53 protein-coding genes, 1 pseudogene and 2 riboswitches (2 of these 56 only partly in view) are annotated in these 56,768 nt (G+C 64.9%); of the genes and pseudogenes, 20 read left to right on the top strand and 34 right to left on the bottom strand.

The window, feature by feature from the left end; genetic code table 11:
* On the top strand, positions 1-130 hold the final stretch of the coding sequence (locus tag THIX_RS01270) for an IS1182-like element ISThsp16 family transposase (protein ID WP_112484377.1). Its footprint begins 1,226 nt before the window's first position; 130 of the gene's 1,356 nt are visible here — the last part of the coding sequence; its start codon lies beyond the left edge, outside the window; the stop codon is at positions 128-130.
* Between the two features lie 166 nt (positions 131-296).
* On the opposite strand, the gene THIX_RS01265 is transcribed toward THIX_RS01270, so the two are convergent.
* Positions 297-1,334, bottom strand: coding sequence for an ABC transporter substrate-binding protein (locus tag THIX_RS01265; protein ID WP_112488045.1), 1,038 nt, complete (start codon positions 1,332-1,334; stop codon positions 297-299).
* 514 nt (positions 1,335-1,848) lie between these two features.
* Here THIX_RS01265 and THIX_RS01260 point away from each other — a divergent pair.
* From THIX_RS01260 to THIX_RS01250, 3 genes are all read left to right on the top strand, one after another.
* Positions 1,849-2,934, top strand: coding sequence for an aromatic ring-hydroxylating dioxygenase subunit alpha (locus THIX_RS01260; RefSeq protein ID WP_112484518.1), 1,086 nt, complete (start codon positions 1,849-1,851; stop codon positions 2,932-2,934).
* Positions 2,935-3,036: 102 nt separating this feature from the next.
* Positions 3,037-3,840: an ABC transporter ATP-binding protein gene (locus THIX_RS01255; protein ID WP_112488044.1), complete on the top strand. Its 804-nt coding sequence runs from the start codon at positions 3,037-3,039 to the stop codon at positions 3,838-3,840.
* Between the two features lie 67 nt (positions 3,841-3,907).
* Complete coding sequence (locus THIX_RS01250; protein WP_112484517.1) at positions 3,908-5,359, top strand: amidohydrolase family protein; 1,452 nt, start codon at positions 3,908-3,910, stop codon at positions 5,357-5,359.
* 128 nt (positions 5,360-5,487) lie between these two features.
* Here the strand turns inward: THIX_RS01250 and THIX_RS01245 are convergent.
* The 9 genes and pseudogenes from THIX_RS01245 to THIX_RS01200 all read right to left on the bottom strand — a co-directional run.
* Positions 5,488-5,631: pseudogene (locus THIX_RS01245) on the bottom strand (cysteine hydrolase); the annotation flags it as partial.
* 662 nt (positions 5,632-6,293) lie between these two features.
* Complete coding sequence (locus tag THIX_RS01235; RefSeq protein WP_112484516.1) at positions 6,294-7,316, bottom strand: tyrosine-type recombinase/integrase; 1,023 nt, start codon at positions 7,314-7,316, stop codon at positions 6,294-6,296.
* Positions 7,309-8,274, bottom strand: coding sequence for a tyrosine-type recombinase/integrase (locus THIX_RS01230; RefSeq protein WP_112484515.1), 966 nt, complete (start codon positions 8,272-8,274; stop codon positions 7,309-7,311). Before THIX_RS01230 ends, THIX_RS01235 begins: the two co-directional genes overlap by 8 nt.
* Positions 8,271-9,548, bottom strand: a complete 1,278-nt coding sequence (locus THIX_RS01225) for a site-specific integrase (protein WP_112488043.1) — start codon at positions 9,546-9,548, stop codon at positions 8,271-8,273. The genes THIX_RS01230 and THIX_RS01225 overlap by 4 nt, the downstream gene beginning before the upstream one ends.
* A 268-nt stretch (positions 9,549-9,816) precedes the next feature.
* Positions 9,817-10,182 (bottom strand): ribbon-helix-helix domain-containing protein, encoded by a 366-nt coding sequence (locus tag THIX_RS01220; protein ID WP_112484514.1) that lies wholly within the window; start codon positions 10,180-10,182, stop codon positions 9,817-9,819.
* An 83-nt stretch (positions 10,183-10,265) separates the two neighbouring features.
* Positions 10,266-10,847, bottom strand: a complete 582-nt coding sequence (locus THIX_RS01215; protein ID WP_112484513.1) for a DJ-1/PfpI family protein — start codon at positions 10,845-10,847, stop codon at positions 10,266-10,268.
* Between the two features lie 78 nt (positions 10,848-10,925).
* Complete coding sequence (locus tag THIX_RS01210; protein ID WP_112484512.1) at positions 10,926-12,512, bottom strand: GMC family oxidoreductase; 1,587 nt, start codon at positions 12,510-12,512, stop codon at positions 10,926-10,928.
* A gap of 21 nt (positions 12,513-12,533) precedes the next feature.
* The gene (locus THIX_RS01205; RefSeq protein WP_112484511.1) at positions 12,534-13,148 is read right to left on the bottom strand and encodes a twin-arginine translocation signal domain-containing protein; all 615 of its coding nucleotides are present in this window, start codon (positions 13,146-13,148) and stop codon (positions 12,534-12,536) included.
* 54 nt (positions 13,149-13,202) lie between these two features.
* Positions 13,203-13,601 carry a VOC family protein gene (locus THIX_RS01200; protein WP_112484510.1) on the bottom strand — a complete coding sequence of 133 codons (399 nt, stop codon included), beginning with the start codon at positions 13,599-13,601 and terminating at the stop codon, positions 13,203-13,205.
* A gap of 125 nt (positions 13,602-13,726) precedes the next feature.
* Between THIX_RS01200 and THIX_RS01195 the strand changes: the two genes are divergently transcribed.
* Positions 13,727-14,107, top strand: a complete 381-nt coding sequence (locus THIX_RS01195; RefSeq protein ID WP_158540768.1) for a hypothetical protein — start codon at positions 13,727-13,729, stop codon at positions 14,105-14,107.
* Between the two features lie 52 nt (positions 14,108-14,159).
* Here the strand turns inward: THIX_RS01195 and THIX_RS01190 are convergent, their stop codons facing one another.
* From THIX_RS01190 to THIX_RS01140, 11 genes are all read right to left on the bottom strand, one after another.
* A complete protein-coding gene (locus THIX_RS01190) occupies positions 14,160-15,545 on the bottom strand; it encodes an amidase (protein ID WP_112484508.1) in 1,386 nt (461 codons plus the stop codon).
* Between the two features lie 154 nt (positions 15,546-15,699).
* Positions 15,700-16,683: an ABC transporter substrate-binding protein gene (locus tag THIX_RS01185; protein ID WP_112488042.1), complete on the bottom strand. Its 984-nt coding sequence runs from the start codon at positions 16,681-16,683 to the stop codon at positions 15,700-15,702.
* A 35-nt stretch (positions 16,684-16,718) separates the two neighbouring features.
* Positions 16,719-17,576: an ABC transporter permease gene (locus THIX_RS01180; RefSeq protein ID WP_112484507.1), complete on the bottom strand. Its 858-nt coding sequence runs from the start codon at positions 17,574-17,576 to the stop codon at positions 16,719-16,721.
* A gap of 2 nt (positions 17,577-17,578) precedes the next feature.
* The gene (locus THIX_RS01175; RefSeq protein ID WP_112484506.1) at positions 17,579-18,361 is read right to left on the bottom strand and encodes an ABC transporter ATP-binding protein; all 783 of its coding nucleotides are present in this window, start codon (positions 18,359-18,361) and stop codon (positions 17,579-17,581) included.
* Positions 18,362-18,522: 161 nt separating this feature from the next.
* The gene (locus tag THIX_RS01170; RefSeq protein WP_112484505.1) at positions 18,523-19,284 is read right to left on the bottom strand and encodes an SDR family NAD(P)-dependent oxidoreductase; all 762 of its coding nucleotides are present in this window, start codon (positions 19,282-19,284) and stop codon (positions 18,523-18,525) included.
* 24 nt (positions 19,285-19,308) lie between these two features.
* Positions 19,309-20,301, bottom strand: coding sequence for an acetamidase/formamidase family protein (locus THIX_RS01165; RefSeq protein ID WP_112484504.1), 993 nt, complete (start codon positions 20,299-20,301; stop codon positions 19,309-19,311).
* Between the two features lie 75 nt (positions 20,302-20,376).
* Positions 20,377-21,075: an urea ABC transporter ATP-binding subunit UrtE gene (gene urtE, locus THIX_RS01160; RefSeq protein ID WP_112484503.1), complete on the bottom strand. Its 699-nt coding sequence runs from the start codon at positions 21,073-21,075 to the stop codon at positions 20,377-20,379.
* A 2-nt stretch (positions 21,076-21,077) separates the two neighbouring features.
* On the bottom strand, positions 21,078-21,824 hold the full coding sequence (gene urtD, locus THIX_RS01155) for an urea ABC transporter ATP-binding protein UrtD (protein WP_112484502.1): 747 nt from the start codon (positions 21,822-21,824) through the stop codon (positions 21,078-21,080).
* Between the two features lie 48 nt (positions 21,825-21,872).
* Complete coding sequence (gene urtC / locus THIX_RS01150; protein ID WP_233224336.1) at positions 21,873-22,946, bottom strand: urea ABC transporter permease subunit UrtC; 1,074 nt, start codon at positions 22,944-22,946, stop codon at positions 21,873-21,875.
* Positions 22,947-22,979: 33 nt separating this feature from the next.
* Complete coding sequence (gene urtB, locus THIX_RS01145; RefSeq protein WP_233224335.1) at positions 22,980-24,626, bottom strand: urea ABC transporter permease subunit UrtB; 1,647 nt, start codon at positions 24,624-24,626, stop codon at positions 22,980-22,982.
* Positions 24,627-24,708: 82 nt separating this feature from the next.
* Positions 24,709-25,953 (bottom strand): urea ABC transporter substrate-binding protein, encoded by a 1,245-nt coding sequence (locus tag THIX_RS01140; RefSeq protein WP_199195214.1) that lies wholly within the window; start codon positions 25,951-25,953, stop codon positions 24,709-24,711.
* A 416-nt stretch (positions 25,954-26,369) separates the two neighbouring features.
* On the opposite strand from THIX_RS01140, the gene THIX_RS01135 reads away from it, so the two are divergent.
* Both THIX_RS01135 and THIX_RS01130 read left to right on the top strand, forming a co-directional pair.
* A complete protein-coding gene (locus THIX_RS01135; protein ID WP_112488039.1) occupies positions 26,370-27,545 on the top strand; it encodes a transporter substrate-binding domain-containing protein in 1,176 nt (391 codons plus the stop codon).
* Positions 27,542-28,144, top strand: a complete 603-nt coding sequence (locus THIX_RS01130) for an ANTAR domain-containing response regulator (protein WP_112484500.1) — start codon at positions 27,542-27,544, stop codon at positions 28,142-28,144. Before THIX_RS01135 ends, THIX_RS01130 begins: the two co-directional genes overlap by 4 nt.
* Positions 28,145-28,356: 212 nt before the next feature.
* Here THIX_RS01130 and THIX_RS01125 read toward each other — a convergent pair whose 3' ends face one another.
* The 4 genes from THIX_RS01125 to THIX_RS01110 all read right to left on the bottom strand — a co-directional run bounded on the left by THIX_RS01125 (position 28,357) and on the right by THIX_RS01110 (position 34,578).
* Positions 28,357-30,672, bottom strand: a complete 2,316-nt coding sequence (locus tag THIX_RS01125; protein ID WP_112488038.1) for an acetamidase/formamidase family protein — start codon at positions 30,670-30,672, stop codon at positions 28,357-28,359.
* Positions 30,673-30,815: 143 nt separating this feature from the next.
* Positions 30,816-31,853 carry an acetamidase/formamidase family protein gene (locus tag THIX_RS01120; protein WP_112484499.1) on the bottom strand — a complete coding sequence of 346 codons (1,038 nt, stop codon included), beginning with the start codon at positions 31,851-31,853 and terminating at the stop codon, positions 30,816-30,818.
* A 70-nt stretch (positions 31,854-31,923) separates the two neighbouring features.
* A complete protein-coding gene (locus tag THIX_RS01115) occupies positions 31,924-33,528 on the bottom strand; it encodes an amino acid ABC transporter permease/ATP-binding protein (RefSeq protein ID WP_112484498.1) in 1,605 nt (534 codons plus the stop codon).
* Positions 33,529-33,540: 12 nt separating this feature from the next.
* Positions 33,541-34,578 carry an ABC transporter substrate-binding protein gene (locus THIX_RS01110; RefSeq protein ID WP_233224334.1) on the bottom strand — a complete coding sequence of 346 codons (1,038 nt, stop codon included), beginning with the start codon at positions 34,576-34,578 and terminating at the stop codon, positions 33,541-33,543.
* A 236-nt stretch (positions 34,579-34,814) separates the two neighbouring features.
* Between THIX_RS01110 and THIX_RS01105 the strand changes: the two genes are divergently transcribed.
* The 8 genes from THIX_RS01105 to THIX_RS01070 all read left to right on the top strand — a co-directional run bounded on the left by THIX_RS01105 (position 34,815) and on the right by THIX_RS01070 (position 41,487).
* Positions 34,815-35,207 carry a RidA family protein gene (locus tag THIX_RS01105; protein ID WP_199195213.1) on the top strand — a complete coding sequence of 131 codons (393 nt, stop codon included), beginning with the start codon at positions 34,815-34,817 and terminating at the stop codon, positions 35,205-35,207.
* A gap of 260 nt (positions 35,208-35,467) precedes the next feature.
* Positions 35,468-35,568, top strand: a riboswitch (guanidine-I (ykkC/yxkD leader).
* Positions 35,569-35,627: 59 nt separating this feature from the next.
* Positions 35,628-36,635, top strand: coding sequence for an ABC transporter substrate-binding protein (locus tag THIX_RS01100; RefSeq protein WP_112484496.1), 1,008 nt, complete (start codon positions 35,628-35,630; stop codon positions 36,633-36,635).
* 76 nt (positions 36,636-36,711) lie between these two features.
* The gene (locus tag THIX_RS01095; protein ID WP_199195212.1) at positions 36,712-37,722 is read left to right on the top strand and encodes a fatty acid desaturase; all 1,011 of its coding nucleotides are present in this window, start codon (positions 36,712-36,714) and stop codon (positions 37,720-37,722) included.
* A gap of 6 nt (positions 37,723-37,728) precedes the next feature.
* On the top strand, positions 37,729-38,484 hold the full coding sequence (locus THIX_RS01090) for an SDR family NAD(P)-dependent oxidoreductase (protein ID WP_112484494.1): 756 nt from the start codon (positions 37,729-37,731) through the stop codon (positions 38,482-38,484).
* Between the two features lie 82 nt (positions 38,485-38,566).
* Complete coding sequence (locus tag THIX_RS01085) at positions 38,567-39,301, top strand: creatininase (RefSeq protein ID WP_233224332.1); 735 nt, start codon at positions 38,567-38,569, stop codon at positions 39,299-39,301.
* Between the two features lies 1 nt (position 39,302).
* Positions 39,303-39,980: a cysteine hydrolase family protein gene (locus THIX_RS01080; RefSeq protein ID WP_112484492.1), complete on the top strand. Its 678-nt coding sequence runs from the start codon at positions 39,303-39,305 to the stop codon at positions 39,978-39,980.
* Positions 39,977-40,759 carry an N-acyl homoserine lactonase family protein gene (locus tag THIX_RS01075; RefSeq protein ID WP_112484491.1) on the top strand — a complete coding sequence of 261 codons (783 nt, stop codon included), beginning with the start codon at positions 39,977-39,979 and terminating at the stop codon, positions 40,757-40,759. The genes THIX_RS01080 and THIX_RS01075 overlap by 4 nt, the downstream gene beginning before the upstream one ends.
* Complete coding sequence (locus THIX_RS01070) at positions 40,759-41,487, top strand: hypothetical protein (protein ID WP_112484490.1); 729 nt, start codon at positions 40,759-40,761, stop codon at positions 41,485-41,487. The genes THIX_RS01075 and THIX_RS01070 overlap by 1 nt, the downstream gene beginning before the upstream one ends.
* A 3-nt stretch (positions 41,488-41,490) precedes the next feature.
* Here THIX_RS01070 and atzF read toward each other — a convergent pair whose 3' ends face one another.
* From atzF to THIX_RS01030, 7 genes are all read right to left on the bottom strand, one after another.
* Positions 41,491-43,305 carry an allophanate hydrolase gene (gene atzF, locus THIX_RS01065; RefSeq protein WP_112484489.1) on the bottom strand — a complete coding sequence of 605 codons (1,815 nt, stop codon included), beginning with the start codon at positions 43,303-43,305 and terminating at the stop codon, positions 41,491-41,493.
* Entirely contained in the window at positions 43,306-46,998 is a 3,693-nt protein-coding gene (gene uca / locus THIX_RS01060; RefSeq protein ID WP_112488036.1) for an urea carboxylase, read from the bottom strand. It lies immediately after the preceding gene.
* A 128-nt stretch (positions 46,999-47,126) separates the two neighbouring features.
* Positions 47,127-47,774 (bottom strand): urea amidolyase associated protein UAAP2, encoded by a 648-nt coding sequence (locus THIX_RS01055; protein WP_112484488.1) that lies wholly within the window; start codon positions 47,772-47,774, stop codon positions 47,127-47,129.
* Positions 47,775-47,798: 24 nt separating this feature from the next.
* On the bottom strand, positions 47,799-48,536 hold the full coding sequence (locus tag THIX_RS01050; RefSeq protein ID WP_112484487.1) for an urea amidolyase associated protein UAAP1: 738 nt from the start codon (positions 48,534-48,536) through the stop codon (positions 47,799-47,801).
* Between the two features lie 22 nt (positions 48,537-48,558).
* The gene (locus tag THIX_RS01045; RefSeq protein ID WP_112484486.1) at positions 48,559-49,452 is read right to left on the bottom strand and encodes an ABC transporter ATP-binding protein; all 894 of its coding nucleotides are present in this window, start codon (positions 49,450-49,452) and stop codon (positions 48,559-48,561) included.
* Positions 49,453-49,464: 12 nt separating this feature from the next.
* Positions 49,465-50,322, bottom strand: coding sequence for an ABC transporter permease (locus THIX_RS01040; protein WP_112484485.1), 858 nt, complete (start codon positions 50,320-50,322; stop codon positions 49,465-49,467).
* Positions 50,323-50,500: 178 nt separating this feature from the next.
* Entirely contained in the window at positions 50,501-51,490 is a 990-nt protein-coding gene (locus tag THIX_RS01030) for an ABC transporter substrate-binding protein (RefSeq protein ID WP_112484483.1), read from the bottom strand.
* A 50-nt stretch (positions 51,491-51,540) separates the two neighbouring features.
* Positions 51,541-51,650, bottom strand: a riboswitch (guanidine-I (ykkC/yxkD leader).
* Positions 51,651-52,209: 559 nt separating this feature from the next.
* On the opposite strand from THIX_RS01030, the gene THIX_RS01025 reads away from it, so the two are divergent.
* On the top strand, positions 52,210-52,683 hold the full coding sequence (locus tag THIX_RS01025; protein ID WP_199195351.1) for a heme-degrading domain-containing protein: 474 nt from the start codon (positions 52,210-52,212) through the stop codon (positions 52,681-52,683).
* Positions 52,684-52,781: 98 nt separating this feature from the next.
* On the opposite strand, the gene THIX_RS22830 is transcribed toward THIX_RS01025, so the two are convergent.
* The gene (locus THIX_RS22830) at positions 52,782-53,000 is read right to left on the bottom strand and encodes a hypothetical protein (protein WP_146748423.1); all 219 of its coding nucleotides are present in this window, start codon (positions 52,998-53,000) and stop codon (positions 52,782-52,784) included.
* A 965-nt stretch (positions 53,001-53,965) separates the two neighbouring features.
* On the opposite strand from THIX_RS22830, the gene THIX_RS01020 reads away from it, so the two are divergent.
* From THIX_RS01020 to THIX_RS01005, 4 genes are all read left to right on the top strand, one after another.
* Positions 53,966-54,172 (top strand): DUF3563 family protein, encoded by a 207-nt coding sequence (locus THIX_RS01020; RefSeq protein ID WP_112484481.1) that lies wholly within the window; start codon positions 53,966-53,968, stop codon positions 54,170-54,172.
* Positions 54,166-54,441 (top strand): hypothetical protein, encoded by a 276-nt coding sequence (locus THIX_RS01015; RefSeq protein ID WP_158540767.1) that lies wholly within the window; start codon positions 54,166-54,168, stop codon positions 54,439-54,441. The genes THIX_RS01020 and THIX_RS01015 overlap by 7 nt, the downstream gene beginning before the upstream one ends.
* Before the next feature lie 248 nt (positions 54,442-54,689).
* The gene (locus tag THIX_RS01010) at positions 54,690-55,277 is read left to right on the top strand and encodes a CBS domain-containing protein (RefSeq protein ID WP_112484479.1); all 588 of its coding nucleotides are present in this window, start codon (positions 54,690-54,692) and stop codon (positions 55,275-55,277) included.
* A 317-nt stretch (positions 55,278-55,594) separates the two neighbouring features.
* The gene (locus THIX_RS01005) at positions 55,595-56,299 is read left to right on the top strand and encodes a HugZ family protein (protein ID WP_112484478.1); all 705 of its coding nucleotides are present in this window, start codon (positions 55,595-55,597) and stop codon (positions 56,297-56,299) included.
* A gap of 80 nt (positions 56,300-56,379) precedes the next feature.
* Here THIX_RS01005 and THIX_RS01000 read toward each other — a convergent pair whose 3' ends face one another.
* Positions 56,380-56,768: the 3' portion of a sensor histidine kinase KdpD gene (locus THIX_RS01000; protein WP_112484477.1), read on the bottom strand. Its footprint extends 187 nt past the window's final position; only the last 389 of its 576 coding nucleotides appear in the window; its start codon lies off the right edge, out of view — the gene reads right to left on this strand; its stop codon occupies positions 56,380-56,382.

The following is a 56,768-nucleotide window of genomic DNA, read 5'->3' as shown; positions in this document are numbered from 1 at the left end:
CGGCATCATCAAGCAAGTGATGGGTTGGCGCCAGATGAGCATGCGCGGGCTGGCCAAGGCACAAGGCGAATGGAGCTTGGTGACCATGGCTTGGAACATCAAGCGCATGCACGTCCTGCGAGCCGCGTGAGGGCAATAGTGCGCCCCGACCACGCCAAAACCGAGTCCCCAGGCCGCCCCATGTGCCCTCACAGTGTCTCGCCAACCATCGAGAGCGTTCGATCAGCGCGCCGCTGTCAAAAAAAACGCGTCGCACTGATCAATCGGATTCGCTCGGGTTCAAGTCCGACAGCCTCCTAGTGCGTGTCGGCCGCAGTGGGCAGCAGCTTCAACGGCTTGATGAACTGCAGGTCGTAGACCTTCTTGTAATCAAAGTCGGCCGGGATCATCTTGTTGCGCACCATGAAGTCGAACATCTCCTTCCAGCGCTTGTCGGTCATGATGCCGATGCCTTCGCTCGCCGCCGCGCCGCCGGTGACGAGCTGGTATTTCTTCATCATCTTCATCGAGAACGCCAGCTGTTCCGGCGTCTCCTTGGGGTCGGCTTCGACGATCAGCTTGTTGCCCGGCGCCGGGTCGGCCAGGTAGGACTGCCAGCCCTCCACCGAAGCCTTGACGAATGCCGCCACCCATTGCGGGTGTTTGGCGATCATGGCCTGCGTGGTGTCGATGGTTTCGGCATAGGCCGGCCAGCCGTAATCGGCCATGAGGAACACCTTGGGCGTCTCCCCACCCTTCTCGATCATCAGCGGTTCGGAACCGATATAGCCTTGCTGCGAGAGGTTCTTGTCATGCAGGAAGGGCGCGACACTGAAGGTGTAGGGGCGCTGCTGCGACAGGGTGAAACCGAAGGTGTTTTCCAGCCAGGGCCACCACGTGGTATTGGCGCTTTGCGACACCAGAATGGGTTTGCCTTTGAGGTCGCCCAGCGACTTCACGCCCTGGTGGGCGATGATGGCCTGCGGGTCTTTCTGGAAGCTCGCCGCCACGGTCACCACCGGCAGTCCATGCGAGGCGGCAACGATGTCCTGCATCGGATAGCCCATATAAAAGTCGCAGCTGCCGGCGCCGAGCAGTTGCAGGCCGTTGACCTGCGGGCCGCCCATCTTGATGGTGACGTCCAGCCCCGCTTTCTTGTACAGGCCCGTGGCCACCGCCTGATAGAAGCCGCCATGCTCGGCCTCGGCAAACCAGTTGGTGCAGAAGGTGATCTTGGGCAGGTCATCGGCCCGCGCCAGGCCCGTCAGGCCCAAGGCCAGTGCCAGGCCGGCCAGCAGGCGGCGCGAGCGCAGGCGCCCTGGGCTGGATGTTTTCAAAGGCTGAGAACCTTGCATGAACCACTCCTTGAGATGTTGGCAAAGCGGACGGACGCCGGGAAGCTGATGCGCGATCAAACTGTATGCAATCGACCAGCAAAAGGTATGCCAGCTGCGATGCTGCAAAACCGGCCTGGAGCCGGGCGCGACGACGGCAAGCGCCCGGGTTTGGGTTGCGTCGCGGTGCCTGTCGCCATGTTGTGGTGCGCGCTGCGCCCCGTTGTGGATCAGTCGGGCTGAGGGGGCCTGTCCATGCCCCCCGAAGCCAGCCACGGACGCGCTCGGCGGCGCAGCCGGGATGCCCGCCAGGACGGAAAACTGGCATGCAAATTGCTGCATGCATGGCGTGAGTAGAAGCGGTCAGCAGCTCAGGCTGCGGGACATTGCTCCAGCCGCGCCGGCCAGGCTTGCTGCCTGCGGGATCTGCGGCGGCGCCGGGTGCCCAGCCACCCCTGTTCGACCGCTTGCACAGCCCGCCACGACAACATGCTCCGGCGCATGGCGATGCCTTGCACCAACCCTGGAGAGTTCCATGCTTGTCACCCAACAACCCGTCCTGCGCCGCTTCTGGTACGCCCTCACGCCCCTGCACGTGCTGGACGCCGGTCCGCGCCCGTTCACCTTGCTCGGTGAAAGACTGGTGCTGTGGAAGCGCCCCGACGGCCAGCCCGCGGCGCTGCGCGACCGCTGCTGCCACCGCACCGCGCAGCTGTCCAAAGGCTTCGTGGACGAGGCCGGGCGCATCGTCTGCGGCTACCACGGCTGGACTTACGACTGCACCGGCGCATGCGTGCGCATTCCGCAAAACCCGGATGGCGTGATTGCCGCCGGGGCGCGGGTGGAGTCGTTTCGCTGTGCCGCGCGCTACGGCTATGTCTGGGTGGCGCTGGAGGAGCCGCTGGCGCCGATTCCCGACTTTGCGGAAGACGGCGATGCGGGCTTTCGCCGCATTTTCCAGTTTCACGAACGCTGGGCCACGAGCCCGCTGCGCTTCATGGAGAACGCCTTCGACAACGCGCACTTCAGCTATGTGCACAAGGCCAATTTCGGCATCCACGAGCAACCCAAACCGTCGGGCTACCGGCTCGATGTCACGGCCGACGGCTTCGAGGCCGAGACCCATGTGCCCATCCGCAACCCGGCGCATGGCCACCGCATCACCGGCAGCACGGGCGCGTTCACCGAGCGCCATCTGTTCAACCGCTGGTGGCTGCCGTTCGTGCGGCGCTTCGGCTGCGTCTATCCCGAAAGCGGCATTCACCACATCATCTACAACTGCGCCACGCCGATCGACGATGCGCACATCATGCTGGCGCAGTGGCTGTACCGCAACGACGCCGAGGCCGATTGCAGCACGCAGGAACTGATCGACTGGGATCGCCCCATCGTCGATGAAGACCGCGACATCCTCGAAGCCACCGACCCCGACGCCTGCATCGACACCCGCCGCCGCATCGAATTCCACATGGAGTCCGACAAGCCCGGGCTGCTGATGCGCAAGCGCCTGCTGGCGCTGCTGCAGGCGCATGGGGAGGAGGAGGTGTTTCGCCCGGCGCCACCGCGGCCCACCATCCCCATCCAGACACGCGCAGGCGATGTCACGGCACCCAGCGCATGAGCCTGGCGGTCATCCCAGCCACGACATCGCCTGCCCCACCCCCACTCCATCCACCCGACCGCGAGAACCTTCATGGACCTGCACGTCTCCGATGCGCTCTTCATGCGGCCACCGCCGCCACCCCAGCCGGACGCGAACACCGCGCTGTTCGCCAACCGCGTGGAGAAGACCTACCCCAACGGTACCCGCGCCCTCGACGAGGTGCGGCTGCGCATCCAGCAGGGCGAGTTCGTCTCCCTGCTCGGGCCGTCGGGCTGCGGCAAGAGCACGCTGCTGCGCATGTTCGCCGGGCTGGATTCGCCATCGGCTGGGCGCATTCTGTGGTGGGGCTCGGAAAAGCAGGAAGGCGCCAACGGCAAGCAATCGCTCTCCATGGTGTTCCAGGAACCCACGCTGATGCCCTGGGCGCGGGTGCGCGCCAACACCCGGCTGCCGCTGGACTTGCGCAAGGCCCCGCGCGCCGAGGCCGATGCCCGCGTCACCGAAGTGCTCGGCATGGTGGGGCTGGAGAGCTTCGCCAGCGCCTGGCCGCGCGAGCTGTCCGGCGGCATGCAGATGCGGGTGTCGCTGGCGCGGGCGCTGGCGACGCACCCCAGCCTGCTGCTGCTCGACGAGCCCTTCGGCGCGCTCGACGAATTCACCCGCAACAAGCTCGACAGCGACGTGCGCCGGCTGTGGGCGCAGCAGGCCATGACCGTGGCCTTCGTCACCCACAGCATCTACGAGGCGGTGTTCCTCTCCACCCGCGTGGTGGTGATGGCGGCACGCCCCGGGCGCGTGGTGGCCGACATCGCCATCGACGGCCCCGCCGTGCGTGACGACGACTGGCGCGTCAGCGCCCCGTTCCTGAACTACTGCCGCCGGCTCTCCGGGCTGCTCACCGCCGCGGCGCAGGGCCGGTTCTGAGGCTGGCTGCCGCCCAACCGCCCGCATCCCCACACGACTCAGCTCGCCACCCTACATGCAACCTCCCATGGCCCCTACCGACGCATCCAACGCTTCCACCGCCCTGCTGATTCGTGGCGCCCTGGCACTGCTCACCGGCCTGCCCGGTGCTCAAGCCCGCGCCGGCGCGCACGCCACCGGCCTGCGCATCCGCGATGGCCGCATCGCCGCCATCGGCAGCCTCGCGCCGGAACCTGGAGAGGCCGTGCTCGACGCCAGCGGCTGCGTCATCTACCCGGCCTGGGTCAACACCCACCACCACCTCGTGCAATCGCTGCTCAAGGGCGTGCCCGGCGGCATCGACGCCACGCTCACGCCCTGGCTGGCGGCGGTGCCGTTTCGCTACCGCGCCGCCTTCAACGCCGGGCGTTTCCGCCTCGCGGCGCGCATCGGCCTGGTGGAGCTGGCGCTTTCCGGCTGCGGCACGGTGGCCGACCACAACTACTACTACTGGCCCGAGATGGACTTCGACGGCTCCGCCATCCTGTTCGAGGAGGCCGAGAAACTCGGCCTGCGCTTCGTGCTCTGCCGTGGCGGCGCCACCTGCAGCCGCAACTTCGAGGCCGACCTGCCCAAGGCCATGCGGCCGGAAACCCTGCAGGCCTATCTCGACGACCTCACGCGGCTGCATGCGCTCTACCACGACCCCGCGCCGCAAGCCCTGCGCCGGGTGGTCGCGGCGCCGACCACGCCGCTGTTCTCCATGCTGCCGCAGGAGTTGCGCGACACCGCCGCCCACGCCCGCAGCCTGGGCCTGCGCCTGCACTCGCATCTGTCGGAGACGGTCATCTACCAGCAGACCGCGATGACGCAGCACGGTTGCAGCCCCATCGACTTCGCCGCCAGCGTCGACTGGCTGGGGCCGGACGTGTGGTTCGCGCATCTGGTCAAGCTCAGCACGGACGACATCGCCCTGCTCGGCCGCACCGGCCCCGGCATCGCCCATTGCCCGCAGAGCAACGGCCGCCTGGGCAGCGGCATCGCCCCGGTGCGGGCGCTGGAGAACGCCGGCACGCCGATCTCGCTGGCGGTGGACGGCGCGGCGTCGAACGAAGCTGCCGACATGCTGAACGAAGCCCACACCGCCTGGCTGATGGCGCGCGCCCGCGGCGGCCACGAAGCCCTGCCGGAATATGCCGGCGGCGCCGGTGAAGCCGGCGCGGCCGACGCCACGGTGGATGACGTGGTGCGCTGGGGCACGGCCGGCGGCGCCCGCGTGCTGGGGCTGGAGGGCGTTGGCGTGCTGGCGCCCGGCATGGCCGCCGACATCGCCATCTACAAGCTCGACCAGCCGCGCCACTTCGGCCTGCACGACCCCGCCATCGCGCCCGTGGTGAGCGGCGGCGCCAGCCTGCGCGCCCTGCTGGTGGCCGGCAAGGTGGTGGTGCGCGACGGCGCCATTCCCGGCCTGGACATGGCCGAACTCGGCGCGCAATCGCGCGCTGCCGTGCACACGCTGCAAACCCTGGCCGGCGCCTGAGCGGCTCGCGCGTGCGCAAGCCGGCGCTGTTCACGCATCCGCCGCCGCGCCCGGCTATCCGAGGCAAGCGGCCATGCGCAAGCCGCCTCCAACTTGAACGAGGCGCAATGGCAAGTCGCACACCGGCTTCAGGCCTGCAGCAGCGCCTCCAGCTTGCAGCTCCAGCCGACGATGCCGCCTTGCGCGGTGATCATCTCCAGCGTGGCCTGCTTGAACCGCGGGAAGTAGCTGGCGGTGGCTTCCGCCACCAGCAGGCAGTCGTAGCCGCGGTCGAAATCAGTCCCAGCGGCCTTGGGCTGCACTTCCCCAAGCTCGACGCCGATCTGTACCTGCCGGCGCTGCTGGATGCGCCCTGGGCTCGTGGCAGTGGATGGCGGGCCTGATGGGCAAAGCTGGCGGGCTGACCAAGACGCCGGCCAAGGCGGCGGCATCGCGGGAGAATGGGAAGCTGGATGGGCGGCCGATGAAAGTCGCGGCCGTTTGAGATCGCTGGAGCGAAGACAGGGCAGCAGGGATACCAATATCACGGTGTCGAGCGGCGCAAGTGGGCGGGGGCTCTTGGGCGCAACTTTGCCTGTAAGCGGTAGCATTCCCACTCAGGCCTTCGCAAACGCCGAGCGGGTGGCTGCGGCGACCGGATCCCTGAGCCCATGACCCCCATCGGACCGGTGGCTACCACCCGAAGCTCGTCGCGGAACAGTCGCCTCCAACCCGTTTCGAACTTTCCCCGATCCGGCGCGAACGACGCTTCTTCGGCCTGAACGGACGGTCGCATTGCACGGTTCACGGCCCCATCTGGATGTCCGCTTGGTTAGTCACCAACTGGAGCTGCCGACCCCTATGTATAGATCTCAACTATGTGTAGGTCCGCGGCATCCGGCACCGCCGTCCGCTTGGTCGGCGGGCGTGCTCGGGCTCGCGGTGCTTTGCATAGTCACAGGCTCTGCAGGAACTTCATCAGGTCGTCGCTGGCACGGAAGCGTTTGAGCTTGATGTCGGGCGCCTCGAGTCGGGCAAGCGCCTTCTCCTTCATGTCGAGGTTGGCATCGACGTAGCGGTGCGTCGTGTTCGCGCTTTCGTGGCCGAGCCACAAGGCGATGATGTTGAACGGCACCCCGCTTTGCAGCAGGTGCATGGCCGTCGTATGCCTCAGGGTGTGCGGCGAGATGCGTTTGGTCTTCAGACTTGGCTGCTCGATCGAGGCCCGATCGACCGCAAGCGCCAGTCGCTGCGCCACGTTGCACCGCGTCATCTGGTGACCGGATCGATTGGGCAGCAAGGCCGCTGAACCGCGCAGGTCGGGGTTGGCATGCAGCCAGGCGCGGATGGCTGCTGCGGTCGACTTCCACAACGGCACCGAGCGGTCCTTGCGGCCCTTGCCGTGCAGGTGGACACAGGCCGCGCCGTCCAGCACCACGTCGACGACGCGCACCCCGACAATCTCCGATACGCGCGCGCCGGTGTTGTAGAGCAGGCCCAGCAGCAGGTGGTCGCGCTGCGAAGTCCAACCGGTGCCGGGCTGCCCCAGCACGGCGATCATCTCGGGCCGCGTCAGGTGTCCCAGCAGCGGCCGCTCGAAGCGCTTCATCGGCACGGCCATCACCCGTTCAACGGCGTGCAGTGCAGTCACGTCGCGGCGGCCAGCGAACTTCAGGAACGACCGCAGTGCCGTCAGCCGCAGGTTGCGGCTGCGCACCGAATTGTGCCGCTCGCGCTCCAGGTGACCCAGGAACTTGAGGACCAACTCCGGCGTGATGTCCATCAGTTGCACGGCCGTCGGCGACTTACCCAACTGCTCGGCCGCATACCCAAGGAACAGCGTCATCGCGTCGCGGTAGCACGCCACTGTTTGCGGGCTCAGCGCACGCTGCGCCACCAGGTATTCAGTGAAGAACTGCTGCACCAGCGCCGGGAAGCTGGGCGGGGATCCCTTCCGGTGGTGGCGGGCCTCAGACATGGCTGAGCTCCGGCATGCACGACTCGAAGCGCTGAGCGGCCACCGCCATCAACTCCGGCACCGCCTGCAGGTACCAGTAGGTGTTGGTCACCATCGCATGCCCAACGTAAGTCGACAGCGACAGCATCGCCTCGTCCACGTCGATGCCCTGCTGCTGCCACAGCAGGATGCGCCTGACCACGAAGGTGTGCCTGAGGTCGTGTATGCGCGGCGCGTGGTGCGTGCCGCGGTTGATCCAGCCCAGTTGAGTGCGCAGTTGGGCGAAGACGTTGTCTACCTGGCTGACGCTGATCGACTTGCCGAACAGGCGGCCGCGCGTGCCAATGAAGAATGGCGCGTCGTCGTCGCGTGAGGCGCCGGCCACGTCCCGCGTCCAGCGGTAGCGCCCCAATGCCTTGGCCGTGCTCGGATGCAGCGGCACCTGGCGTGACTTGGCGAACTTCGTGCGCCGGATCGTCAGTAGCCCACGCCGCAAATCCACGTCGCCGACGGTCAGCGACAGCGCCTCGGACAAGCGCAGACCGCAACTGGCGATCAAGCCGAACAGTGTCTCGTAGACCAGGCCGCGCAGGCCGGGGCTGGGGCCTAGGTCGCGCGCGGCAGCCAGCAACTGCCCCACTTCCTCGGGGCTGTAGATGTGTGGTGCCTGGCGCTCGGGCAGCCGCCCGAAGATCGTGTCGTCGGGCACTTCGGTAGCCGGCTCGAACTGCTGCAGCCAGCGTGCGAAGGAACGCAACTTCTTCAGCCGCCTGGCCCAGGTCCGGGGATCGACGCTGGAGTGCGAGTCCAGACGCGCCCACTCTGCCATGACCTCCAGGGTCAAGGGTCCGCGGTGACGCGTGCGCCGGACGTACTCGGCCAGGCTGCGCAGACTGTAGGCGGGCGAGCGCAGTTGGAAGCCAAGGGTGCGGCGTTCTGTGAGGTAGCGCTCCACGAGCGCGGTCAGGCCGATCGTCATGATGCCCTCCCGGTCGTGGCAGCGGCGGAGATCCCGGGCCAAGGCAGGGCCACTTCGACCAGGCGCGCGCTGTCGAGCTTGGCGTAGATCAGCGTCGTGTTCAGCGAGCGGTGGCGCAGCACGTCGGCCACCTCCTTGAGCGAGGAGCCACCGGCCAGCAGTCGGCTGGCCATCGTGTGCCGCAGCAGGTGCGAGCGCGTGTGCGGCAGCCCGGCGCGCGCATAGGCCTGGCGAATGGTCTTGCGCACGAGGTCTGGGCCGATCGGCTGCTCCCGGGGCGTCATGTGCCTGGCGAAGACCATGCGGTGCTGGGTCCTCGGGCGCTCGTCGCGCAGGTACGCGGCAATGGCCTGCCCGGTGGCTTGCGGCAAGGGCATCACGTCTTCACGCCGGCCCTTGGTGCGGCGCAAGGTGATCGTGCCGACTTCCCAGTCGATGTCGTCCAGGCTGAGGCGTGCCACCTCGCCGCTTCGCAGACCCAGATCGAGCATGCAGCGAACCATGGCGTCGGCGCGCAGCATCGACGGGCCGCTCTGGCCAAGGGCAGCCTCAAGCTGCTCGACCTCTGCCGGCTCCATCGACTTGGGCAGCGATGCCAGTTGCCAGTTCGCCGGATACGCCAGCGCACCAACCAGCGCATGGGTGCGATCGCCCAGCGTCGCGCGCCAGCGGAAGTAGCTGCGTAGGGCCGAGACCACGGCGCCCAGGCTCGTCGGCGCCTTGTAGTTCTTGGCCTGGGCGGCGAAGAAGCGGCGCACGCGCTCCGGCGTGATGACCTCGAACTGGATGGCCTCGTCCCCGAAGTGCTTACGCAGCAATGCTTCGACCAAGCGCAGCGCGCCCTCGCGCGTCTTCGGGGCAAGCCCTCGCACTTGCTCCATGTACTGGTCGTAGCGACGCAGTTCCTGGGCCACCTCGGTCATGTCCAGCGGCCTGGGGGCGATGGCGTTGGCGGCGCGCAGCACGACCAGCAGATGGCCAAGGGCGGCGCGCACGGTGCTCGGATGGCGAGCACGCGTCGCGCAATGGCAGCCGGGAAGGTGATGCTCGACGAACTCAGCAACGAGCCGCGCGTCGACGTCAGACAGGCGCTTGTTGCCATCCTTCATCCAAGTCGACAGGTGCGCCACTGCCGCTTCGCAGTTGCGCACGTAGCCGGCAGCATTGCCGCGATCCAAGAGGTACTGGCGGTACCCCGGGATGTGGCGGTCCAACTGAGCGCAGCCGCGGGAACGAACTAAAGGATCGGGGCGAGAACGAGGCTTGATACGCATGGCGGTCTCCAGGTTGTGGAGCCGCCAGTGCACCTGGAGACACGGACTATGTATAGATGCTCACGACATCAAGGGCGTGCAGGGCGCTTCCTGTCTCATCACCGGCCGCCCTGCGAGGGGCGACTACACATAGTTGAGACCTATACATAGGGGTCGCTATGCAAAGCTTTGCATAGCGACCCACAGGAGACAGTGGCCAATCGCTGGAAGTGCTCGCTCGTGTACCGACTTCATTTCCCCGTGTGATGCAGAGCGAGGCTGGCGATGCTCAACCTGTCAAACGTGAAAGGTTGAGTGGCTCTCGCACAGGCTTGATCTGACGCAGCGGCGAAGCTGAATGATCTCTTGGCGCAAGAAAATGCGAGGCATCGCATTGGCAAGTAGCCAAATAGCGTAGGCAGCTTACGCGGAGAAAAGACGCGAAATTGATGACTCCGCCATGTAACGTCGTGAGTTCATCGTGCAGTTTGACGACGAACTCACTCGTCGTCATGCTCTCGCGTTCTGCGATGTCATGCAACACGTCCCAGAAGAGATTCTCCAAACGAACCGTGGTAATGACGCTGTGAATGCGTACCGAACGTGTCCGCGACTCGTAGAGGATAGGGTCGGCTTTCACATAGAGTTCACACATTGATTCATCTCCCATAATGCCAACATCTCGACTGCGCATCGCTGGCTCAGAGATGTGCAGTCGAGCTCGAGTCGCATCATTCCTTAGGGCGTGATCTGCGTTCCCAAGACCTTCAAGAATTTGGCGATGAACTGCGGGTGCGCAGGCCATGCTGGTGCCGTCACCAAATTGCCATCGACTGCAGCCTGATCAAGGCCAATCTCCTGATAGTGGCCGCCGGCAAGTTCCACTTCCGGCTGACAGGCAGGATACGCGGAACACTTGCGCCCGGCCAGGACATCCGCGGCAGCGAGGATTTGCGCGCCGTGACAAACGGCTGCGGTGGGTTTGCCTTCACTCATGAAGTGCTTCACGATGGCAATGACCTCAGGGTTGAGTCGCAGGTACTCGGGTGCTCGACCACCTGCAATGACCAGCGCGTCGTAGTCCGCAGCGCGCACAGCGGCGAAGTCCGCGTTGAGTGCAAAGTTGTGGCCGCGCTTTTCACTGTAGGTCTGGTCCCCCTCAAAATCGTGGATCGCCGTCTTGATCGTCTGGCCCGTTGTCTTTCCAGGACAGACGGCGTGCACCGTGTGCCCCACCATCAGCAGCATCTGGAACGGAACCATCACTTCGTAGTCTTCGGCGTAATCGCCGACGAGCATCAGAATCTTCTTTTGTGCCATGGTGAACTCTCCTCATGTAAGCGAAGGGATGCCCGAAAACGCCAACGCGTGCGGAGTTCGGGCTGAACTGTCTGAACCTCAGATCGAACGCTTGCGCATTTGCTCGGCAATGTGATCGGCCTGCCGTATGGCGAGCGTCACAATGGTGAGGGTCGGGTTTTCTGCCGCGCCCGTCGTGAACTGGCTGCCGTCAGAAATGAACAGGTTTTTCACGTCGTGCGTTTGCCCGAACCTGTTGCAAACACCGTCCGCGGCTCGCGCGCTCATGCGACATGTGCCGAGGTTATGCGTCGACGGGTAAGGTGGCACCCGATAAACGCGTTTCGCGCCAACAGCTTCGTAGACCGCCGATCCTTGGCGAAAACCATGCTCGCGCATGGCCCTATCGTTGGGGTGGTCGTCGACATGCACATTCGCCACTGGCACACCATATTGATCTTTCACCGCCGGATTCAGCGTGATGCGGTTGGTCTCGCGTGGCATATCCTCACCGACGATCCACATACCGGCAGTGTGTGCGTATTCATCCATGGCGTGCGTGAATTCCGGGCCCCAAGCCCCTGGATTCAGGAAAGCGGCATAAAAGGACAACCCCAGAGAAATCGTCTCCATGTGGTATCCGCCGACAAAGCCGCGACTCGGGTTGAAGGCCGATTCATCGCTGATGATGCCGGCCATCGTCGTGCCCTTGTACATGTCGACTTTGTTGTCGAACACGCCATAGACGGATGCCGTCGTGTGGCGCATGTAATTGCGTCCGACCTGCCCCGATGAGTTGGCCAGGCCGTTGGGGAACAGAGCCGACTCGGAGTTGAGTAGCAAACGCGGTGATTCGATGGAATTTCCTGCGACACTGACAATACGGGCTTTCTGCCGTTGCAGACGTCCTTGTGCGTCGTAGTAGAGAACAGCCGACGCCTTTCCGCTTGCATCATGTTCGATGCGAACGACTTGGGCCTGTGTTCGTAATTCCAGATGTCCGGTCGCCTGGGCTCGCGGAATTTCTGTGTATAAGGTTGACCATTTGGCACCGGTGCGACATCCCTGGAAGCAGAACCCACGCTGAAAACAGTGGGTTCGGCCGTCACGCACTTTGCTATTGATCGCCATGTGGCCCGTATTGCATTCCTTGTACCCGAGCTTGGTCGCTCCGGCGTACATCACCTTGAAATTGTTGTTGCCGGGCAAGCCTGGGATGCCGTTCGTACGTGTCACGCCCATCTTGTTTTCTGCCCTGGCGTAGTAAGGATCGAGTTCCTCGCGTGTCAGGGGCCAATCCAACAAGTTGGCGCCTGGCAACGCGCCGTACGTTGTGCGTGTTTTGAACTCGTGCGGCTGAATGCGCAGGCTGGCACCGGCCCAATGCACAGTCGTTCCCCCCACGGTTTTGCAAATCCAGGCCGGCAAATTGGGGAAGTCGCGGGCAACACGCCAGGAACCCGAAGTGGTGCGCTTGTCCAGCCATGCCAACTGGTTAAACGACGGCCATTCGTCGGCGATGAACTGCGCTTGCGTGTGCAGCTTGCCCGCTTCAAGCAACACGACATCAATGCCCTTTTGGGCAAGCTCATTGGCAAGCGTGCCGCCTCCGGCTCCAGAGCCGATGACGACGACGACATGGTCATCGTCGAGTGAAAAACTGATCTTGTTTGGATTTGCGTCCATGACTGTCTCCTGAATGTTTTTTTAGTTGTCTTGGGGAATGGGGCCGCTGGCATTTTCTGGCGGGTTCGGCAACCACGCCAAGTCGTTGAACCCCTTGTGCAAATAGCCAGCGTCACCTTCCTCTCCGCCATATCCGAAATGGGCATATGCCATGGTGTTGCTGTAAAGGGAAACAACAGCCGTGCTTCGCACCAGGCCAAAGAAGGGTTCTGTCTGCATCGACTCCACGTCAACGCCCTGCAGTGCCGTCGAGCGCTTGAGCCAGTTGTCGCCAGCAATAGCATCCAGGCGTCTGACGCCATCGATCAGCGTTTGCTGCGTGCCTGGGTCGGCTTTGGCCTTCTGATCGAGCGCTTTGACGACAAGCGCATACACCGCGTCATCAAGCCCAGGATGCGGGTACACGTGCCGCGTGAAGGCCAGAATGACGGCGCCTTGGTGGGCGTCGAGAGTGGACATTTCGAGCGCCCAGGCTCGGCTTGGTGCCAGGACGGACAGCACCGACGAGAACGCCAGGGTTCCAGTCAGTACTCCGGAACCCTTAAGGAGACTCCGGCGGGTGAGCTGAATTGAGCCAATGTTGGCGATTGAGCCACGGCATGTATCGGGTTGGATCGGAATCACGGCGGTCTTCATGTTTGTCTCCTTTGGTTTTTGGGTCTACTGATCAACGGGCTACTCGTCGCGAGTTCACTGGTAATGCCCGTGGCGCTCAAGGATTTCAAGCTTGTAGCCATCAGGATCTTGAATGAAGAAATAGCGGGCAAGCAGTTGGCCACTGTCATCGCGGAACTCGCGGATGTCGTTCGGGCTCAGTTCGAGTTTTCGCAAACGCTTGTGCGCCTCAGCAACGTGGTCCACGCAAAAGGCCACATGGCCGTAGCCGTCCCCGTGTGTATAGGGTTCCTTGCGGGATTTGTTCCATGTCAACTCAATCTCGTTGTCGGCCAGCTCATTGCGCAGGTAGACCAAAGAGAAATCGGCAAAATCCAGTCTGTGCGCAACCTGCAGGTCGAATGCTCGTTGATAAAAACGCAGGGACTTGTCCAGGTCCAGTACGCGAATCATGGTGTGAATCAATTTGGCCATGCGGCACCTCCTTGAAGCTCACTGTAGGCACCGGGGAGGGCGCCCAGGTAATGCATAGTTAAATCACCCTAAGGGATTTCCCGGAACCAACTCAAGTGAGCGGAGAATCCTGAATGGTCCATTCCATGCCGGCCTCCAACTGCGGAGCGACAAAACGCCACCCCGCTGCCCCAGCCCTGGCGGCGCCAGCCATGCCCGACGCCATCCAGGCCGACATCCAGGCGGGCCACTTGGCGCAGCCCGACCGGGAGATCGCGCAGGTTCTCGCTGCGCATCCGGATTCGGCCCAAGCGCACGATGCCGATGCCCGCCTGCTCGCCCACGAAGGCAAGTGGCCTCTGGCGCAGGCCGAACTGCAGCGGGCCGAACGCCTCGATCCGGGCATGGGATTCGTGCATCCGGACGGGCTTCAAGCGTTCACCCGCCAGGTGCAGGAGCATGTGCAAGCCGGACCGGTGAAATCGTCGAGCAGCGGCCTGATCGTGAGCACGAACCTGCCCGAATAAAAAACCGCCCAAGGGCGGTTTTTTATTGATGGGCTCCGGCCCGTCGCAGGACTCAAACCACGGCAGGGAACGTCTCCTTCGGCGGCGGCGCCAGCCCGCAACCTGTGCCGATCTGCCTGCTGCACCAGGCTGCAACGTCCAAGGTCTTGCGATCATCCAGATAGGCGCCGACGACCTGCAAACCCAGGGGCAGGCCAGTCGGACCTCGGCCGACGGGAAAGGTCACGGCCGGCACGCCCATGAGGGTCCAGATGCCACAGAAGCTGGCATCTCCGGTATCAACCAAGGTTGGTGGCGCCTCCCCGGTGGCGGGCGGCGTGACGATCGCATCGAAACGCGACAGCAGCGCTCGCAACTCCGCGCGCATGCCCTTGGCGGCAGCCAGCGCGGCGGTGTAGTCAACCGATGAAACCTTCAGCCCGGTTTCGATCAGATCATCCAGCGCGGCGCTGGTCTTGCCAGGATTGGCAGCACGCAATGGAGCATAGATCTGGGCCCCCTCGGCCATCAGGATGGTTCGCAGCACGTCCAGCGCGTCCTGGAAGGAAGTGGGAAGTTCGACGTCTTCGACAACCGCACCGGCCCGGCCGAGCGCAGCCAGATTGGCGTCCCACATGGCGCGCTGGGCCTCGTCGGCCAGTCGCCACACCGGCGTACGCACCGCGGCCAGGCGTCGCTCGCCGGCGGGCAAATCCGCTGCGGCGGCCTCGCCCGGGTGCAAGACCGCAGCGGCAAGGCTTCCAGGGTCCAAGTCATCCTGACCGGCCAGGCAGGCGACGAGATAGGCTGCGTCGGCCACGCTGCGGGCGAAGACGCCCACATGGTCCAGGCTATGGCTCAGGGGATGAACCCCGGCGCGGGAGATCAAGCCGAAGCTCGGCTTGTAGCCCACCACGCCGCAATAGGCCGCGGGGCGGATCACCGACCCCACCGTCTGGGTGCCGAGGGCGGCAGGAACCATGCCGGCGGCAACGGCAGCGGCCGAACCACTCGAAGACCCACCCGGCGTATGCCCGAGGTTCCAGGGGTTGTGGGTCTTGCCGGGGTTGCGCCAGGCGAACTCGGTGGTCACGGTCTTGCCCATGACGAGGCCGCCGGCGTCCTGGAGGCGACGCACGACGGTGGCGGATACGCGCGGAACGTGCGAGGCATGGATCGGCGAGCCCATGCGTGTCGGCACGCCCGCGGTCGCCATGATGTCCTTGACGCCGATTGGCAGGCCATGCAGCAAGCCGGGTTGGCCGCCCTGTCTCATCCGCGCGTCTGCTTTGCGCGCCGCCAGGAGAGCGGCATCGGGATCCAGCCATTCCCAGGCCTTGATTTGTGCCTCCGCCTGATTCACCCGGCTCAGGCAGGCGCGGACCAAATCCTCACTGGTGCATCGACCGCGTCGAAGCGCATCCAACGCTTGCAGCAACCCCATTGCTTCCAGTTCCATGCACAGACTCCACGTTGCTGTGACGCCTTGAATGCCCTGGCCTCCTACGCTGCCAGGTTTGAGAGCGGACGGTTTTCAGGGACTGGCTGGGCGTGACGCAGCGCCTTCTGCGTTGCGCCTCCATGCATGCCCGCCCTGGCCCAGCCGCCTGAACTCAGGGCTTCATCGCGATGGCCTTGTCCGCGTAAGCCGTGTTGAACACCTTGTCGAAGGGTGGAATGTCCTTGAGGTTGCCCAGGTACACCTGCGTCTTCATGGCCGTATCGAAGGCAGCCGGCGATGTGGCCACGCTCTTGGGATAGACGTCGCCCGCGATCATCCGCTTGACGGCGTTGTCCACCACGACGGGGTCGAGGCTGGGGAATTCGGTCTTGGCCACCGCGATGGCGCCAGCCGGGTCGGCCGAGATGTAGCGCATGGCGAGTTCCATGCCGTCCACGAAACGCTGGATGGTGTCGGGATCGGTCGTCTTGCGCGTGGTCACCGACGAGAAGGCATAGGGGCCGTACATCTTGGGAAAGCCGAAAATCACCTTCATGCCCTTGGCCACGGCCTGGTCGAGGCCCGGCTCGTACATCACCGCCACCTGGGCCTGATGCGCAAGCAGCGGCCCGACCTCATTGCCGATCTGCACCTGGGTCATCTTCAGGTCCTTGTCGGGATCGATGCCCTTCTCCTTCATCAGCTTGATGAACAACGAGGTGCTGGTGGTGGGCATCATGCCGGTGGAAATGGCGACGCCCTTCAGGGAGTCGACCCCGGTGTACTTGAATGCGGGATCGGCCGCCAGCCAGACCGCGGCACGGTTCACCACGTTCGACACGATCTCCAGTTGCGCGCCCTTGGAGATGGCGATGGTCGTCCACTCCGGGCCATGGATGGAGAATTCCGCACTGCCTGAAATCACCGCCGACAATGCCACGCTGGGCGACCCCGCGGTCTGCTTCACCACGTCCAGCCCTTCTCTCTGAAAGTAGCCCTTGTCCATGGCCACGTACAGAGGCAGGTACAGCAGGGACTGAAAAGCCTGGGAGACCACCACTTTCTTCGGCTCCGCATGCGCAGGCGCCGAGGCGACCATTGCCGACAGGCTGGCGGCCAACACCAGCGAGACCTTCTTCAACCAAGTCAAGCCCATTTTTTTCTCCCGGAAGTTGAACAACCCAACGAACATCAAACACGCAAGCGCTGACCGGAGTCCGACTGACGCCAGGGCAAGAGATAACGCTCGATACGATCGACCACGTAATACAGAACGAAACCGACGAACATCAGCGCGAACAGTCCGACCCAGACGGTGTTCAGGTCATACAGGGACGAGGCGTTGAAAATCAGATGGCCGAGCCCCTTGGACGATGAGATGAATTCCCCCACCACCGCACCCACCAGGCCAAAGCCGATATTGATGCGGAAGGTGGAGATGATGGCCGGCAGGGTGGAAGGCACCACCATCTTGAAAAAGACCTGGTGCTTGGACGCCCCCAGCGCGAGCAGCAGCGACTGGAGATCGTGATCCGCATTCTTGGCCGCCTCGTAAGCCGCGATCAGGGCCACGATGGCCGTCAGCGAAACCGCGAGCATGATCTTCGACACCAGACCCGTGCCGAACCACAGGATGACGATGGGCGCGAAAGCGATCTTGGGCACGCTGTTGATGGCCACGACGAAGGGCTCGACGATCCGGGCGAACGTTGGCGAGTACCACAGGGACAGCCCCACCATCGAGCCGACCAGGCTGCCGATCAGAAAGCCGGAGATGGCCTCCATCAATGTGACCTCCGTGTTCATCCAGAGGGAGCCGTCGCGCAGGGCCTGCCACAACTTCTCGAAAATCCCGACAGGCGAACCCACCAGGAACGCCGAAATCAGCCCGGCGTGGACGCCCCACTGCCAAGCGGCCAGCAAGGCCGCCACCATCCCGATCTGGATCGTCGCCGTGAAGAGCGCGCTCCTGAACGCTGGCGGGAGTTTCCACCTTGAACCAGCAACCCTGGCTGCATCCTGCAACGGGCGACCCAGAGCTTCCGCCATGCTCACCTCCCCACCTTGGTTTGAATTTCCAGCTCGGCGCACAGGGCATGGAAATAGCCCGAGAAATTGGGATCGCTGCGCGCCTCGATCGGCGTGCGCTGCGCAATGTCGATGGTGTGCACCGCCTTGACGCTGGCCGGCCGGGTTCCAAGCACCACCACCCGCTTCGACAGGGCCACTGCCTCGTCGATGTCATGGGTCACCAGGATCACGGTCTTCTTGAAGGTCTCCACCGCCTCAACCAGCACCCCTTCGAGATACAGGCGCGTCTGATAGTCGAGCGCGGAGAAAGGCTCGTCCAGCAGGATGACCTGCGGGTCGTAGATCAGTGTCCTGATCAGCGCCACGCGCTGCTTCATCCCTCCGGACAGCGCCTTGGGATAGGCGTGTTCGAAACCTGCCAGGCCATAGGTGTAGATGTACTCCATGGCAATGTCCCTGCACTCGTTCAGCGGGGTGCCTCGCAGCTCAAGGCCCAGAACCACGTTCTGCAGGACAGTGCGCCAGGGCAGCAGCAGGTCCCTCTGCAACATGTAGCCCACCTTGCCGCGCAACCCGTTGACGACCACGCCATCCATGCGGATTTCGCCTTCGTCCGGTTGAAGCAGGCCGGCGATGATGTTGAACACCGTGGTCTTGCCGCAGCCGCTGGGGCCGATGATGCTGACGAAGTCCTGGTCGTCGACGTCGAAACTGAGCTTGTCGAGCACAGGGACCTCCCGGCCCTTGGCCTGGAAGCTCTTGCTCACGTTGCGCAACGAGAGTTTGGGTACGCCTGTCGCCATTTTTTGGGGTCAATCCGATCTGAAAACACCAATCTGGGTACTGAAGGTGAACTGCATAAACCATGCCAAAGCGAGCCTACTTTGGCGGGCTCAATCGCACCCCATCCGCACCATGCAAGCCGTCGATTCAAAATCAAGGTCAATATTGGGGCAATCGCGCCCTAAAACTGAACACCGCGCGTCAAGGCACCGTCCACGACAAGATTTGCGCCGCTGACGAAGCTTGCGGCCGGGCTGGCAATGAAGGCCACCGCTCGCCCAATCTCCTCGGGGTGCCCCATACGGCCCGTTGGATTCAGCGCCAAGGCCTCCGCATAGAGCGTTGGGTTATTGTTTTGGATGTGCTCCCATACCCCGCCTTCAAAATAGATATTGCCAGGCGAAACGGTATTGGCCCGAATGCCCTTGGCCGCATTCTGGAACGCGATGCCCTGGATGTAATGAACAATGGCCGCCTTGAACGTCCCATAAGGCCCGGCCGCGAAATCGATTTCACGGCCCGAAACGCTTGAGATCGCGACGATCGAGGCGGCCCGGCTTTCTTCGAGGAAGGGCATCGCGGCATCCACCAAATGCACCGTGCCCATCAGGTCGGTCTCGAATTCACGGCGCCAGGACTCCTCATCCTGCCCAATGGCCAAGGCGCTGACATTCGCCACGACGATATCGAGCCCGCCCCACTGCCCGGCGACCTCGCGCACCCAGCCCTGCAACAGGCCGCGATTCGAGACATCGACCGTGCCGCCGAGCGCCTCGACGCCATGCTCCCGCAGCGCAGCCGCAGTCCGCGCCACGGCATCAGCATCGCGCGCACAGATGGCGACATGCGCGCCTTCCTGCGCGAAAGTCTCGGCGATGGACCGACCGATGCCCTTGGTGGCGCCGGTCACGACGACCTTCAAACCCTTCAGTTTCAGATCCATGTTTCAAACCCTCGCGATGCGCCGTCAAATCGGTTTCAGGTATTTCTTGCGAATTGCCGCACCCACCGTGTATTTCGGGTCGACGAAATTACCCAGGCGAACCTGTCCGCACTGGCTGAGCATCATGTAGGCGTCCCAGAGGTCGAAGCCATATTCCTTCGCCATCCATCGCACCAATTCGTGATAGGCGATGCGCGTCGCGTCCTCCAGCGGCCGGGCACTGCCGATCGCCATGACCAACTGGTCCGTTTCCAGGCGCGGCCAGGCAATGTCCCAGTCCTTGATCAAATCGACATGGATGGTCGTCGTGGTGGCGAATTCGACGGCGGTCCCGCAGACCTCGCCATCACCCTGGCAGGCGTGGGCATCGCCGATGAACAGCCGCGCGCCTGCCGAACGCACCGGCAGGTAAGTAATGCTTCCCGGCCCCATGTCCGGTACGTCCATATTCCCGCCATGGCTATCCGGAGTCAGGGAGTTGATGGAATCGATCTCGGGAGAAAGACTGAGCGTTCCAATATGCGGGCGATAAGGCAGCATCACGCGCTTGCTCCAATAAACGCCTTCTTCGTCGAGATCGATCTTGCGCGTGATTTCAGGCAACGGATCATTCAGCGTCGCCGTGTACTCCGTGCCGGTCAAGGCGCCGAATCGTGGAATCAGGCAACACGTGCCGCGCGGGTTATCGCCACGTGGTTTGATCGATTCGATATGGATGGCGACGACATCGCCCTTTTCCGCACCTGCGATCATGATCGGGCCATTTTGCGGATTCAAAAATGGAACCTGCAATTTCTGGCTCGGCAAATCCTGCTCGGTCTTGATCTTTCCCTCGAAGGCATCGCGCGTCTCGATGATCACGCGGTCACCCGGCTTGATTTCCATGACAGGTTCCGAATACGGGCCGATCGTGTAATGGAACTTGCCTTGCCGCCCCTCCGTGAGCTCATGCGTCTCCCCCAATTTCCCGCCTGCGACGCCGCGCGTGTGCATGATTGAATCTTCAAGCCAATTCATCTCCACTCCCTCATCAGAATCCATGAAAACAGGCCCAGACAGGCTGACCCCACTTGTCCAAACAGAAAAAAACCGTCAAACCGCAATCAGACTGCGCACATCGTCCCGATCCATGTCTGCCCCCCTTCCGGTCGCAACGACCTGCCCCCGGACCAGAACGACATAATCGTCCGCAACCGACTGCGCAAAATCGAAATATTGCTCGACGAGCAAGATCGAGAGCTCGCCCTTGAGCGACTGGATCACGCCCTCGATTTCCTGCACGATCGACGGCTGGATCCCCTCGGTGGGTTCATCCAGCACCAGGATCGAAGGATTCGTCAGGAGCGCCCTGCCGATCGCCAGCTGCTGTTGCTGCCCGCCGGAGAGATTGCCCGCAAGGCGGCCCCGCATCTGCTTCAAGACCGGAAAGATCTGAAACACATCCGTGAACCCGAACCGCGCCTTGACGCTCTTTTCGCCGCCATAGGCGCCGACCTTCAGGTTCTCCTCGACCGAAAGCTCGGGGAAGATGTCGCGCCCCTGCGGCACGTAGCCGAGGCCGGCTGCAACCCGCTTGTGGGTCGGCAGGGCAGACAAGTTCCGGCCGTCGAGCGCGATCTCGCCGGCCTCGATGGGCAGCAGGCCCATGAGGCACTTCAGCAGCGTCGTCTTGCCGACGCCATTGCGCCCGAGCACCACGGTGCAGGCGCCCTCCGCCACGCAAACCGAGACGTTGCGCAGCGTGTGGCTGCTGCCGTAGTACTGGTTGATTCCCTGCATGCGCAGCGTCATGATCAGCGCCCCAGATAGACCTGGATCACGCGAGGATCGTTGCGGATCTTGTCCATCGCGCCCTCGCCGAGAACGCTGCCCTCATGCAGCACGGTGACCAGATCGGCAATCTGGCCGACGAAGTCCATGTCGTGTTCGATCACCACCACCGCGCGCTCCGGCGACTTCAGCCGCGCGATGAGTTCCGCGGTGCGCTGGGTCTCGTGGTCGCTCATGCCGGCCACGGGCTCGTCGAGAAGCAACACCTGCGGATCGGCCACCAGCATCATGCCGATTTCCAGCCACTGCTTCTGGCCGTGCGACAGGGTTCCCGCGAGTTGACCCGGGGAGTCCGCCAGGCCGATCAGGTCCGTCACCTCGCCGATCTTGCTGCGCTGCTCGCCGCTCAAGCGGGAGCGCAACATGTCCAGATAGCCCCGCCCGCGGCGGATCGCGAGTTCGAGATTCTGTTCAATGCTCAGCGCCTCGAAGATGCTGGGCTTCTGAAATTTCCGGCTGATGCCGTGGCGCGAAATCGATGCCTCGTCGTGCCGCGAGAGGTCGATCGTCTTGTCGAGGTAGACCTGTCCGCGCGTCGGGCGCGTCTTGCCCGTGATGACGTCGAGCAAGGTCGTTTTCCCGGCTCCGTTCGGGCCGATGATGGCGCGGACTTCGCCATAGCGAATCTCCATGGTCAAATTCGTGATGGCCGCGAATCCGGAAAAATTGACGTGCAGGCCATCCACGTAGATTGCAGTGTGTTGTTTCATCGTCAGTCGTCGCTGGGCTCGATCCGCGTTCCTGGGCAGCGCCTGGCCTCAGCGCGGCAAACGCGCCAACGCCACTCTCGTCTCGCCCCAGAGTCCACGCCCCATCGCGATGGTGATGAGCAGCGTGACGCCGGCAAGGATGAAGGGCCAGACGCTGGGCGCCGCGGCGGTCAGCCAGAACTTCAGGCCGTTGACGAGAATCGCGCCGACGATGGCGCCGATCAGCGTGCCACGGCCGCCGATGGCGACCCACACCGCGATTTCGATTGACAAGCTCGGCGACACGATCGTGGGATTCACGATGCCGACCTGCGGGACGTAGAGCATTCCCGCCAGGGCCGCCAGCACGGCGGAAAGGCCCCAGGCCAGCAGCTTGAGCACATGCGTCTTGTAGCCAAGGAAGCGCATGCGCGCCTCGTCGTCGCGAATGGCGACCAGCGCCCGCCCCAGGCTCGACCCGGCCAGGAAACGCAGCAGCAGGTAGGCGGCGGCGAGCGCCAGGCAGGCAGCCACCGCAAGCCCGATCTGCGTCGACACGCTGGCCAGCGGAAAGCCCAGGATGCGCGTGAAGCCGGTCAAGCCGTTGTTGCCGCCCAGGCCGACATCGTTGATGAACAGCAGCAGCATCAAGGCATAGGTCAGCGCCTGGGTGATGATCGAAAAATAGACCCCGTTGATGCGCGACCGGAACGTGACGAAGCCGAACAGCGTCGCCACCGCGACCACGAGCAGCATGCACAGCACCAGCGTGGCGCCGAAACCGGACAGGAGATGCCACAACGGCGGGAAGTCGCTCCAACCCATGTACTGCATGAAATCGGGCAGCACATGCGTCTGGGCATAGGCGGCATTCAGCAGATACATGCCCATCATGTAGCCGCCGATGCCGAAGAAGATGCCATGGCCGAGGCTCAGCATGCCGGCCATGCCCCAGACCAGGTCGAGCGCCAGGGCGAGCAGGGCGAAGCTCATGATCTGCCCGATGAGGTTGATGCTGAACAGTGAGAGGGACAAGACGCTTCCATGCGGGAACGCATAGTGCGAGACCGGCATATAGACCGCCAGCAGGACGATCAGCGCCGCAAATCCGATTTCGATCCTGTGCTCAAGACGTTTTTTCATCAACATGGCGGCTGTGGCTCCATCGATTCGGCGTCAGCCGCGCGTCTTCACCGTGAAGAGCCCGTTGGGGCGCTTCTGGATGATGAGGACGATGATGAGCAGCACGGCGACCTTGGCCGCGACCGCCCCGTAAAAAGGCTCGATGAACTGGTTGATCTCACCCAGCGCCAGGGATGAAACCGCCGTGCCCACCAGACTGCCGGCGCCACCGAGCACGACGACCATGAAGGCGTCGATGACAAAGCCGGCGCCCATGAAGGGGTTCACCGAGGCGATCTGGGTCAGCACCACGCCCGCCAGTCCGGCAAGCCCCGCGCCCATGGCGAAGGCCAGCCTGTCGATGCGCTGGGCGGGCACGCCGAGGCATTTCGCCATGTCGCGGTTTTGCGTGGTGGCGCGCATCAGCAGGCCGATGCGCGTGGTGCGAATCACCGCGTAGGTCGCCAGGAAGACGGCCAGCGAGAAGCCGATGGCGAAGAGCCGGTTGTAGGTGACGAAGAAGCCGCCGACGACCTGGGCTCCGCCGTTCAGGAAGGACGGCGTGATGAACTCGACGTTCTGCGACCCGAAGACGAGCTGCACCAGCTTGATGATGGCGATGCTCACCGCCCAGGTCGCGAGCAAAGTCTCGAGCGGCCGGCGGTAGAGAAAGCGGATCACGCAGTACTCGAGCAGCACCCCGAACAACCCGCAGGCCACGAAGGCCACCGGGATCGCGACAAAAATATAGGCGCCGAACATGCTGGGCGCATACACCCGCATGAGGTGCTCGACGAGATAGGTGGCATAGGCCCCCAGCATGATGAATTCGCCGTGCGCGAGGTTGATCACGCCCATCAGGCCGAAGATGATGGACAGTCCGATGGCGGTGAGCAGAAGAATCCCCGCGTAGCTCAGGCCGCTGAAGAGGATCGACAAGCCATTGCCGATGGCCAGCCACTGGTCGATGCTCCGCAGCGCCGTCTTGGCGGCATCAGCGAGCAGCGGGTTCGCCTGCACTTGCTGGTTGGCCAGGTAGTCGGTGAGCAGGGTGCGCGAGCTTTCGCTGGGCACGCCGCCGAGGGCCTCGATCGCGCCCAGCTGTTCCTTCTTGTCGCTGGAATACAGGCCGCGTTTGGCCATGGCGAGCGCCAGCGTGGCTTTGATGTCGGCATCGCCCTGGCGCTGGATGGCACGGCGCAGGATGTCCGGATCGAGCAGCATGAAGAATTTGCTGACCTGCGCCGCAGCCTTCTCGCGCAAGTCCCGCTGCTTGCTGAACAGGTCCATCTCGGCCGTCGCCACCGCGAGCTTGCGCATCATCACGATGGTTGGAACGTAGGGCGTCCCGCCAGGCGCGGCCTGTGCGGGCGCCAGCGTCACGGCGTCGACATGGCCTTCTTTCTGCGTGATGACCGCGCCGCCGTGGGAGTCGCAAGTCAACGCTCCATCGCGAATGGCCAGCACCAGGGTGGTGGCCCAGGCGCGGTTCGCCGCGTCGGCCTGCGTGCCCAGGCCGACCAATTTGGCCAGCGCATCCGGATGGTCGCCTTCGGCGCAGAAGGCCTGAACCGCGGCAGCGCGCAGCGGATACGCCGGTTCAGTTGTTGAAGCGGCCGCGGCATGGCTGCCCATGGCGCACAGGCTGAGCGCCATGCCGGCCAACCGTGCCCTGGGCAACCACTGTTTCCAATCGATCATGCTGGCTTCCGTGAACGTATCGTCAGCGTCGCTCCGTGCAGCCCGCGAAGGACCGCGGGCCGCGCGGGCTCGGCGTGTGAGATCAGGCCTTGACGAACGGGCTGAACGGAATGGGCTTGACGATGTCCTTCGACTTCCACAGGATGTCGAAGCCCTGATTGGCGTTGATCGAACCGATCATGTCGCCGCGCCAGAGATACTGGTTCGTCATGTCCATCTTGTCGACGTAGCCCGCCGGATCGTCGATCGTCAGCCCGGCAAGCGCCTTGCGCACCGCTGCCGTTTTGGTGGACTTCGCCTTCTCGACGGCCTTGGCCCAGAGGTTGAGGCCGAGATAGGTGGAGACCATCGGATCGATGACCATGTCCGGGCGGTGCTTCAGCTTGTTGGTTTCGACGTAGTTCTTCCACTCGGCCTTGAGCTTGGTGTTCAAGGGCGTGTTCACGTTCTGGAAGTAGTCCCAGCAGCTCAGGTTCCCGACCAGCGGCTTGGTGTCGAGGCCCTGAAGGTCACTGTCCACGACGTCAAGACCGAGGATGGGAATGTCGGTCGCGCGAACGCCCTGGTTGACGGCTTCCTTGAACAGCGCGGGGATGGAGTCCCCGACGACGGTCATCACGACGATGGCCTGGCCGCCCGGCTGCGCGGCGAATTCCTTGATTTCCCGAACGATGGTCTGGAAATTCGACTGGCCGAACGGAACATAGTGTTCGCGCCAGGCGGATTCCGGAATCCCCTTGGTCTTCCAGTAGCCCTTCAGAATCTTGTTGATCGTGCGCGGCCAGACGTAGTCGCTGCCGATCATGTAGAAGCGCTTGGCGCCGCCCCCGCTGGGGCTCATCAGGTATTCGACGGCGGGCAGCACGGAGCTGCTGGGCGGCGAATTCAGGTAGACCACATTCTTCGAATCCTCCTCGCCCTCGAAGTGCAGCGGATAGAACAGCAGGCTGTCCTGCGCCTCCACCACCGGCAGCACGGACTTGCGCGAAACCGAGGTCCAGCAGCCGAAGATGGCGGCCACCTTGTCGCTCAGGATCAGGCGCTTGGCGAGCTGGGCATACATCGGCCAGTCCGAGCCCGGATCGACGACGACCCCCTCGACCTTGCGGCCCAACACACCGCCGCGCGCATTGATCTGGTCGATGGTCATCAAGGACATGTCCTTGAGGAGCGACTCGTTGTTCGCCATCGTCCCCGACTGGGAAAACAGCAGGCCGAGCTTGATCGGCTCCTTGCTCCCGGCGGCCTGCACTGATTGCGGCAGCGTGGTCCCCGCGACGGCGGCCACGCTCGAACCGAGGGCGGAAAGAAAGACACGTCTTTTCATGACATAGCTCCAACAAGAAAGGGGGTCCGAAAAACACAAATAAAAAAGCCCGAAACCAGGCATGCTGGTTTTCGGGCTTCTATGGCCGGTGCCGTTCGAGACGCCTTTGTCAGGAACGACTTGAATGAAGTCGGATGGATCGGGGCGCTAACTTGCCGCGATGTCGACGATCGACTCAAGCAAGGGTCGTGCCAGAGACCGGGTGACATCGCTTCGCCCCGGGCAACAGGCGGCGACACACATGGATGACGCAAGGCACAGCCCACTAAGCACGGTTCTTGCTCAAAAGACTTGCCCATGCCGGGTGTGCCCAAGCCCCAATGTGGCGCACGATGCATGTTCGCTGTGCATGCGCATCAGGTTTCGCCCCAATGCTGGGCCACACGTCTTCCCGCCACGCCATCTTTCTCCACACCATGTCGCATTCCAAAGACGGCCCCATCAAGATCGGGGTTCTGTATTCCACCACCGGCGTGACCTCCATCGTCGAGCAAAGCCAGCAGCGCGCCGTCATCATGGCGGCCGAGGAGGTGAACCGCGCGGGCGGCGTCCTCGGGCGCGAGATCGAACTGGTCTGCGTGAATCCCGAGAGCAATCCACGCCGCTACGCGGGCCTGACCGAGCAGCTCATCCTCGAACACGACGTGCGCCTCATCTTCGGCTGCTACATGTCGAGCACCCGCAAGGCGGTGATTCCCATCGTCGAGCGGCACAACGCCTTGCTCTTTTACGCAACGCCCTACGAGGGCTTCGAGTACAGCCGCAACGTGATCTATGCGGGGGCCGCGCCGAACCAGAACTCGCTGCCCCTGGCCGGGTTCATGCTGTCGCACTTCGGCTCGCGGGTGTGGATGGTGGGGTCCGACTACATCTGCCCGTACGAGTCCAACCGCGTCATGAGCGACCTCATCCTCGAGCGCGGCGGCGAGAAGATCTCCGAAACCTATCTTCCGCTCGATGCGCCCTGGGAAAGCTATCTGGAGGTGGCGCACAGGATCAGGAACGCCATGCCCGACTTCATCTTCTCCACCGTCGTCGGCGAGGGCATCCCCCTGCTGCACCGCGCCTTCGCCGCCGTGGGGCTGGACCCCTATGCGATGCCGATCGCCAGCCACATGACCAGCGAGGCCGAGGTCGCCATCATGGGGGCCGATCTGGCCGAAGGCCACATCACCTGCGCCGCCTACTTCCAGTCGGTCGACACGCCGGAGAACCGACAGGCCATCGCACGGTACCGCGCAAGGTTCGGCGAGCGCCTCGTCACCAATATGTGCTGGGAGGCGGCCTACTTTCAGCTGCACATGCTGGCCGACGCCATCCGGCGGGTCGGAAGCGACGATCCGGAACATCTGCTGCGCGTTCTTCCGGGCCTCGAATTCGACGCGCCCCAGGGCCGCGTGCGCATCGACGAGCACAACCATCACACCTATCTCCAGCCGCGGATCGGCCGGGCCAACGCCCAGGGCCAGTTCGACATCCTGGCCAGCGCCCCGGAGCGGGCGAAGGCCGACCCCTATGTGGTGTCCCACTCGACGCCGGACTGGCTGGGCACGGAGAACCGGAAGAGCCCGGGGACGGAGGAGCGCGCATGACACGCGTGCCCGAGCCCGCTTCGGTGCTGCGGCAGATCCGCTCGCTCCAGGTGATCGTGATCCATCCGCAGGATCAGGATGGCGAAGAACTGTCCGCGCAGTTGCATCGCATCGGCTGCAAGGTCCAGACCTACTGGCCCGAGCTCAAGGTTCTGCCGCCGGAAGCCGGACTCATCCTGCTGGCGGTGCGGCCGGAAACGCTGGGCATCGAGTACCCCTGGATCGGCCAGCCCTCCACGCCGCCGGTCATACCCGTGGTCACGTACGAAAACCCCATCACCATCGAGGCCGTGCTGCGACTCGACGCCTTCACCACCATCGCCTCGCCGGTGCGCTCGTTCGGCCTGCTGACGGCCATCGCCGTGGCCCTCATGCAGCACAAGGCGCGCAACACGCGCGAGCATTACATCCAGCGGCTCGAGCAGAAGTCGGCCAAGCAGCGCGTCGTGCAACAGGCCAAGCAGATCATGATGGAGGCGCGCGGCCTCTCCGAGGACGAGGCCTACTCGCTGCTGCGCGCGCAGTCCATGCTCAAACGCGCCAACATCGAGGACATCGCCCACAACATCGTCGAGGCCCACAAGACGCTTGGGTTCTAAGACGACCGCATGTCGAAGCCGTCTGTGGACTTTGCCTGGGGCATCCCGGTTTCGTCTCGCGCAAGCAGGCCAGCGGTTGAACAGGGTGAAGTCATCGCCCACGAAGCCGAGGAGAAAGGGCGCAGCGATGAAGGCATGAGGGAATGCAGCCCGTTGAGCTGATCGAAGCAAAGAACCAACCTTAGCCCGGACCCTAGAGTCTCCACGCCAACTCATTCATGAAGGGCTTGGCCTTGACGCGTACCTTGAAATAATGCCTTGCGGATGATCGCATGCACCCCAACATTGCCATCGACGACCTGGGTGATTCCAAAATCAACAGCAACTGACATGAGAGAAATCGCTTCATCTTCGGTCAAGCCCTGGCATGACATCAGGAATCGGCGTGTCTTGCGGAAGGCATCGCGCATCGCCAGGTCGATGGAGGATTTCTCGTAAATCTCGCTGCAGGCCTTGTCGCCGAACTCGGCGAAATAGTCCGGGTGGCTGAATCCATGCAAGATCCATTCATCCGCCGTCTCGACCAGGGGGTAGTCGATGTCGGCATAGGGTTCGTTGTTCAAATGCTCGGACTTGTGCAGCACGATTTGAAACACGCCGGTCAGCGAACACTCGATTGCGGTGCCACACAGCTCCGAATCACCCTGTGATGCGTGCGGGTCGCCAATGGACAGCAACGCTCCATCGACGCCGACGCGCAGATAAACGGTCGCACCCTTGCCCACCCGCCAGTTGTCGATATTGCCACCGAAATAGGCCGGAGGAATCGAATCGACAAGCCCGGTTTCTCGAGGCGCGACAGCAATCACGCCGAAATGCGGGCGCACCGGAATCTTCACGTTCTTCAGAACGTTGTGGTTCTCGACGATGCTGCTGCGGTCGACCGGAATGCCGGGGTAGTCGATCGTCGGGTGCAGCACCCCGTTGGGATCGCGCTGCGGCGTCCAGCGATAGCTGTAGGCCGCATGCGCACAAGCTCCGTGCGCGTGGCCTGCGCTGCAATCGATCTCGTAGATGGTGATGACTTCGCGCGGCTTGGGCTCGGTGAGCAGCTCGTTGTAATGAAAGCCCCACCAGGCCGCTGCGTTGCTGCCGAAGACACGGCCCTCGAACTTGGCGTTCGCCGATAGCCGAGGAAGAACATCGACGATCCTCACTTCAAGCACATCGCCGGGTTTGGCATCTCGCACATGGATGGGACCGGTGCAGATATGCACGCCGAAGCCCTCGCCACTTCCTCGGCCGTAAATGGATGCATTGGATGGGCCCGCGCCGCGCCGATCGACGTTCTTCTTTTCGCGAGTCCAGAGGAACACGCTTTCGGCGCCCGAATCCCCTTTGATCATGCGATCAAAGTCGTCGTAGGCATGCTGCGTCAAGGTTTCGATCGTGACGAGATCGCCGGAATTCACGGTCAACACGGGTGCGAGCGATTTGCTGAAGTAGCCCCAATGAATCGTCCTGTCGTTGGCGCAAAGATGATGGTGCTGGCCTGGGCATGGAGCTGCCGCGCGCTCGGTGCCCGGTGAAATGCCAAGCTGATCCTGCTCGGGTGACGACGGCTCGTGCTTCACGCCTTCTCGATACCCGGCGGGCCAGCCGCGATGAATCACCCTGTGCAACGTTTGCTGGCTGGCTTCGCTGGACTGCAGACGGTATTGCCTGGGCGACATCTGAAATTGCTCACGAAACGCGCGACTGAAGTGCGCGGCATCGTTGAAACCCCAGCGGAAACAGATGTCGGAGATCGACAGATGGCTGTAAAGCCGGTTCGCGAGGTCGGCACGGCAATGCTCCAGCCGCTTCTGGCGCAGATGCGCCGAAAAGGTCTGCCCGCTCGCCTCGAACAGTTTTTGCAGCAAACGTTCGGAGATCCGCTCGCGTTTGGCAAGAGCGGCGAGACTCAGTTCGGGATCGCTCAGGTTGCCGTCGATCTGCCGCAGCAAGCGCTTGAACAGGACGGTGTGGGATACGCTCATGCCGCCCTGCAGGCGCATCGCACCGCTGTCGGCCAGACTGGTGATGACGAACTCGGAGAGCGTCTGTTCAATCGACGTGATCTGATCGTCGCCAAGGCTCTCGAATGATTCTGCCAGCGCGCCCAGTGTTCCTGCAAAGACGCGTCCGATGCCCGAGCGTCCCGACAAGCACCCCGCAGAGAGTGTGAGTGGGGCGGGAAGCCGCGCCTTCAAGGGTTCGCCGGGAATGCGCACGATGAACTGGCGGAAATCCGACCCGAAGCTCATTCCCAACTCGGCTGCAGACGTGCTGTAGACAATGTCGCCCGGCACGACCGGCACGGCATGTCCGCCTTCGAACAGGGTCGCCTCGCCGGCGATGTGCAGCGAGAGCCAGACGGCGTCCGGGTGATCGACCATGCGCTCGATGGTCTGCGGGGAGGAACTGATCCGAGCCAGTTCAATCCCTTGTGGCGAGCGCCCGGCCAGCACGGTGCCGTGCATGGGCGTGCCGCTGCCGGCCATCTCCGGGCGCAACCAATGCTGCTGCAAGGTCTCGCGCCATGCCATGGGGCGTTGCTGCACTGGATAGGACTCTGTCGTGAAGTACTCGGTATGCACGTTGGGCTCTTCCCGCAAGACCCAGTGGGAACAGCAAGAAACGTGCCGCTTCAAATCAGTCTCCACGCTGCAGGCCTTGCAGCACTGACGACCTACGTTCCAGTCTTCGTCACACGCGCGGGGAAAATCCCGCGCGGCATCTTGCAGTGCACGCCTTGGCGCCCGTCGACGACCTGGGTGACGCCAAAGTCAGCGCTGACGCTCATCAGCGAGTAGGCGTCGTCGCGGCTCAGGCCATGCTTGTCGACCAGCAGCTGGAGCATGTCCCTCGCCGCGTTCTTCATCGCCACATCGAGGTCTTCGTCGAAACCGTGCACGATCCATGTATCGGGAGTTTCGAGCAGGGGCGATGGAAAGTGGAAGTCCTTGCGCAGCACGACCTGGAACATCACGTTCAGCGATGCCTCGATCGCGGTGCCGCTGATCTCGCCATCGCCTTGCGAGATGTGCGGATCGCCGATCGAGAACAGCGCGCCAGGCACCGCGACCGGGTAGTACATCGTGGCCCCGGCGCCGATGCGCCAGTTGTCGATATTGCCACCGTGCGCGCCGGGAGGAACCGTGCTCACCCGGCCCATGGCGTCCGGCGCCACCCCCGCGGTGCCCAGGTGCGGGCGCACCGGCACGCGGATTCCGCCGAGCGCCGGCTCGCAGGTGCAGGTTCCGCGCCGGGTCAGCTTGCCCGGCACCAAATACTTGCCGGGATAATCGAACGCATAGAGCGCACTGGCGGTGTTGCAATCGGGTTCGATCTGATAGATCGTCACGCGCTCCTTCTCGCCCATCTCCTTGTACAGGTGCCCCCAGTGCGCGGCGAGGTTGGATCCGTAGCGAAAGCGCGGCAGCATTTGCAGGTAGCGCACCTCGAGCATGTCGCCCGGGCGCGCATCCTCCACGTGGATCGGGCCAGTCATCAGATGTACGCCCGGATTGCGGTCATCTTCCGGAATGCTCGCGTACAGCGCTCGCACCGCGTCGTCCATCATCAAATCGGGCGCGTCGCCCGCGTGGTGCGTCACGGCCTCGGCGCGGACAAAATCGCCGCTCCTGACACGCAGGGCCGGGGCAAGCCCAGCATCGAAATAGCCCCAATGCACCGTTGCAAACGTTGCAGGCAGTTCATGAAACATATCGGCTGCTTCCTCTGGTTGGTTGAACACTAAAGACACGACCTGCCCTTGCTCGCGTTCGGCTCGCGGGTCATAGCGCGAGGGCCGAAGTTTGGCCGGCGTTCATCACGCGGATGAAGCGCGCCGTCAGCGGATGGCGTGGATGGCTGAGGACGTCATGGGCCGGACCTTCCTCGACCACATGGCCATCCGTGAGAAAGACGACCCGATCCGCCACTTCTTCGGCGAACCGCAGTTGATGGGTGGAAATGATCATCGTGAGCTTGTCCTCCGTCGCCAGCTTGCGGATCACGTCCAGAACCTCGCTGACCATTTCCGGATCGAGGGCGGAGGTGGGTTCGTCGAGCAGGAGCAGCTTGGGCCTCGGAGCGATCGCGCGCGCGATGGCCACGCGCTGCTGCTGCCCGCCGGATAGGTGGCGCGGCAATGTGTCGGCACGGTCGCCGAGGCCGACGCGATCGAGCAACTCCTGCGCCCGCTGCGCGGCGGCCTCGGGCGGCCAGGCATGGACCCAGCGCAAGGGCCCGGCGATGTTTTCGATCGCGGTCAGATGAGCGAACAAATTGAATTGCTGAAACACCATGCCAACGCCGACTTCGATGCGTTGCCTGGCCACCGCGCTTGGCGACAGCACGATACCGCCCGCCGAGTACCCAACCCGGTGACCACCGATCAACACGGCGCCCGAATCCCAGGATTCGAGACGGTTGATGCAGCGGAGCAATGTGCTTTTGCCAGAGCCACTCGGCCCGAGAAGCGCGATGATTTCACCCGTGCGGACTCTCAGGCTCAGCCCACTGAAGACCTGACGTGGGCCGTAGCGCTTGGACAGGTTCTGGATTTCGACAGCGATCGGGCCATTGGCCAGATCGGCCGATCTGGCTATGCTCGCTCCGCGCGCCTCTGGGGCCGCGGTCTCAATCCCATCCACCTCAGGCGCGACAGTCGAAGCTGCCGCACCCGGAGGGCTTTGCGCGGATGGGCGCCGAGTCAACAGGCTCCGAAGACCAGCGCCGGGAGATCGTTGCCGGTCAAGATCGAGCGCTCGTTCAGCGAGTAGCTGCAGAGCAGCCACAGTTCCCGTCAAAACGAGATAAAGCAGACCGGAGGCAAAAAAGACCGAGAAGAAATCGAAGGTCGACGATGCGAGCTGCGTGCTGCGCAGGGTCAATTCCTGGACCGAGATGAAGGATGCGAGCGACGAGTTCTTCAATGCGCTCACCGCTTCGTTGCCGAACGCGGGCACCATCGTGCGTATGGCCTGGGGCGCGATGACCCGCCGCATCAAGACGAACGACGGCATGCCCAGCGCCTGGCCGGCGGCAACCTGGCCGCGGTCGACGCCGAGGACGCCCGAACGCAGAATCTCCGCAATGAAGGGGGCTTCGTTTGCGGCAAGCGCGATGCCGGCCGAGGCCATCGCACTGAGCCGGATGCCGAAGTGCGGCAGCGCGTCATAGACGAACACCATCTGCAGGATCAGCGGCGTGCCGCGGAAGATCACGGTGTAGGCCCTCGCCAGCGCGGAAACCCAGCGCTGGCGAGACAACTGCATCGCGGCCAGAACGAGGCCGACGAGCAGCCCTCCGATGAGCCCCAGCACCGTGACCTGCAAGGTCAGGACAATGCCTTTGAGCAGGTAGCCTAGCGTTAAATAGTGGACGAAAAGTTCCACGGCCGTCCTTGCTTACTTGTCGCTGATGACGATTGGCGGCTCGATCGCGCCCTGGTCAAGACCCCACTTTTTCATCATGGCAAGTTGCGCCCCGGATTTCTGAATTTCACCGAGGGCCAGGACGATGGCGTCGCGCAGCTTGGGGTTGCTCTTCGACACGCCGATGCCAATGTGATACGGCAGCGTCACGGCAACCGCCTTGCTGAGCTTGTCCGGATAGGCTTTGACGGCCTGATCGACGGTGTTGACATCGTTGATATAAGTATCCGCGCGCCCGGCGAGGATGGCCTGAATGCAGGCGGCGTTGTTGTCGTACAGCTGCAGTTGTGGCGCCGGCTTGCCGGCGGCCTTGCAGGGTTCCGCCAGGTTCTGCACCAATGGCACCTCGACGAACCCGGTGTTCTCGGCTGCGGTCGTCCCGCACATCGACAGGTTGATTCCAGTGATGCGCTTCGGATTGCCCTTGGCGACCAGAACACCGTCGAAGACCTTCGAGTAAGTGATGAAGTCGGCGGCTTTGGCGCGCTCCTTCGTCGCGTAGATGTCCGAGATCACGAGGTCGGCCTGGCCGCTTTGCAGCGTCGGCAGCAGTGCCGCGAATGCGACGGGTGTGTATTTCAACGAGAAGCCCAGGCAACTTCCGAGCGCCTCGGCGAGATCGATATCGAACCCGACATAGTGGCTCGGGTCTTTCGGGTCCAGCGCCTCGTAGCCCGGCGTATGCGGGTTGATGGCATCGACCAGCGTTTTTCCTTTGAACTCCGGATATTGGGCTTGCAGCGATTGGCAAACCGGTGATCTCGCGAGATCGGCAGCATGCGCGGAGCCAGGACTCGCAGCCCAGGCTACTGTGGCAAACAGGGCCACGAACAGCCATTGGCGCCAGCCGCGGCCGGCCGCTCCACCTTGTGAACACTGCGTACCCAGGCATTCCGTGTCAGTCAACATGTCAAATTCTCCGGTTGTGAAGAGGCAAGTCCGTGGGGATGCAACCCCGTACATCACCGTGTCGATCGGCGAACGGCGGATCAACAACGAGCCGTTGTGCAAGGCGTGAGAAAGATGCTAGGCAGCGCGTCGACTTAAAGCTTGCGCTGCAGCGCACAATCTCTTGTCCAAAACCGCAACTTTGTCCGGCACCCCGAAATGGCGGCATCTTCCGGGCATGCGGATGGCGCGCAATGGCGTGGATTGCGGGCTTGTCTTGTGCAAATGCAGCACGTCTTTTTATGATCCGGGAACGCGTCATGCTCCTGCTGGCGCGCCTCCAACCACGGACCTTTCTCATGCCCCCCATCTTCCACATGATTTCAGGCGCCCCGGACCCGGTGGCGCCATTCAGCCATGCCGTCGAAGCCGACGGCTGGGTTTTTGTCACGGGGCAGATGCCATTCAGCGGCACGTCGCTGGACTCGTCCTACCCCGAGGGCATCGAGGCGCAGACGCACCAGGTGATGAAGAATCTCGCAACCGTGCTCGAAGGCTGCCGACTGACGCTTGCGAACGTGGTTTCCGTGCGCATTTTTCTCCTGCATTTCGACGCCGACTACGACGCGATGAACCGCGTCTATGCAAGCTACTTCCCGCCCGGGCGGCGGCCGGCCCGCACCTGCGTGGGTGTGTCGGGTTTGGCCAAGGGCGCGCGCGTCGAGATCGACATGGTGGCCAGGCGCGACTGACCGGCGCATGCGAACCCGGCGGCATCATTCGCGCGCCACGTCAGCGGCTGCCGGATGGCGCGGCTCAAAAGCAGGGCGGCATGTTCCAAACCGGTGCTTTTCGCACCAAGAGGTGACGGCGCCGGCGTCATGCCCGCCCGCACGTGCCCATCCACCCCCGGTGTGAGACCCGCTGCGGTTCGATGCCCCTCCAGGCACGTTCCTTGCATGGCTGCTGGAGCACGGAATTGGTGGTTGATCGCCAATTGTTGTTTTGCGTTTGACAGGGCCGCTAGGGTTCCGGCTTCTTCGCGAAGTGCCTGGTCCGAGAGCAGCCCGGCCTCCTCTGGAGGCTCCACGGAGGGATAAAAGCCCGGGAGAAAAGCGTCGTCACCGCTTTCTTCCGTGCCGTCCTCAACCCTCATACCCGGAGCCTCAACCATGCCGTTCGTCCGCAGAGTCGCCTTGCGCACCCTTGCAAGCCTTGCCGCTTTCGCCTCCCTCACCGTCTCGGGCGTGCAAGTCGCCCAAGCCACGCAGCCCATGAATATCGGCACCGTGGTCTGGATCGGCTACGGCCCCTTCTACGTCGCCGACGCCAAAGGCTTCTTCAAGCACTACGGCCTCGACGCCAAGCTGCAGAATTTCAACGATCCGGCGCTGATCCCATCGGCCATTGCCAGCAAGGCCGTCGAGGGCGGCATGCTCACCTACGACCAGGTCATCGGCTCGGACGCCAAGGGCCTGCACCTCCAGGTGGTCATGCCGATCGACTATTCCAACGGCGCGGACGCCATCGTCGCCAAGACGGACATCACCAAGATCACCCAGTTCAAGGGCCAGAAGATCGGCTACAACCCGTTGTCGCCCTCGGACTTCCTGCTGTCCTATGCGCTGTTGAAGAACGGCATGGGGGAGAAGGACATTCAATCCGTCAGCATGACCCCCGAGCAGGTGCCGGCGGCCATGGCCTCGGGCGGCATTCCGATCGGCGTGACCTATGAGCCCAGCCTGTCGCAGATCGTGGCGATGGAAGGCGGCAAGAAGTTCCACGTGGTGTTCTCGTCCAAGGACGCGCCGGGCCTGATCACCGACGTGCTGGTGTTCAACAAGGCCTATATCGCGTCGCATCCGAAGGAAGTCAAAGCCACGATCCAGGCCTATCTGGAAGGTCTGGCGTATATGAAGTCGCATCCGGACGACGCCGACGCCATCATCGGCAAGGCCATGGGCATTTCCGCGAAGGACGTGAAGGAGCAGATGTCCGGCGTGTTCAACATTCCCCTGCCCGGCATGGTGAAGACCTTCACCAAGTCCGCCGCGACCACTTCCCTCTACGGCAGCGGGCCGGTGATCGGCAAGGTGCTGATGGGCAAGAAGCAGATCGCCTCCGTGCCGCCCATTGCCGACACGTTCGATGCCAAGTTCGTGATGCAACTCGCCAAGTAAACGCCAAGAAGGAGCCACCGCGCGCACGCCATGCGGTGCGGCGCCTCCCGCAAAGCCGAAGTCCTGGAGACCCATGATGGCAAGCACCATCTTTCGCTACGACGACAGCGCCGCCCCCAATGCTCTTGCCTTGGGCTATACGGTCCTCGGCTACATCGCCGGCCTGGCGCTGCTGCTTGCGGATGCCTGGTGGCTCAACGCGGTGGGCGTGCTCCTGCTCGCCCATGCGCTGACCTACTCGGCCTATTTCCTGCACGAATTCGCCCACGGCACGATCTTCAGGACCAATGCCGCGAACCAGCGCGGCGGCACGGCGATGAGCTGGATCAACGGCAGCTGCTACGCACCGTTCGCCGACCTGCGGCGCAAGCACATGCGGCACCACATCGACCGCGCCGACGTCATCACCTTCGACTACAAGCGCTTCCTGCGCACCGCGCCGGCGTGGCTGCGCGCGCTGGTGGTGGCACTGGAATGGGCCTACATCCCGGCGGTCGAATTCATCATGCGCGCCTACGTCATGCTGCTGCCCTTCATCGAGCCGCAGCGCGCTGCGGGCCGCAAGCGCATCCTGGCCGTGCTGGCCGCGCGCCTGGCGTTCTTCGCCGCGCTGGCTTGGGTTTCGCCCAAGGCCGTGCTGCTGTATTTCGTCGCCTACCTGCTGTTCATCACGGTGCTGCGCTTCGCCGACGCCTACCAGCACACCTACGACGCCTTCGCCGTGCTCACCGGCGGCAGCATTCCCGGCGACAAGGTGCGCGACCACGACTACGAGCAGCACAACACCTATTCCAACCTGGTCTCGGTCGGCCACCCCTGGCTCAATCTGCTGCTGCTCAACTTCAGCTATCACAACGCGCACCACGAGAAGCCCACCGCGCCCTGGCACCGACTGCCGGCTTTGCACCGCGAGCTGTATGCCGACAAAGATATGCAGGTGCTCCCGATGTCCACCCTGCTGCGCGGCTTCCATCGCCACCGCGTCAAGCGCGTGCTGAGCGACGACTACGGCGTGGTCAAGGCCGGCGCGGGCAAAGCCGAAGGCTTCTACGGCGCGGTGGGCGTGTCCTTCCTCACGGCGGTCTGAGGCGCGGTGCGCGATGACGACTTCACGGGCAGGACGGCGTTGGTGACAGGCGCCGCCACCGGCATCGGCCGCGCCATGGCCGTGGCCATGGCCGACGCGGGCGCGACGGTCATCGTCAATCACCTCGGCCGTGCGGAACTGGCGGATGAAACCGTGGCGCTGATCGAGGCTGCGGGCGGGTCGGCCTGGGCGGTGGAGGCCGACGTGTCGCAGGGCGTCGCGGTGCGCGGCATGATGGACGCCTGCCTGCGGCGCCACGGCGGCGTCGACATCCTGGTCAACAACGCCGGCATCCTGCTGGAGAAACCCTTTCTGGACATCAGCGAGGCGCAATGGGACCATGTGCTGGCCACCGACCTCAAGTCCGTGTTCCTGTGCTGCCAGGCCGCGCTGCCTGCCATGCTGAGCCGCGGCAACGGCTGCATCATCAACGTGGCGTCCGAACTGGGCTATCTCGGCCGCGCCGGATTCACCGCGTACACGGCGGCCAAGGCCGGGGTCATCACGCTGACGCGCTCGCTGGCGCGCGAGTTCGCGCCAAGGGTGCGCATCAACGCCATCGCCCCCGGGCCGGTGGACACGCCCATGCTGGGGCTCGAGCAGATGAGCGCGGCCTGGGCGGCGAAGGAGGCCGACGTGCCGATGGGGCGCGTCGGCCGCCCGGAGGAGATCGCCGCCACCGCCGTGTTCCTCGCCTCCGCGCACGCCAGCTATTACTGCGGCCAGACCCTCAGCCCCAACGGCGGGGCGCTGATGGCGTAGGGCCTGTGAACGCTATTGATACGCCCGCTTGCCACGAAAGGAGGATGGAATGAACCCCGTGATGATGGACCGCATGAGCTGGATGGCGTACAGGGACCGCATCGCCGAGGACAGCCCGGTGATGTTCCTGCCCTGCGGCGCGCTCGAACAGCACGGCCCGCACTTGCCGCTCGGCACCGATGCCCTGCTGGCCACTGCCGTGGCGGCCGGCGCCGCGGCGCGCCTCGACGGCATCGTCGCGCCCGCGCTGAGCTACGGCTACAAGTCCCAGCCCAAGTGCGGCGGCGGCCAGCACTTCCCCGGCACCACCAGCCTGGACGGCGCCAGCCTGATCCAGATCACCCGCGACGTCATCCGCGAATTCGCCCGCCACGGCGTGCGCAAGCTGGTGGTGGTGGTCGGGCATTACGAGAACCAGTGGTTCGTCACCGAGGGCATCGACCTGGCGCTGCGCGAACTCGGCCCGGGAAGCCCGCTGCGCGTCATGCGCCTGGAGTACTGGGACTTCCTCACCGAACAGACCCTGGCGAACGTGTTCCCGCACGGCTTTCCCGGCTTCGCGCTGGAGCACGCTGCGGTGATCGAGACCTCGCTGATGCTGCACCACCACCCGGAGCTGGTGCGCATGGACCTGCTGCCGGACGACGGCCCCGCGCAGTTCCCGCCCTACGACATCTACCCGCCGCGTCCCGCGTGGGTGCCGCCGTCGGGCGTGCTGTCGTCCGCGCGCGGCGCGGACGCGGCCAAGGGCGCGGCCATGTCGCAGGAACTGACCGAACGCCTGGTCGCCGCCATCCGCGCGGAGTTCGGAGGCTGAGATGGCGTCCGCGGCGCAACACCCTCCCGCCCTGCGCCGCGACACCGCGCTGCTGGTCATCGACATGCAGCGCGACTTTCTCGATCCACGCGGCTATGCGGCCCGCGCCGGGCTGAACACAGCCCTGCTGCGCCAGGCGATCCCCGGCGCGCAGCGCCTGCTGGCCGCGGCCAGGCGCCGGGGGATGGTCGTCATCCACACCCGCGAGGGCCACCGCGCCGACCTCTCCGACTGCCCATCGGCCAAACTGGAACGCGCCGCGCGCGCCGGGGCGCCGATCGGCACCCCCGGTCCGCTGGGCAGGCTGCTGGTGCGCGGCGAGCACGGCCACGGCATCATCGACGAACTCGCGCCGCTGGCCGGCGAGCCCGTGGTGGACAAGCCGGGCTACAGCGCCTTCCACCAGACCGACCTGCAGCAGATCCTCGCCGCGCAGGGCATTGGCGAACTCATCCTGTGCGGCGTGACCACCGAGGTCTGCGTCCACTCCACCCTGCGCGCCGCGGTGGACCTTGGCTACCGCTGCCGCCTGGCCGGCGACGCCTGCGCCTCGGCCTACCCCGCCCTGCACCACGCCGCGCTGGACATGGTGGCGGTGGAAGGCGGCATCTTCGGCAGCGTGCATGCCAGCGCCGCGCTCGCCGACGCCATCGACACCATGCCTCGGGAGGCCGCATGACCCAGGTACTGCGCATGTGGCCCCTGCTCACCGCCACGCACCGCTACGACAAGTCCATCTCCACCCGCAACCGCGGCCAGGGCGAGATCATCGAAGCCCCCATCCTGGCCTATCTGATCGAGACCGCGCAGGGGCGCATCCTCTACGACGTGGGATGCGATTACGGCAAGATCGCCGACCCGCGGCAGCGCGAGCGCTACTACGCCCCGCAGACCTTCGCCTTCGGCGCCCCCGACATGCACGAGGACCAGCGCCTGCCCAGCCATCTGGCGCGGCTCGGCCTGAGCCCGGCGGACATCGATGTGGTCTTCCTCGGCCACCTGCACTTCGACCACGCGGGCGGCCTGTGCGAGGTGTGCGGCGCCGAGGTGCATGTGCAGCACGACGAAATGGCCGCCGCGCGCAGCGGCCTGGACCCCGCCTACTTCCCGGACGACTTCGCCGGCAGCCATCGCTGGAAGCTGATGCGCGGCGAATACGACCTCCTGCCGGGCGTGCGCGCGGTGTCCAGCCCGGGGCATACCGCCGGGCACATGTCACTGTGGGTCGAGTTGCCGCGCGGCGCGCCCGTGATCCTCTGCGGCGACGCCGCCGACCTGGAGGAAAACCTGCGCGACGAAATCGCTCCCGGCATCTGCTGGCTGGAGCGCGAGAACCAGGCCCTGGACAGCATTCGCAAGCTCAAGGCGCTGGCCGCGCGTGAGAAGGCTGCGCTGTGGCCCAACCATGACCTGGCGTTCTGGAAGGGCCTGCGCCACTTCCCGGAATGGCACGACTGATGCCCGACACCGTCCCCCCGCACTACCAGGGCCTGTGGCGCCGCACCCTGCTGACCGCGCCGGGCCTGCGCGACGACACCACGCTGGTGCTGTGGCTGCAGACCGCCCGATGGCACGCCGATCTGCGCATCCCGGCCGACCGCCCGCCATGCACCGGCCGCGCTTCGTTGCAGGACTGCAGCCGCCACGAACTGCTCGGGCTGCTGCGCCAGGAAGGCTTCGCCGGCAGCACACGGGTGCAGGGCGACACCTGCGAATGGCTGCGCCAGCTGGACTACCGCCCCAAGGGCCGGCGCGACCTCGGCAGCATGGCCTTCTCGCCGGCCTGCGACGCCATCGACGAAGTCGGCATCGAGGCCGATTACGCCGAACGCTGGGAGCGTGAGCCGCAAGGCAGCGGCACACAGACCATGATCCACGTTCCGGACGAACGCGCACTCGTCCTATGGCTGGCCTCGGGGCCATGTTTCATGCGCGTACGTCCGCGTGCCATGCGCGCGGAGGAGGTTCGTGCCGTCTGGACCCGGGTACAAAACGGCTCCGCGCACGACGACGAACTACGCCGGCTGGCCGACTTCGAGCTCTCCTTCGGCGTCATCGCGCAAGGCCGGGGCCATATCCAGCACTCGACCCTGCCATGGATGGAAGGGCAGCAGCTCGCGCTTCCCTTCCAGGCCGATGCCGCGATGGCGCAGCCGCCCGACCCCAAGGCCATGAACGAGGCTTGACGGCTAGGCCGTCATCGCCGCCCGATACGCCCGCCATCCGCCGAACGCCGTGATGTCCCGTGCGCCTTCGATGCCGATGCCTTCGCAGATGAAACCGGTCAGCGTGCTGCCATCTTCAAGCTGCAGGCTACCGATGCCAAGAGGCGCCGGGATGCCGGCGACGAAGGAGCCGAAGTTGGAGGCGGGTAGCTCCCACACTTCGCAGGCAATCGCAGCGCCGCCGATGGCGACGCGGATCAGGGCGGGGCGTTTGCCGTCGGGCAGGGCGTAGAGCTTGTAGTGGGGCGCCGTGCGGGTTTCAAGCACGCGCCGCGCGCTGCGCGAGGTGAGCTGCCCGTTGAGCGGCAGGCCGCTGAGGTGGGCGCCGACCACGGCGACGCGCACCTGGCCGCTGGGCACGGCAGACGCGGTCGGGGCGCTCGGGGCCAATTCCACGATGGCCGGCGCTGCGGTTTCGACCGCGCCGCAAGGCAGCCTCCGGTGGTGCTGCCAGCGCTCGGCCAGGTGCAGCAAGGGCACGTCCTGGTGGGCCGGTGCGAACAGGGTGATGCCCAGCGGCAGGCCGTCCTTGCGGAAGCCCGCGGGCACGGCAATGGCGGCGTAGTCCAACAGGTTCATGAAGTTGGTGTACAGCCCCAAGTCAGTGTTGCGGGCCATGGGCTCGGCCAGCATTTCGGCGCGGGTGTAGATGGTGCCGGCGGTGGGCGTGACGATGCAGTCCACCTTGTGCCACACCGGCGCGCACAGGCGCTGCAGCTCGCGCAGCCGGTACTGCGCGGCGAAGGCGTCGGCGGCGAGCGGCTTGGCGCCGCCCAGGGTGATGGTGCGCGTCACCGGGAACAGCGCCTCGGGCTGGGCGTCGATGAAGCTGCGGATGGCCTGGTAGCGCTCGGCCACCCAGGGGCCGCCGTAGAGCAGGCGCGCGGTGTCGATGAAGGGGGCGAAGCCGATCTCGACGGCCTCGCCGCCCAAGCGCTGCAGCCGTGCCACGGAGGCGTCGAACAGGCGTTCGGATTCGGCGTCGCCGAAGAACTGCAGGTCCTTGCGCGCGGGCACGCCGAAGCGAAAATGCGCCGCGCGGCCAAAGTCGAAGCCATGGGGCTGGGCGGGGCGCGAATAAGGATCGGCCGCGTCCTCGCCCAGCGCCACGCCGAACACCTGGTGTGCATCGCTGGCCGACAGGGCGAAGATGGACACCACGTCGAGCGAGCGGCAGGCGGGGACCACACCGTGGGTGGAGATCAAGCCGCAGGTGGCCTTCAGGCCGATGAGATTGTTGAACGCGGCCGGCACGCGGCCCGAGCCCGCCGTGTCGGTGCCGAGTGAAAAGCTCGCCAGCCCCAGGGCCACGGCCACAGCCGAGCCGGAGCTGGAGCCGCCCGAGATGTAGTCGGGGTCGAAGGCGTTGCGGCAGGCGCCGTAGGGCGAGCGCGTGCCGTTGAGCCCGGTGGCGAACTGGTCGAGGTTGGCCTTGCCCATGGCGATGGCGCCGGCGTCGAGCAGCTTCTGCACCACCGTGGCGGACTGCTGCGGCGTGTAGGCGTAGGCCGGGCAGGCGCAGGTGGTGGGCACGCCGGCCAGGTCGATGTTGTCCTTGACGGCGAAGGGCACACCGTACAGCGGCAGGCCGTCCATGCCGTGCGCCTCCAGCTCGCGGGCGCGGGCCAGCAGGCGTTCGCGTTCCGGCGGGGTGATCCAGATGGCGTGGTCGGGGTAGCGCGCGTTGCGCGCCAGCAGCTCATCGATCAGGACGGTGGGGGTCAGGCCGGCATTGCGATATGCGGCATGCAGCGCGGGGATGGTCAGGCTCGCGAGCATTCAGGTCTCCGTCAAGATCAACAGGTTTTGTCCGGCGCTCACCGCCCCGCCTTCGCGGCACAGCAGGCGCTCGACCACGCCGCTGGACGGCGCGGCCACGCTGATTTCCATCTTCATCGATTCCAGGATGCACAACACCTCACCGGCTTGCACGGCCTGGCCAGGTTGGGCAAACACCTTCCACACACTGCCCGCGACATGGCTGGCCACCGGGCGGGCGCCGTGGGGCAGGTCGAGTTCGCTGTCGCTGCCGGCGCTTCCGATGTCGGCATCGCGAGTCCAGTCGGCCTGGCCGGTTTGCGCCCAATGCTCGCGTTCCGCAGCGAAAGCCTGCTGCTGCCTGGCGCGAAAGGCCGCAATGCTCTCGGCCTCGTTGGCGAGGAAGCGACGGTAGTCGGCCAGGCGGAAGCGGTCTTCGCGGATGTCGAGTTCGTAGCGGCCATGCAGGAAGTCGGCGCGGATGGTGGCCAGCTCTTCGGTGCTCACCGGGAAGAAGCGCACCTGGTCGAAAAAGCGCAGCAGCCAGGGCTTGCCATCGGTGAACGCGGGTGTCTGGCGCCAGCGGTTCCACATCTGCAGGGTGCGGCCGACGAACTGGTAGCCGCCGGGGCCTTCCATGCCGTAGACGCACATGTAGGCGCCGCCGATGCCCACGGCGTTCTCCGGCGTCCAGGTGCGCGCCGGGTTGTACTTGGTGGTGACGAGGCGGTGGCGCGGGTCCAGCGGCGTGGCCACCGGCGCGCCCAGGTACACGTCGCCCAGGCCCAGCACCAGATAGCTGGCCTCGAACACGGTGCGCAGCACGTCGTCCACCGACTCCAGCCCGTTGATGCGGCGGATGAACTCGATATTGCTCGGGCACCACGGCGCGTCCTTGCGCACGCCGGCCATGTATTTCTCGATGGCCAGGCGGGTGGCGGGGTCGTCCCAGCTCAGCGGCAGATGGACGATGCGCGAGGGCACCTCCATATCCTCGGCGGGTGGCAAGGCGGCCTCGGCACGTTGCAAGACCTGCAGCAAATCGGGCAAGGGCAGCACGCGGTTGTCGTAATGAATCTGCAGCGAACGGATGCCGGGGGTGAGGTCGATGATGCCGGGCAGGTGCTGTGCCTCGATCCATTGCATCAGCGCATGCACCCGCAGGCGCAATTCCAGATCGAGCACCAGCGGACCGTATTCCACCAGCAGATTCTTGTCGCCGGCCACGCGATACACCACACCGACCGGATGATCAGGAGAGCCCCCAGACTGCTGCCCTGCAGCAGCCGCCCCCCGAGGGGGTTGGGGAAACTTCGGGCGGCCGTGCGTTCCCCCAGGCGCTTGCATTTGCGCGACGACGGGCGACTCCAGCGCCGGGGCGACGGCCAGTGGTGGATCGAGAGGGAGGCAGTCGGGCGCATCCAGCAGGCGCAGTGCCGCATCCTGCGCGGCTTCCAGCCTGGCGGCTTCGTCCAGGCTCACCGGCACGAAGCGCACCGTGTTGCCGGGGCGCAGCTGGCCCAGCTTCCACAGGTCGGCGGCGACCACCACGCCGGGGCAGACGAAGCCGCCCAGGCTGGGGCCGTCGGGACCGAGCAGGATGGGCATGTCGCCGGTGAAGTCGATGCTGCCCACGGCATAGGCGTTGTCGTGGATGTTGGACGGATGCAGCCCGGCTTCGCCACCGTCGCGCCGCACCCACGCGGGCTTGGGGCCGATGAGGCGCACGCCGGTGCGGTTGGAGTTGTAGTGCACCTCCCAGGCGGTGGCGAACAGCATGGCCACGTCGGCGTCGGTGAAAAAGTCCGGCGCGCCGTGCGGGCCGTAGCGCACCGCGATGTCCCATTGCTTGGCGTACACCGGGCGCGCTTTGGCTGCCGCTTCGCAGCCCGGCTGCGATTGCGGATTGCTGCTCAGGTGCAGCACGTCCCCGGTGCGCAGCGTGCGCCCGGCATGGCCGCCGAACTGGCCGAGGGTGAAGGTGGCGCGGCTCCCTAGGTACAACGGCGCATCGAATCCCCCCGCCACGGCGAGATAGGCGCGACAACCCGCAGCGCCTGCGCTGCCGAGCTTGAGCACTTGGCCAGTTCGTACCGCATGGCTGCGCCAGAATGCGACCGGCTGGCCATCCAGCGTCGCGGGCATGTCGGCGCCGGTGAGCGCGAACACGCTGTCGGTGTTGAACCTCAGGGTCGGCCCGGCCAGGGTGAGTTCCAGCGTCGCGGCATCCGCCGGGTTGTCCAGCAGGCGGTTCGCGGCGCGGTGCGCCAGCGCGTCCATCGGGCCGGAGGGCGGCACGCCCACGTCCCAATGGCCCAGCCGTCCCGGCCAGTCTTGCAGGCTGGTCTGCACGCCAGGATCGAGCACGTCCACCGTGCGCGCCAGAACATGCAGCCCGTCGAGATAGCGGGTGGTCTGGCGCCCCTGCACGAAGGTGGCATCGGCCACGATCTGCCGCAGATAGCCGAGATTGGTCTCGAAGCCGTAGAGCCGCGTGCTCGCCAGCGCGGCTTGCATGCGTGCCAGCGCATCAGTGCGGTCGCTGCCATGCACGATGAGCTTGGCCAGCATGGGGTCGTAAAACGCGCTGACCTCGGAACCGGTCTCGACCCAGGTTTCCACGCGCACACCGGGCGGGAACACCACCTCGGTGAGCAGGCCGGCGGCGGGCTGGAAGTTCTTCGCCGGGTCTTCGGCGTACACCCGCACCTGGATGCTGTGGCCGCGCGGCGCGTGCGCATGGCCGGCGCTGGGCGACTCGCCCGCGGCCTGGCGCACCATCCACTCCACCAGGTCCACGCCGCCGACCTCCTCGCTCACGCCATGCTCGACCTGCAGCCGGGTGTTGACCTCGAGGAAGTAGAACGCGCCGGTGCCGGCGTCGAGCACGTATTCCACCGTGCCGGCGTTGCGGTAGTTCACGCTGCGCATCAAACGCAGCGCGGTGGCGCACAGGGACTGGCGCACCGCATCCGGCAGGTTGGGCGCCGGGGTTTCCTCGATCACCTTCTGGTTGCGGCGCTGCACCGAGCAGTCGCGCTCGCCGAGGTGCACCACATGCCCGGCGCCGTCGCCGAACACCTGCACCTCGATGTGGCGCGCCGCCTGCACGTACTTCTCCAGGTAGATGCCGGCTTCCTTGAAGTTCGCGCGCGCCAGGCGGTCGACCCGGGCATAGGCTTCCTGCAACTGGTCCTCGCTCCAGATCAGCTGCATGCCGATGCCGCCGCCGCCCGCCGTGCTCTTGAGCATCACCGGAAAACCGATGCGCCGCGCCTCCGCCAGCGCATGGCCGGCGTCGGTCAGCAAGCCGGTTCCCGGCAGCAGCGGCACGCCGTTCTGCCGTGCCAGTTCACGCGCCGTGTGCTTGAGGCCGAAGGCGCGCATCTGCGCCGGCGTGGGGCCGATGAAGGCGATGCCCGCGTCTTCGCAGGCCGCGGCGAAATCCGGGTTCTCCGACAGGAAACCGTAGCCCGGATGGATGGCCTGCGCCCCGGTCTGCCGTGCCGCGTCGAGGATGGCCTCGGCCTTCAGATAGCTCTGCGCCGCCGGGCCCGGGCCGATGCACACGGCGGCGTCGGCCATGCGCACGTGGGCGCTGTCGCGGTCGGCCTCGGAATACACCGCCACGGCACGGATGCCCATGCGCTTGAGGCTGCGGACGATGCGGCAGGCGATGGCGCCGCGGTTGGCGATCAGGACGGTGTCGAACATGTCAATGCCCGCCTGGCAAGGCATGTCGACGCGGTGAGATGGGCTGCTGTTTCATCTTGGGCTGCGGCGGGCCGTCCCGTTGGGAAGAGGAGCCTGCCGGGTCGTCCAGGCAGGGGATTGGAGGGGCCTCAGTTCCAGATCAGCAGGCGCACGGGCGTGGGGTTGTAGGCGTTGCACGGGTTGTTGAGCTGCGGGCAGTTGGAGATGAGGCACAGCACGTCCATCGCGGCGCGCATTTCCACGTACTTGCCCGGCGCCGACACGCCGTCGGCGAACTGCAGCCCGCCTGTTGGCGTGACCGGCACGTTCATGAAGAAGTTGATGTTGCTGGTCAGGTCGCGCTTGGTCAGCCCGCCGTCGTACTGCCACAGGCACTTGAGGAAAGTGTCGCGGCAGGAATGCATGGGCCGTTTGTCCAGCGCGTAGCGCACGGCGTTGCTCTCGGCCGCGCAGGCGCCGCCCAGAGTGTCGTGGCGGCCGCAGGTGTCGGCGGTGATGGCGAGCATCTCGCGGCCGTGGCTGGACATCAGCCTGCTGCCGGCGGTGAGGTAGATCGCGCCCTGCTGTTTGAGGGTTTCGGTGGCGCTGTAGCGCTCGGTGACGTCGTGCGCGTTGTAGAACAAGGTGTCCACGGCCTGGTTGCCTTCCAGGTCCAGGATGCGGAAGGTCTGGCCGGCCCTGATGGGGTGCAGCCAGCCCCCGCCTGCGGGAAGAACGTGGTCGTACACGGCGGTGCCGGGGTCGAGCGGACTTTCGACGAGATGGAAGGAGGACATGGCGAGTCGGAGGGTGGATCGGGTTCAGCGGACCAGCAGGTCGGTGCGGTAGAAGCCGCGCTGGTTCTCGGCGCAGGCATTGCGGCAGACGTCGCCGGCATCGGCCGGGCCGCAGCGCCAGGCGCTGAGGTTGATGTCGCTGGGCGCGTAGTCGGGCCGCGGGTCCAGCGGGTGCGGCGCGGCGGAGAACACCGCCAGCACGTCCATGTCGAAGCGCAGGTCGAGCCACGCGCCTGCGCGTCCGTGGGCGGTGTCGAAGTGCAGCCTGCCGTCGGCGTCGGCCGCGACCTTGCTGAACCAGTTGACGTTGGGCACCAGGTCCTTGCGCCCCAGGCCGTACTTGCCGAGTTCGATCAGCAGGCCGTCCTCGGCGCTGCGGTGCATCGCGTTGCGGTGGGTCTGGTAGCTGGTGTTTCCGTACCGGGCCTGGATGCCGGCATCGGTGGACAGGCCGCCGAGGGTGTCGTGCCAGCCGCAGAGATCCGCCGTGATGGAGCACATCACCCGGCCCATGTCGGAATACAGCGCGTGCCCCTGCGTCAGCATCGCGGTGTGCTGCGCCTTGAGGGTGTCGGGCATGTTGTAGCGCTCGAGCTTCTCGTCGGCGCGGTAGAACAGGGCCGCGAGGTTGGCGCGCCCGCCGGTGTCGGTGAGGCGCAGCGCGGTGCCGCGCCGCATCAGCCCGGACCAGTGGCAACCGCCCGGCAAAAGCTCCTCCCAGAGCAGGGTTTCCGGGGGAACGGGGTTGACGCTCTGCGTCATGCGAAATCTCCTTGTGACGTGCTCACACCTGCCCTCCGAGGGGGCGCGAGTCCGCCGAGGAACGCCCCTCGGCCGTGGCTTCGAGATGCTTGCTGAGCTGATCGAGCTGATCGAGATCCGTCTTCATGCCCGAGGTTTCGCGAATGCGCTGCAGGATCTGGCGCTTGAGGGCGAGGAACTCGGGCGCCGCCTTCAGCTCCTGGTCGCGCCGCCTGCCGAAGGGAGCGCCCACCATGCTGTCGATGCGCCCGGGGCGGGGCGCCATGACCACCACGCGGTCGCCCAGGTACAGCGCCTCGTCCACGTCGTGGGTGACGAAGACGATGGTCGTGCCTTCGAGCTGATGCACATGGCGGATGAGGTCGTGCATCACCTCGCGCGTCTGCGCATCGAGCGCGCCGAAGGGCTCGTCCATCAGCAGCAGCTTGGGGCGGTTCATCAGCGCGCGGGCGATGGCCACGCGCTGCTGCATGCCGCCCGAGAGCTGGTTGGGGTAGTAGTCCGCGGCATGCGCCAGGCCCATGAGCTGGAGCAAGGCGTCGGAGCGGCCGGAAGCCACCTCCACGTCGTTGCTGGTGAGGTTGTCGCGCACCACCCTGAGCTGGCGGCTGAAGCGGATGTTGTCCTTCACCGTCAGCCAGGGGTAGAGGCTGTAGTGCTGGAACACCATGGCGCGGTCCGAGCCTGGGCCGCGAATGGGCTGGCCGTCGAGGATGACGCTGCCGCCGTCGTAGCTCTCCAGCCCGGCGAGGATGCGCAGCAGGGTGGACTTGCCGCAGCCCGAAGCCCCCACCAGCACTAGAAACTCACCCGGTGCGACGCGCAGCGACACGCGGTCCAGCACCAGCAGGGGCTGCTCCTTGCGGCGCGCAAAACTCTTGCTCACGGCCTCGAAATGCACTTCGGATTGCGTCATGGCCTCGGCGCCTCAAACGCGCTTCCAGGGGAAAGCCAGGCGGTAGGCCCAGCGGAATGCCAGGTCGAACAGCAGGCCGATGAGCCCGATGATGAAAATGCCGACAAAGATTTTTGGCGTGTTGAGGAAGCGCTGGCTTTGCAGAATCTGGAAGCCCAGGCCGCTGTTGGCCGCCACCATCTCGGCCACCACCAGATAGGTCCAGGCCCAGCCCATGTTGATGCGCAGGATGTCGAGCAACTCGGGCAGGATGCCGCGCCAGATCACCAGGCTCAGCACCTCGCCCTGGCGCGCGCCCATGGTGTAGGCCACTTCCAGATAGTTCTCGGGAACGCGCCGCACGGCGTCGGCCACCATGACGATGATCTGGAAAATCACGCCGATGAAAATGATGGCGATCTTCGAGCCTTCGCCGATGCCCACCCACAGCAGCACCAGCGGGATGAAGGCCGAGGCCGGCATGTAGCGCACGAAGTCGTTGACCGGCTGCAGCAGCGCCTCGAACCATTTGTAGGCGCCGATGTAAAGGCCCAGCGGCACTCCGATGATGGCCGCGAGCAAGAAGCCCATGACCACGCGGTAGATGCTGATAAAGGTATCGTTTGACAGGCCGTCGTGCAGCCAGTCGCTGAAGCTGTGCACCACGTCCAGCGGCGAGGGCAGGAACAGCGAACCCACCCAGCCGCTTGCGGCCACCACTTGCCAGACGATGAGCGGCAGTAAAAATCCGCTGACCGACAAGGCGACGTAGGCCCAGTTGGGAATGGCCGCGCGGATGCGCAGGCCATCCCTGCAGCGCCGGCTGGTGCGCGGTGTTTGCGACTTGGCAAGCGGCAGGGAACTGCTGGCGTCCAGAGGTTGTGCGCTCATCGTGACTCCAGTGGCGCCATGCGCCTGATCTCTCGTGCGAATGCCAGGACTGCATCAGCCAAGTCAGCAAATACCGCGCCAATCCAACGGACCGCAACTCCCTCGGGGTAAGGCTGCTGCATGGCCTCGGCCTGGGGGTTCTCAAGCAGGCCGTGGCGCAGGTCGGCGGCTGCCAACATCACGGCTTCATCGCGGCTTTCACGATGCCGGCGTCGATGAAGCCGGCCGGATCGGGGGTCGCGGTGATGGCCTTCTGGCTCACGAGAAAGTCACCCGTGGCGGCCGTGCTCACATACAGCGACACCGGCGCCGTGCTCTTGCCCATGGCCTCCAGATTGAGCTTGGCGCCGAACAGCTTGGTGCCGGCCAGGCTGAGGGCGTATTCCTGCGGCTTGAGGCCGACGTGAGGCGCCATGATCTCGGCCGCTTTCATCGGGTTGGCTTCGATGAACTTCACCGCCGCGAACCAGGCCTTGGTCATGCCGACGAAGTCCTTCCGGTGCGCGGCCAGCGCGGCGTCGCGGGCATACACCACGTCTGGAATCAGGCCAGGGGCGGACTTGCTGGTGAACAGGGGATGGCCCGCCTTGTGTTGCTGGATGCGCTCAATCCAGGGGTTCCACACCCCGGCGGCTGGCACCTTGCCGGCAATGAGCGCCGCCGCCGCGTCCCCGGTGGACATATTGACGAAGTTCACGTCCTTCTCGCCCATGCCGTGCATTTTCAGCGCAGTGGCGGCGAGGTAATTCTCGATCGAGCCGATCTCCACGCCCACCGTCTTGCCCTTGAGTTCAGGGAAGGTCTTGATGCTGTTTCTCACCATCAGCGCGTCATTTCCGGCCGAGTTGTCGGTGACCAGAATCACCTTGGCCGGCACCTTCTTCTCCACCGGCGAGAGCGTGTCGATCAAGGCCTGGCAATTGGCATCGATCTGGCCGGCCGACAAGGCGTTGACCGAGGTCATGTAGTCCGGAAACCAGACCAGTTTGACGTCAGCACCGTATTTCTTGAAGTAGCCCTCTTTCTCCGCCACGTACCAGGCCACCCAGCCCGGCCAGTCGGACACGCCCAAGGTCACTTGGGCAAACGAGGGAATCGGGTGCAAGGCCAGCGTCAATAAGCCAGCGGCAGGCAGAACTTTGCGCAACAGGGTTTGCAACAGGGTCATGGCAGGCTCCGGGTTTCAAGGGACAAAGGGGAGGCGCGCCGCAATGGGCGTCCTCCCGGGCTTTTATCCCTCCGTGGAGCTCCGCAGTCGCAAAGCCGGCAAGCTCTTGGACCAGACATCGCGCCATACAAACGCAACCGGAACCCTAGCCCGCCTCAGTGCGCGCCATCAGCGCGCCTCCTGATGAGGTAGAAGCATGAAATATGCCAGCGCAGATCTGCGGCTTTCCCTGAGCATGACCTGTCGGCATGCCGATGGCGCGCGCTGAAGCGAGCAGGTTCGCACCAAGCCGGAGCATCGGCGCGCCTGCATGGTGCGCCAACGGTCGCCGTCAAGCCGCGCGCCTTCCGAACGCGCTTCGGTTCAAGCGGCAGAGTGAAGGCCTCATCGAGCGCGAGCGGATTCGCATCGTCCTGCGCCCGAAGCCTGGGCCAGGGATGCAGCAATGGATCGACGCATTCGACTCTTTCTCCGAGCGCGAGCAGCAGCCTGGACACCGGGCTCGAGAGCGCTGGTGTGCTTGTCGGCATGCACCGGATTTGGCAAAGAGTCTTGCCGTGGTTAGCATGGCCGCGGGCGAGACTGCCGAAGGTGCCGTCATCACCCCAAGCCGTCGGCCAAGGCGATTTCGATCGCGGCGATGAGATGGGCCGCCCGCCCTGGATCAGCAAAGTGCAAACATGACCGTGCCCGAAAGACGGGCGATTGCGAGGAATGGATTGGACGTCAAACAGGAACTGGATCGGGTCGCAGCCCAGGAGACGGAGCTGGCGTGCGAACCCGTCGGCGCGGATGCCGCCTGGCGCCTGGGCTCGTTGCTGCGCGAGGCAGCGCTCGAGCGTTGCGCCGCCCTGGCCATCGAGGTGCGCCTGGGTGGGAAGACGGTGTTCTTCTCGTCGATGGCCGGGGCCACGCCCGCCAACGCCGACTGGGTGCGGCGCAAGCGCAACACCGTCGAGTTGCAGGCGCGCAGTTCGTACGCGGTGGGTCTTGCGCTGGGCATCGAGGGCAGCACGCTGCAGGACAAGATGGGTCTGCCACTGCGCGATTACGCGTCGCATGGCGGCAGCTTTCCGCTGCGCAGCCGCAGCGGGCTGCTATGGGGTGCGGTCACCGTGTCCGGGCTGCCGCAGCGGGAAGATCACGAACTGGTTGCCGCAGTCCTCGCGAAGTGGCTGCGGGAACTGGCGTGATTGGGCTGGGGAGCCGCTTGCGCTGGGGCGTGCAGTCGACTGTGGCGCCGAAACGTCTGGCACCGTAGCGACGGTTCGCCGCTCAGCGTTCAGGGAACTCAGCGAAGGTGAGCGAGCGCAGCAGCGCGCAGGTCTTCGGCAAAGCCGGGCTGCGAGCTTGTGTAGCGTTCGGCGCGCTCGAGCAGACGGCGCGCGTCGCGGCGCGTGATCATCTGCTTTGCGCGCAGCCGCGCAGCGCCAAGCGCAAGCCGCAGAGGTGACGCGACAGCGACGCGGGGTTTGGATGTCGAGGTAGGTTTGGCGAGGGATGCAGTCATGATGAATCTCCAGATTGTGCTGCACTGCAGCATAGGGTAAACACTTAATTCTTGCTCGCCAGCAGAAGCTCCCATGATTGGCCTATGGCCTATGGCCTATGGCCTATGGTCATCCACGCGGCCTCACATAGTGCCTGGCGCGGGCGTCGGCGCAGAGCGGCCCGGCTTCATCACCGGCGTGGTTCATGGCGCTCGGCCCATCCCCACGGGGCTCCCCCCAGCGGGTTTTCTTGATGCCACACCGAAGCTCGAAACAAGTCCCGTCGCGATGGCCGGGCTTGTCGTTTCTGCAGCCGCAGACATGCCCGACCACCATTCCCATGCAGCCATTACATGAACGCCGGGCAACAAAAAGCCCGGAGGGTGAGTCCGGGCCAAGTGCTTGATTATGTTGGTTGCGGGGGCGCGCACAGGCATTTCCTACGCATGCACGTATACCGTTGTTCTCCCAGCACTGCCACGGAGAGCTCGCTCTTAAGAAGAAGCCGGACCCCTTGGGGTCCGGCGAATACGCCAAAATTGGCCTTCCTTGGTACTAATGCACCAACCCGCTACGGCTGGATACCGAGCCCGACGCCAGAGGTGGTGGAAGCTCCGCAACAATCACGTACCAAACTTCTTGAGTCGAGAAGATTGGTAGTAGAGACTCCCGTTCGTTGGCCAGAATATGAGCCAGGGACAGCATTTCTTGAGTCTGGCTTGCCACATCTACTGTGTCAGGCAGCCATGGCGGCTTGATTTCAACCAGCCAGCCTCCCAAAACCCCGGGGCGTTTCACTTCAGCGTCCGGAGCCGGCATCGAGCGGTGCAGTCGGCCCGCATTCGTCGCTGCGAGGTCCTGCGCGGCAAGCGCGCTCGCACACCGTGCCTGACAAACGCATGAACTGCAAGCCTCGGCAAGAGGTATTAGACTAGGGTTAACCCTAATTTAGGGTTGCCTTGGCTCCCCACAAGGGAGACGCATCATGAACAAACTCTTGGGCCAACTCAAGGCCATGTTTTCCGCCAGTCACGGCTCGCGCAACGGCGATGAAGCCTATCTCGAGCAAGCCACCGACATTTACGACCTGGAGCGGCGCATGAGCGAGATCGAACACCGTCAAGGTGGCGCTTTCTCAGCGAACATCGGTCCCCTTGGTGCACTCGCCAACCACTGGAGCGCGCTGTGGTAGCACCCGCCCTGCGGGCGAGCACAACACCGCGCATGGCAGACTCGGCGGGCACCGCCAGTCCCGTCGCCCCTCCGGGAGAGGATGTCGAGGTGCTTGCCGAGACCACAGCTCGACTCGAGCAAGAGCCCTTCGACGCTTTGCCTTCGCAGTGCGCCGATGCGGTGCGCGCTGACATGGTTCAGCGGTCGCTGCTGGCCGCAAGTCGATTCGAGCGCGAGTTGGCCGCCCTTGAGCAACTGATACTGGTCCCTTCGGCGCGCAAGCCCTGAAGACCACCAAGGGCGCGATGCCTTCGATCCGCGGAGTGCTCACTGGGGCATCACCAGCGTCTAATGGAGAATCTCGAAGTCCTGGAGGCCACGGCGGAAACCATGCTGCATTGCAATATTTGCTTGCGACTGGGGACACGTCGAAACAGCAGGTTCCGCGGCCTGGGTCTACATTGGTTCGCGTGAAAACTGTCGTTTGCCGGATTTCCTGGCAGCGATGGTGCGGCACAGCAATCCAGGAGGAAAGCATGACGATATATCGCAGCCTGCATGCCAGCATCTTGCCGGCACAGACACGTTTCAGTGAAGTCGATCTCGGCCGCCCTGCCCATGTCGACATGGACGCCCCAGCCACGGCGGTGATGACCGATCTGCGGCGCGTCAGCGCAGTCACCATCAGCCCGGACGCCACCGTGGACCTGGCGCAACAACGCATGATCCACGCCCGCGTGCGGCTGTTGCTGGTGGTGGATGCGAACGATGATGTGCTGGGGATCATCACCGCGCGCGACCTGCTCGGCGAAAAACCCATCCGCGTCGCGGTGAGCGATGGCACGCCGCGTGATGCGGTGCTGGTGGAACGGGTGATGGTGCCGCGCGAGCAGATTCAGGTGCTCGACTACAACGAGGTGCAGCATTCCAGCGTTGGCGATGTGGTGATGACCCTGCGCGCCAGTGGCCGCCAGCATGCTCTGGTGCTCGAGCGCGGCCATGTGCCGACCATCCGCGGCATTTTTTCGACCACGCAAATTGGCCGTCAGCTCGGCTTTCCGATCGAGCCGACCGAGCGCCCGCAGAGCTTCGCCGAGGTTGAGCACTTGCTGGCCGCGAGCTGAACCCATCGCCTTGGTGCCGGCCCCCGCTGGCGCCAAGTCCGAATGCGCCGAGGCGCACGCCCAGGCCGCTGGTCAGCCGCCTGCGCTGCCGGACGGGATGTTGGATTTCGGCTGTACATCCGCTCGGGCGACCGCCCCGGGACGACATCCGCTTGCGCATGCATTCGCCGGCTGCCCGCAGCGGCACAATAGCCAGTGCCTTCGGGTGCTTTGCGCCAGGTTCGGCGTCTGGCGGCCCACAGCTGGCCCGCCGATGGCCAACAAGCACGTCGTGCCCCGCTTGCCTCATTTCCCCTGCACCTTGCCAAGTCACTGCCATGCACGATCTCGGCCTCGAAGCCCGCCAATTCGTCCGCGCCCATCCCAACGGCGTGCTGTCCACCTTGTCGAAACGCCTCGGCGGCATGCCCTTCGGCTCGATCGCGCCGTTCATGCTCGACCACCAGGGTCGGCCGGTGATTTTGATTTCAACCCTGGCCGAGCACACCAAGAACCTGGACGCCGACCCGCGCGCCAGCATCATCGCCCACCCCTGCGCCGACGATGCGCAGGCGGCGGGGCGCGTCACCCTCGTCGGCCGTGCGAGCCGCCTGGCGGACAAGGATGCGCCGGGCTCGCGCTATCTGCGCTACCTGCCCGAGGCCGATGGCTACTTCGGCATGCACGATTTTTTCTTCTACCGCATCGAGGTGGAAGCGGTGCGCTTCATCGGCGGCTTCGGCAAGATCCACTGGATCGCTCCGGCCGATTTCGCCCCTCCGGCCAACAGCCTGGAGCAGGCCGAGCCCGGCATCCTCGCCCACATGAACGCTGACCATGTGCACAACCTGAGGGCCTACTGCGCCCATCTCCACGGCGTGCAGGCGCAGGAGGTAAGCATGGTCGGGGTGGACACCGACGGCTTCGACCTGCGCGCCGACGGCCGGCTGCTGCGCATCGATTTCGCCGCGCCGGTGCACAACGCGGGCGAGGTGCGCGAGGCGCTGGTGGCGCTGGCCCAGCAGTGCCGCGAACAGGCCTGACGCCAAGCGGCGCCCGAGCAAGCGCCTCAACAAGCCGGCAAACTCCAGGCACGGCCGCCTCGCGCAGCGCCCAGTTCCACTCAGCCTGGCTCCAAGGGCAACGTCATCCAGAAGCTGGCGCCTTGCCCCGGGGCTGACTGCACGCCCACGCTGCCGCCGTGCTTCTCCGCCACCAGACGCACGAAATACAGGCCCAGGCCGAAGCCGGCGGTGCGGCCGGGCTGCGTGCCCTGGGGCACATGGCGCTGAAAGAGTTGCGCCTGTTGCTGCGTATCCAGGCCCGGCCCGGCGTCGACCACCCACCAGCACGCCTGGCCCGCCATGGGCTCCAAACCGAGCACGACCACGGCGCCGCGGGCGCCGTGCAGCACAGCAGGTTGATGTCGCAACGCGTCGGCGCGCGGGTTCGCACGGGTCGGATGCCAGGGCCTGCGTGCGCGACGAGGCATCAGTTGGCCCCGGCCATCCC

The organism is Thiomonas sp. X19, from assembly GCF_900089495.1.
GTDB lineage: Bacteria > Pseudomonadota > Gammaproteobacteria > Burkholderiales > Burkholderiaceae_C > Thiomonas_A.
Note: the sequence above shows the minus strand (reverse complement) of the source record. Positions and strands in the feature narration are given on the sequence as shown.

Bases quoted from the DNA above. Each gene is read 5' to 3' on its own strand.
- uca (WP_112488036.1), bottom strand. From the start codon at position 46,998: ATGTTCGACACCGTCCTGATCGCCAACCGCGGCGCCATCGCCTGCCGC.
- THIX_RS01195 (WP_158540768.1), top strand. From the start codon at position 13,727: ATGCCGGCCTCCAACTGCGGAGCGACAAAACGCCACCCCGCTGCCCCA.
- THIX_RS01190 (WP_112484508.1), bottom strand. From the start codon at position 15,545: ATGGAACTGGAAGCAATGGGGTTGCTGCAAGCGTTGGATGCGCTTCGA.
- atzF (WP_112484489.1), bottom strand. From the start codon at position 43,305: ATGCTCGCGAGCCTGACCATCCCCGCGCTGCATGCCGCATATCGCAAT.
- THIX_RS01215 (WP_112484513.1), bottom strand. From the start codon at position 10,847: ATGGCACAAAAGAAGATTCTGATGCTCGTCGGCGATTACGCCGAAGAC.
- THIX_RS01020 (WP_112484481.1), top strand. From the start codon at position 53,966: ATGAACAAACTCTTGGGCCAACTCAAGGCCATGTTTTCCGCCAGTCAC.
- THIX_RS01205 (WP_112484511.1), bottom strand. From the start codon at position 13,148: ATGAAGACCGCCGTGATTCCGATCCAACCCGATACATGCCGTGGCTCA.
- THIX_RS01225 (WP_112488043.1), bottom strand. From the start codon at position 9,548: ATGCGTATCAAGCCTCGTTCTCGCCCCGATCCTTTAGTTCGTTCCCGC.
- THIX_RS01235 (WP_112484516.1), bottom strand. From the start codon at position 7,316: ATGTCTGAGGCCCGCCACCACCGGAAGGGATCCCCGCCCAGCTTCCCG.
- THIX_RS01125 (WP_112488038.1), bottom strand. From the start codon at position 30,672: ATGGCATGGCGCGAGACCTTGCAGCAGCATTGGTTGCGCCCGGAGATG.
- THIX_RS01030 (WP_112484483.1), bottom strand. From the start codon at position 51,490: ATGACCCTGTTGCAAACCCTGTTGCGCAAAGTTCTGCCTGCCGCTGGC.
- THIX_RS01100 (WP_112484496.1), top strand. From the start codon at position 35,628: ATGCCGTTCGTCCGCAGAGTCGCCTTGCGCACCCTTGCAAGCCTTGCC.
- THIX_RS01055 (WP_112484488.1), bottom strand. From the start codon at position 47,774: ATGTCCTCCTTCCATCTCGTCGAAAGTCCGCTCGACCCCGGCACCGCC.
- THIX_RS01200 (WP_112484510.1), bottom strand. From the start codon at position 13,601: ATGGCCAAATTGATTCACACCATGATTCGCGTACTGGACCTGGACAAG.
- THIX_RS01070 (WP_112484490.1), top strand. From the start codon at position 40,759: ATGCCCGACACCGTCCCCCCGCACTACCAGGGCCTGTGGCGCCGCACC.
- THIX_RS01075 (WP_112484491.1), top strand. From the start codon at position 39,977: ATGACCCAGGTACTGCGCATGTGGCCCCTGCTCACCGCCACGCACCGC.
- THIX_RS01230 (WP_112484515.1), bottom strand. From the start codon at position 8,274: ATGACGATCGGCCTGACCGCGCTCGTGGAGCGCTACCTCACAGAACGC.
- urtB (WP_233224335.1), bottom strand. From the start codon at position 24,626: ATGATCGATTGGAAACAGTGGTTGCCCAGGGCACGGTTGGCCGGCATG.
- urtC (WP_233224336.1), bottom strand. From the start codon at position 22,946: ATGAAAAAACGTCTTGAGCACAGGATCGAAATCGGATTTGCGGCGCTG.
- THIX_RS01255 (WP_112488044.1), top strand. From the start codon at position 3,037: ATGCGGCCACCGCCGCCACCCCAGCCGGACGCGAACACCGCGCTGTTC.
- THIX_RS01260 (WP_112484518.1), top strand. From the start codon at position 1,849: ATGCTTGTCACCCAACAACCCGTCCTGCGCCGCTTCTGGTACGCCCTC.
- THIX_RS01080 (WP_112484492.1), top strand. From the start codon at position 39,303: ATGGCGTCCGCGGCGCAACACCCTCCCGCCCTGCGCCGCGACACCGCG.
- THIX_RS01170 (WP_112484505.1), bottom strand. From the start codon at position 19,284: ATGGATCTGAAACTGAAGGGTTTGAAGGTCGTCGTGACCGGCGCCACC.
- THIX_RS01135 (WP_112488039.1), top strand. From the start codon at position 26,370: ATGTCGCATTCCAAAGACGGCCCCATCAAGATCGGGGTTCTGTATTCC.
- THIX_RS01250 (WP_112484517.1), top strand. From the start codon at position 3,908: ATGGCCCCTACCGACGCATCCAACGCTTCCACCGCCCTGCTGATTCGT.
- THIX_RS01140 (WP_199195214.1), bottom strand. From the start codon at position 25,953: ATGAAAAGACGTGTCTTTCTTTCCGCCCTCGGTTCGAGCGTGGCCGCC.
- THIX_RS01180 (WP_112484507.1), bottom strand. From the start codon at position 17,576: ATGGCGGAAGCTCTGGGTCGCCCGTTGCAGGATGCAGCCAGGGTTGCT.
- THIX_RS01210 (WP_112484512.1), bottom strand. From the start codon at position 12,512: ATGGACGCAAATCCAAACAAGATCAGTTTTTCACTCGACGATGACCAT.
- THIX_RS01175 (WP_112484506.1), bottom strand. From the start codon at position 18,361: ATGGCGACAGGCGTACCCAAACTCTCGTTGCGCAACGTGAGCAAGAGC.
- THIX_RS01220 (WP_112484514.1), bottom strand. From the start codon at position 10,182: ATGTGTGAACTCTATGTGAAAGCCGACCCTATCCTCTACGAGTCGCGG.
- THIX_RS01040 (WP_112484485.1), bottom strand. From the start codon at position 50,322: ATGAGCGCACAACCTCTGGACGCCAGCAGTTCCCTGCCGCTTGCCAAG.
- THIX_RS01050 (WP_112484487.1), bottom strand. From the start codon at position 48,536: ATGACGCAGAGCGTCAACCCCGTTCCCCCGGAAACCCTGCTCTGGGAG.
- THIX_RS01165 (WP_112484504.1), bottom strand. From the start codon at position 20,301: ATGAATTGGCTTGAAGATTCAATCATGCACACGCGCGGCGTCGCAGGC.
- THIX_RS01130 (WP_112484500.1), top strand. From the start codon at position 27,542: ATGACACGCGTGCCCGAGCCCGCTTCGGTGCTGCGGCAGATCCGCTCG.
- THIX_RS01095 (WP_199195212.1), top strand. From the start codon at position 36,712: ATGGCAAGCACCATCTTTCGCTACGACGACAGCGCCGCCCCCAATGCT.
- THIX_RS01120 (WP_112484499.1), bottom strand. From the start codon at position 31,853: ATGTTTCATGAACTGCCTGCAACGTTTGCAACGGTGCATTGGGGCTAT.
- urtE (WP_112484503.1), bottom strand. From the start codon at position 21,075: ATGACGCTGCGCATGCAGGGAATCAACCAGTACTACGGCAGCAGCCAC.
- THIX_RS01010 (WP_112484479.1), top strand. From the start codon at position 54,690: ATGACGATATATCGCAGCCTGCATGCCAGCATCTTGCCGGCACAGACA.
- THIX_RS01185 (WP_112488042.1), bottom strand. From the start codon at position 16,683: ATGGGCTTGACTTGGTTGAAGAAGGTCTCGCTGGTGTTGGCCGCCAGC.
- THIX_RS01085 (WP_233224332.1), top strand. From the start codon at position 38,567: ATGGCGTACAGGGACCGCATCGCCGAGGACAGCCCGGTGATGTTCCTG.
- THIX_RS01265 (WP_112488045.1), bottom strand. From the start codon at position 1,334: ATGCAAGGTTCTCAGCCTTTGAAAACATCCAGCCCAGGGCGCCTGCGC.
- THIX_RS01105 (WP_199195213.1), top strand. From the start codon at position 34,815: ATGCCCCCCATCTTCCACATGATTTCAGGCGCCCCGGACCCGGTGGCG.
- THIX_RS22830 (WP_146748423.1), bottom strand. From the start codon at position 53,000: ATGACTGCATCCCTCGCCAAACCTACCTCGACATCCAAACCCCGCGTC.
- urtD (WP_112484502.1), bottom strand. From the start codon at position 21,824: ATGAAACAACACACTGCAATCTACGTGGATGGCCTGCACGTCAATTTT.
- THIX_RS01005 (WP_112484478.1), top strand. From the start codon at position 55,595: ATGCACGATCTCGGCCTCGAAGCCCGCCAATTCGTCCGCGCCCATCCC.
- THIX_RS01045 (WP_112484486.1), bottom strand. From the start codon at position 49,452: ATGACGCAATCCGAAGTGCATTTCGAGGCCGTGAGCAAGAGTTTTGCG.